The organism is Caballeronia glebae (assembly GCF_001545035.1).
Classification (GTDB): domain Bacteria; phylum Pseudomonadota; class Gammaproteobacteria; order Burkholderiales; family Burkholderiaceae; genus Caballeronia; species Caballeronia glebae.
The window spans coordinates 1-41557 of record NZ_FCOJ02000062.1 but is presented as its reverse complement, the minus strand read 5'-3'; the positions used below and the strand labels follow the sequence as shown (position 1 = coordinate 41557).

Genomic DNA, 41557 nt, shown 5'->3' with positions numbered 1-41557 from the left:
GCAACACTCGCTTCGGCAGCTCAACCTCATGGCTCTAAACATTAAAACCGCTGTTGCACTTCAACCTTGAAACCGCCCTGTTTAAAGGTCTTTATCGCTAGATCCTGTCCGCCTATCATCATCTCTATTTGGCAACAATCGCAGCCCGCTCAGGCGCCGCTGCCCCACATGGAGATAAGGATGGACTATAGATATTTGGGCCGCAGCGCCCTCAAAGTTTCGCCGCTGTGTCTGGGCGCGATGATGTTCGGCGGCGAAGCGGACGATACGACTTCGCGCCGGATCATCGACAAGGCTTTCGATCGGGGCGTGAATTTCATTGACACCGCCGACGTTTATCACGCGGGACGATCCGAAGAAACTGTCGGCCGCGCGATTGCCGCGCATCGCGATGACTGGGTCATTGCAACCAAGTTTGGCTATCCGGCGTCGGGCAGTGCGCGTCCCAACGAACAGGGCCAGTCGCGCAAATGGATCTACCAGACGGTCGATGCGAGCCTGAAGCGCCTAGGGACCGACTACATCGACGTTCTCTACTTCCATCGTTCGCTAAACGACGCGCCTCTGGAAGAAGGCGTGCGAGCCATCGGCGACCTCATTCGTCAGGGTAAGGTGCGCTATTTCGGTCTTTCCAACTTCCGCGCATGGCGCATTGCGGAAGTTGTGCGGCTGGCCGATCAACTCGGCATCGATCGCCCTGTTGCGATCGAGCCGGTCTACAACATGGTCGACCGCACGGCCGAGGTGGAGTTGATGCCCGCTGCCGGGCATTACGGGATTGGCGTCGTGCCCTACAGCCCGCTTGCTCGCGGTGTGCTGACCGGCAAATACGCACCCGACGAAGCACCGCCGGCCGACTCGCGTGCGGGACGCGGTGACAAGCGCATCCAGCAGACCGAGTGGCGACCGGAATCGCTCGCCATCGCGCAGAAAGTCGCGGCGCACGCAGCCGAACGCGGGACGACTTCGATCGCCTTTGCCATTGCCTGGGTATTGCAGAACAGGCTTGTGAGTTCTGCAATCGCCGGTCCGCGCACGGAAGCGCATTGGGACAGCTATATGGACGCATTATCCCTGCAGCTCGGCCCGGACGACGAGAAGTTTATCGACAGTCTGGTTCCTCCGGGTCACGCTTCGACGCCGGGTTACACAGATCCCAACTATCCGGTCGAAGGACGGCGGGTGACTTAGCCGTGCTGGCAGCACAGAACTGGAGCCGTGCCGCGACGACGTGAATCCTCAGGGAGATCTGAAACCTGAATGCGTAACCTTTAGAGGCCCGGCCTGCGGAGGAGCACGCCGACAGAGAATCCCTGTGTTTAGCCGGCCCCGATTGCGGCTTAAGCCGTGAGCCAAAGCGACATGTCGCGGTCTTGCACTCCCCTTACATCGGCGTGCGCAGAGCCGAACGTGTCCTAGCCAACATAAAGATCAGACAATAACAGCTAGGCTTCGCTCTTCACCGCAAGCTACGCTGCCCGCATGGACCACTATTTCACGACGCAGCAAGGCGCCATCCGACGACTCATGGGGCTCATGCGCGGCGCGACGGGCACATCCGGTCCGTCGATCGTCGTCGGCAAAAGAAAGGACGGCGCCGAAGTCAATGGCATCTCCGAAGTCTTGTCCGGCGTCCGCGCAGGCCGGATCGCAAGCTTCTTTCATTCGAGTCCGACGGACAGGCATGTCGTCTTCGTCACCTGAGCCGTCGAAGGCGTTAGCGAATAGCCAGCCACACAGACACATCGCTCATCCTCGCGCTGGTGCCAACATGGTTCCCCGACAGTGAAGCGAGCCGCAGCAACATCGGTACAGCTTCTTCAGCGACGGCGTCCGACGCCCCTCGACGAAAGCCGATAGTCAATGAACAATTCTTCGCCCGGCTCGATATCGCGCAGCGCGTGAAAGAACACTCGGCTGCCCTGCTGCTCGGATTCACAGTTCGGCTCGCAACTGTGGTTCACCCAACGGGCCGAATTGCCTCCTTGTGCGCCGTCGATCACCCGGCCGTCATCGAGATCGAAGAAAAACGTGTGCCCGTCCTCCGCCGCTGAGCGCTCATAGCGACGTTGCGCCTCCTTCCAGGCGACGAGTTCGCCTTTGTACTCAAGGATGGTTTCGCCGGCAGACATTTGAGTGACCGCGAAAACACCGCGCCCATGAACCGGCGAGGTGCGAACAGTAAAGCGACGCATTGACATCTTTCCAACGTTGCACTGAAGGGACGCATCGACGACAGAAGCCGGCACTTGGCATAATGGCACAACGCAGCCAACTTCTACGCTATGCCTTCATCGACCGGCCGCCGTCGTTCGAAGCGAAAACCGTCTCGCGGGACGCTCGCCCGCTATCGAGATCGAATCGTCGAGATCCTGGGCGATGCCCGCGGACAGCGCGTCATGATTCGGTCGATTCACCCCGATGGGCGCGAGCGCTTGACGGCCGTGAAGCTGGCTAATCTGCTACCGCTCGAAAGCCAATTGTTCTGAGCCGGCCGTTGCGCCTTCGCCTCAGGACGCGTTGACCGCGTCCTTGAATGCCTTACCGGCCGTGAATTTGACTGTCTTTGCGGCGGCGATGTCGACTGCTTCGCCGGTTTGCGGGTTGCGGCCCGTGCGCGCCGCACGCTCGCCGCGCCCGAAGGTGCCGAAGCCGATCAACTGCACGGCATGGCCCGCGGACACCTCCGTCAAGACCGTCGCCAACACGGCGTTGATCGACTCTTCGGCGGCGCTCTTGCTGGTTCCGGTCTGCGACGCGACCGCTTCGAGCAGTTCTTGCTTGTTCATCGAGATTTCCTCTTTCTGGACCGACCGCCATCTTACCGAACCACGCCGGTCGGGGTGCGGTACCTAAATCAAGCCTATATGCGAGTGCGAGGCTGCGCCACTTCGTTCAAGTGAAAAAAAAGCCACCAGCTGGCGGCTTTCCAAACTCGCAAACGACCACGCGCCCGGATCGTACAACGGACGGGGTGAACGCGATCTCAATCCCGCGTAGTAGGCGGTGAGTTCGGGACCTCGATCGACAATCGCCAGCGTGGCGACGCCGATATCCAGCACATACGCGGCGGCGGTCGCAAAGATCGTCACAGCCGCTCGGCCGCTGAACACGGGAGTTTCACGCCGTGACTCAGCGTAGGTCGAACACAAGCGTCCAACGGGTTAGAAGGCGGGCGCAGGTGCACCGCCAAACGGTTAAAGTCGGAGAGCGGCATTAATCCAGAACTCTGGACGATCCATGGCGCACCACATGCGTGGGCGGGCGGCTGCCCGCGGGGAAGTTGCACTGATCCCGCCGGACCCGACGCCAGCACCGAGATGGTGCGCTTCTTTCTTGAGCATCCGCGACGCCATTGAGGCGCCCGCTTTTGTCTGTGGCCTGCCAGCGGGTCGCTCGTCTCGTCGCCTGACGATATGAAGCGCGACTAAGCTTGGACCCACCGCACAGCACTGCCGCGACGTCCGCCATCGATCACACGTCCATCGTAACGATCGGAAAAAACGTGTGCCGATATTCGTCGTCGGAGCATTGGCCGGACCGGAGACCACGGACAGTAGCAGGTAGCATATGTAGTGCCGGTCGCGAACCCGCTGCACGAATGTTATAAAGTGAGCCACCAGACATACGCGATAACCATTTCCCGGGCCGCGGATTGCGCACGTCGATCACCGCACGGCGGATTGCCACAAAAGCGCGCATGTCCCGCCCGTATAGGTTTCGGCGAATCAAACCGCAACACTGCCTCGTCTATAATCGAAGGACTACTGTTTCAATTACCGGGGAGCCCTAGTTCATGAGTCAAGCGCACGGGCGGTACTCGGGATCTCGAGACAACGGCCAGCGTCAAGCGCGCCACGTTAAGAAAACGCCGCCCAACCGACAAGCCCAAGGATACGTGAAAGGACCTCCTGCTCGAGACCCCGTTCAGACTGCTTCCATTTTTAAGACGCGATCGTTTCAGTTACTGGTCGATGCGGTGGGTGCAGAGAATATTGCGTTGGGACTGGATTCGAACCTGACGCGAGTGGCGGAACTGATTAAGGGCGAGCGTTTCACGCCCGAGACAGCCTTTCACATGGAAACCACGCTTGGGTTGCCGCGCGGATTTTTTGATCAGCCCAATCCTGTGCTCGCACCCGAGACCATCGCTCGTTTGAAATCGCCATTGGACTTTGTTCAACCGGATGACGAACCAGAGGTAGTCTCCGAAACGTTCAGGCCGGCTTCCATCCCCGAGGTCAATCAACAGCCATTATTTGAAGATCGTTTGCCAGAGAAACCGGAAATGCCAAAGAAAGCAACTGACGGATCGCCAACGGTCGTCCAGAAGAGTAGAAATGCGGCTGTGCAGCCAGGCGCTCGCACCTCTCTAAAAGACGCGACTGCGAACGTCAAGACTTCTGCGAAGGCGAGCCCGCAGCAACCGCTGGCCTTAAATGACAGCGAAGCTGTTCGGAATATTCGGCGGGCCAACCTTCACGTTCTCACGACCCGCAAGGGATCCAAAGTGACCCTTGGCGTGGTCATGGGGCTTACGGGGTCCAATATGGCCCATCGGCTATACGGCAAGAAACGCATGGACGATGCGGAAGCGAATCGCTTCACGGAGCGCCTGGGTTTGCCAACCGGATGGCTGGACACTCAACGCTCGGAGGCAGAGATCCCAGAACCCGTGTCCCGTTTGCTTCTTCCTACTTCGCGCGGCAAGGCATCCGACGACGAACAACGACCGAGCACGCGTGCCGATGATAGCCCACCTGACTCAGGAGGTGTCTCGCACGAGGAAGAGGCGACTGTCGTTAGCCCCCAAGATCATGCAAGCGCCCCCATCGCTGAGCTTGCCAGTCCCTCAGTTCGAGAAAGCGACGTTTCGCTCCCGGCAACGCTCGAGCAGAATCCAGGCGCTGCAGCCCCGCAGCTTCACCCGATGCAGCGCCCCTTCACTTCCGTGACCAGCCTGGAAAATCTCGACGGTATCGAACCGATAGCGGAGGCACTGATCAAGACGCTGGCAGGCAAAGCACGTATTGGCCGGCTGGACGAGTTGAAAGCCTTGGAGCTGTTGCAGCAACCGGTGTCGCTTTGAGTCGGTGAGTCGATGTCGGGTGTGAAAGCACAATAGCCCGCTACCACCGCGCGAGGAGAGTCGCGCTTCGAAAAACCACCGTTACGCGCGCACGAGAAAGTCGTCCCGATTCTTGTCGACAATCCAATGCGGCGCCCGTCCTCGACCGCTCCACGTGGCGCCGCTTTGCAAATCGCGATACTTCGGCACAGCGGCCACCGTGACGTTCTGGCTTTCATGGTCCCGACCCATCAGATCCGCAAGGCTGATTTGATATTCGTGCATCTTGCGCACGATGTCGGCAAGGACCACATCCGCTTCACGCTGGCGCGCCGCCGCCACCTGCTGCTGAAGCGTTTGGCGCTGCGCGAGCAGTTCTTTAAGGCTGGGTTGCTTGATTTCCATTCAGGGCGATTTGCTCTTTGATGTCGATTCAGGATTCAGGATGCGGCGCACAGGGGCAGCAACCAATGAGAGGCGACGGGTAATCTGAACACGTCGTCGCGCCAACGCAGCTTGCCGGAACGCTTATTGGCAAACGGTGGCAACTTGGGTAGCGCTACAGAACCAATACAGACTCTATCTGGAGATGTGCAGGCGATATGATGTCACGCACTTTAGCGGCGAACCGTCGGCTCGACTCACCAGACCACATGCACGTGAAGGCGGTGAGTAATGCTCTTGAGGGGTGGCGAGACGAGCCGGTGCCACTCTACGTCGGATCCAGCAGCGAGCAGATCTGACGCTCGTGCGGGCTTAAAGCGGCTGGATGTTAGCCGCTTGCTTGCCTTTCGGGCCTTGTTTCACTTCGAAGCTGACCTTTTGGTTCTCCTGCAGCGACTTGAAGCCGTCCGCTTTTACTTCAGAAAAGTGCGCAAACAAATCCTCACCGCCGTCATCCGGTGTGATGAAGCCAAAGCCTTTTGCGTCGTTGAACCACTTTACGGTACCGGTTGCCATCTGCTGATTTTTCCTAGAGGTCATGCATTTTGAGTGATCACGCCGCGCATCGAATTCTATGCGCAGCATCAACTTTGTAGCACGCGAACGTCGCTCCGACTACCCGGATCTGCCCTGATGCTCACATCGCCCCCGCAAAAGCTCACCTTCGTAGTCCGACAGCGCCAAACAAGCTCTGCGAATGCACTCGGACACGACCTGTGCCGGCGCCTTGACCCTTCGCGAACCCTCGGGAAGAACGGCGAAGGGCAACACAAGCAGCCGATTTGAAGACGCTGAAAATTCAACGATGCGAAATGGGCGACGCGAGCGCACCGGTCTAACCGACCGCGGGCGCTCCTCGTCATCCGATAAATCTCGATCTGGCGATGTGCGCGATCGCGGATCATCAATGGTCGAGAAACTCTCTTAGCTTGTCGGCGCGGCTCGGGTGCATGAGTTTTCGCATTGCCTTGCTTTCGATCTGGCGGATTCGTTCGCGCGTGACGTCGAACTGTTTGCCCAGTTCCTCGAGCGTATAGTCCGACGCGGTATCGATCCCGAAGCGCATGCGCAGCACCTTCGCCTCACGCGGCGACAGCGCATTGAGCGCCTCGTCGATCGCGGCGCGCATGTTGGCATGCACGGCGGCGTCCGCGGGAGACGACGCGCTCGGATCTTCGATCATGTCGCCAAGCGTTGCATCGGCATCTTCGCCTACCGGCGTCTCGAGCGAAACCGGCTGCTTCGCGATCTTCAGGATGTCGCGGATTTTTTCCTCCGGCATCTCCATGCGCTCGGCCAGCACGGCAGGATGCGCTTCCTGCCCCGTCTGTTGCAGGATTTCACGCGAAATGCGGTTGAGCTTGTTGATCGTCTCGATCATGTGCACTGGCACGCGAATCGTGCGCGCCTGATCGGCTAGCGAGCGTGTCACGGCCTGGCGCACCCACCACGTCGCGTAGGTCGAAAACTTCCAGCCGCGCCGGTATTCAAACTTGTCGACCGCCTTCATCAAGCCGATATTGCCTTCCTGAATCAGATCTAGGAAGTGCATGCCGCGGTTCACGTACTTCTTTGCGATGGAGATCACAAGGCGCAGGTTGGCCTCGATCATCTCGCGCTTCGCCTGCCGCATCTTCGACTCGGCGGCCATCATCTGCCGGTTGATTTTCTTCAACTGCTGTAGCGGCAGTACCGCGTTCACTTCGATCTCGATCAGCTTTTGCTGCTCGGCCTGGATCGCCGGCAGGCTGCGTTCGAGTGCGGCGCCGTATTCGCGTGACGCCGCCGCCATGTTTGCGGTCCAATCAAGATCGGTCTCGTGACCCGGAAACGCCTTGATAAAATCGTCACGTGGCATCCCGCACCGGTCCACGGCGATCTGCAAAATGCGCCGCTCGACCGCGCGCACGTGTGCCACCTGCTGCTGCACATCGGCGCACAACCGGTCGATCGTTCGCGCCGTGAAACGGATGAGAGCGAGTTCGCGCTTAATCTCCCTACACAGGCGTGCAAAGGCGGCTATCTCCTTGGCTTCCGTGGCGCTGGTATGCGGCATTTGGTCGAACAACTCGCCCACTCGCGCAAAAATAGCGAGGCTGTCGCTCGTCAACTGTTTCAAGCGCGCTTCGTTCGCCTGGTTCGCATCTGCTGCTTCGAGATCGCTGTCGTCATCGGCGTCCACGTCGTCGCCGCCGGTGTCCGTGTCGACGTCTTGCGAAGTAGCCGAATCTGACGCCGACGAGTCGCTCTCTACGTTCCTTTCGTTGAGGCCGTCGACCAGTTCGTCGATGCGTAGTTCACCGGCCGCAACCTGCTCCGCACTTGCAAGGATCGTCGCGATTGTCGCCGGGCACGCCGCAATCGCCTGAATCATCTCGTGAAGCCCGTCTTCGATGCGTTTCGCAATCTCGACCTCGCCTGCGCGAGTCAGCAATTGCGTCGCACCCATTTCGCGCATGTACATGCGCACCGGATCGGTGGTGCGCCCAAATTCGGAGTCGACGGTCGAAAGCGCGACTTCCGCTTCCTCGTCGGCCTGGTCGTCCGATACGGCAGCGGGCGCCGAGTCGTTCAGGAGCAGCGCTTCCGCGTCGGGCGCCTGCTCGTACACCGCTACACCCATGTCATTGAACGTGCTGACAATAGTTTCGATCGCCGCAGTCTGGGCGAAGTTGTCGGGCAAGTGATCGTTGATTTCCGCGTGGGTCAGGTAGCCGCGTTCCTTGCCCAACTGGATGAGTGCGCGCATCTGAAGTTGGCGCTCTTCGTCCTGCAACGCCATGGACGCGGCGTCCATCGGCAGCAAGACCGCGACTGTCTTGCCCTTCGACGCGCGCCGACCCGAAGCTTTCCGCGCGGATGCGGCCGTGTCGGGTCCTGAATCTTCCTGATCAAACCTTGGCATTGACTCTCCTCGAGGTTTGCTCGGCGCTGGCGACAATGGCCATAGACGTCACGGCCTGCGCGACACGAACAGGGTCACAACGGTAGCCACGGTCGACATGCAAGGATCGGAACGAGCAAAGGACGCGGCCCTCTACGACGCTGGCCGGTTTGAATCGGTGCACAAAAGCGCACCGCAGCAACATAAATCGTTGCGTTGTACCAATCAGGCACTGGGGCGCATTTCGCTAGACAACATCCTCTTGTGGTGGGCCCTAAGCGATACGGCGCCTCGCAGCTTTTCTCGGCGCAAGTCTTGAAAATTCCCTCCTCGGCTTGCGTCTTCCAGGCAAATCGGCCGGCATGGTGCGTATCCAGTTCATCGTAAGCGCGAATTAACACGCACCACGGCGGACCACTGGATGATCTGTGCTCGATCAAGTTGACGCAAATGCGTCGTTCGACTTCACGAAGTTGAATGGGAGCAGGTCACGGATATCGTCATCCGCTGCGCGCTGCGGCAGCTCGGTCAGCACGCGCAGCAGATACACATACGGCTCGACTCCGCATGCACGGCAGGTCAGCATCAAGCTGTAAATGATCGCACTGGCCTTTGCACCAGCGACCGTGTCGCTGAACAGCCATGCCTTTCGTCCAGTCGTAAATGGGCGGACGTCGCGCTCGAGCAGATTATGCCGACTCCCGGACTATGCCGCCTGTGACGCCGGCAATCCATGCAATGCGGGTTCGCGTTGATGAGCGGCGCGGCATCATTTTCGGCGCGCCATCGAGCTCAAGGACTACGCCTTGGCGTATGCCGCTCCGTCTGGGCAAGGTTCCGGGTCGATTTCGACGACCGGACCAATTTCGGGCCTTCCTGAAAAGCTTTTGATTATGCCGCGCCGCAAGCTTCCGATAAGGCCGCCACCCGTTTTTGACCTTGCACATTGGAAGATGGGCGGCATAATCCGGGAGTCGGCATAATCCCTGCGAAAATTCCATTCGCCCGTTTGTCGTCGCACGCAAAAGCTTCCTGTTTGCCGATACAGTTGCTGGCGCACATGCGAGTGCGAATCTTTATTCGCTGGTCGAGTCAGCCAAAGCCAACGGCATCGATCCGTATCGCTACCTCACCTGGCTGTTCCAGCGGTTGCCTCTCGCAAAGACGGCCGACGACTACGACGCGCTGCTTCCCTGGAAGCTGCCGGCCAATCTCCGCTGATCCGCGTTCCTACCACACGTCACGCGCTCCGCCACCTGAATTGAGGGGCGTCGCTGATGGACCGCATACGGCCAATCTGCTTCCGCTTGAGAGCCAGTTTGTTCTGATCCGGCCGCGTGCATTCGTAGACCGCATTAAATTTGTCACCGTTGAGACAGTAATTCTGTCAACTCGCGACGACGCGGCGTTCCCGTAATGGTCCAGCCTTGCTGGACAAGCGTAATTAAATTTGTCACCGGCCTCATGAGACGGGCGGCCTTTCACGTGCGGATGGCCACGAGCCGTTCGCGCGGGCAGCGTGCATCGGCTGCTCGGCTGTGCGGCAGCAGCCGGCCGAGACCGTGTCAAACCGCATAGCCGTCGGGAATTTGACGACACGCTGTCTCGGCGGCAGATCGCGGCATTTTGATTAGGTGCGTCATGTTCATTGCGGAATAACGCGCTCAACCTTAAGCCGGTCAAACAACTCAAAGAAGGCGTCGGACGTGCTCTGATAGTCCAGGAATCCCGCCTTGCGGCTCTTCGTCATATCGGTGAGCACCTCCATCGGACGGCCAAGGTCGGCGTCCGTGTGCCACCATGACGCCAGCCTGCCGATATCCGTTTCGACCAGATCGAACCGTGCCGCGATCTTGGACCATTGCTCGCCCGTATCCTGCATCCGGTGTTCAAGCGGACGCATCTTGCCGTCGAATGGCGCAGCCTCGATGCCGAAGTATTCCGCGATTCGCGACCACATCCAGTTCCAGCGGAACGCGTCGCCGTTGACCACGTTGAAGTCCTCATTGCGCGCGTTTGGGGAGGTCGCGGCCCATTCGAGATGGCGCGCCAGAAGCCGGGCGTCGGTCATGTCGGTCAGACTGTTCCATTGCGTTGGAGAACCAGGAAACACGAAAGGTTCGCCAGCCTGTTTGCAAAGCGACGCGTAGACGGCTAGCGTCACTCCCATATTCATCGCGTTCCCGAGAGCGTATCCGATGATCGTATGCGGGCGATGCACGCTCCAGCTGAAGCCGTAACGCTGCGCGGCGCCGAAGAGCCGGTCTTCCTGTTCATAGTAAAAATTGTCGACCGGCTGGCGCCCTTGCTCTTCACGAAACGGCGTGACCGGCACAGCACCTGTTGCATACGCCTCGAATGGCCCGAGGTAATGCTTCAGGCCGGTGACGAGCGCCGCGTGTGACACGCCACCCGACGGCCCGAGCGCGTCTAGCAAATGAGCCACCATGGCGCCATTCACGCGAATATTTTCCTTCTCGGTCGCCTGGCGAGCCCATGCGGTAAAAAACACGTGGCTGAACGCTCGGCCGGCGAGCGCCTTGCTAACAGAGTCAGCCGAAGTCAGATCGGCTGTAATCGATTCTATGGCCGGCGAAACGGCCGTTCGGCCGCGCGAAAGTCCTGCAACCGTCCAGCCGGTCGAAAGCAACTGGTCGGCCAGACTGCTGCCGACGATGCCGCTTGCCCCAATGATGAGCGCGCGTTTTGCCATGAGAGAGTTGGTCAAGATGAAGAAGCCTGTTGACTCGGGCTGGTTTCCAACCGATCAATCGTTGCCCGAGGAGTGAATGCGTCTTAAACGAATCGCGTTAGATCCCGTCGAATCGAAAGGTGGCTCGGCGACACGCCGCGGAAAGCCGGGCCCAGGTTCGATATTGCACCGTACCACAGTGGCCCGCTGCAACAGACCTCGGTTCACGATGCGCCAAGATCTTCTAGCGGGTGCATGTCACCAGGCCATGGGGATGCCAGAAAGTGTTGGACCCGTTCGGCGTGCACTTCGGCAAGCGTCACTGGCTTCCAGCGAGGCCGTTGGTCCTTGTCGACGATCAGAGCACGCACGCCCTCAAGGAAATCGCCCTCGGAGATCGCTCGATACACGATTCCTAGTTCCATGCGAAAGCAGTCGGCGAGCGCCAACTGGCGGCCACGCAGCAGCGCGTGATAGGTCACCTCCAGCATGCATGGCGAGTTGCTCGTGAGTGCGGCGAGCGTTGCCGTGGACCAATCTGTGGGCGTATCCTGTTGCAGGCTCCGGACGATTGACTCAATGCCGTCCGCAGCGTTGAAATGTGCCCGGATCTGCTCGCGGTGCGCTTCGAGTTGGGCATACACCTCAGTGTTTGCCGGCGGCACGAACGCGCGCCGCAGCGAATCGATTGCCTCTTCACGGCCATCCCAGTGCAGCGTCTCAAGGCGCTGCACGAAGTCGCGGAGCCACAGCGATGGCACGCAAATATCCGCGAGACCGCATGCAACCGCGTCGGCACCGGAGAGCATTGCGCCGGTGAGACCAACGTACAGCTCCATGTCGAGCGACATCTTACCCATGAAATACGTCGCCCCGACATCAGGCAGCATGCCAATGCGCGTTTCGGGCATCGCCATGCGTGTGCGCTCGGTCACGATACGGAGTGCAGCGCCTTGCGCGAGCCCCATACCGCCCCCCATCGCGATGCCGTCCATGAGCGCCACTACTGGCTTCTCGAAGTTGTGGATCGCATAGTCGAGGCGGTATTCGTCAATGAAAAATTGGAGCCACGTCTTGTCACGCGTCGCGTCACTCCGCACGGACTCGTAGAGCGCGCGGATGTCACCACCAGCGCAGAAGGCTTTTTCGCCTGCGCCGCGTAGGACGACCGCGAGAATCGCATCTTCGGTGCGGCAGCGTTCGAACACCTGCGACAGCCGCCCAATCATTTCATGCGAGAGCGCGTTCAGAGCGCGCGGGCGGTTAAGGGTGATGATCGCCACTCGATTGACGACCTCGAAACCGACTTCCGGCTCATGCTCAATGACCATTTCTGTGCTCATGCGTTCTCCGTACATATTGGGCGTCTCAACGACGATTGCGACATGCTCGCGACGAGCGACCCCTTTGCGGAACGGCGAGGCGTTCGTTGCTACCGCCTCACCTTCCGCCGCAACCTAATTCGGCACTCGGCAATGGAGCCATTCGTCTGGGCCGCCTCAACTTGAGGGAGACCGTTGCTCCATCGAGCCTCGCTTCGACCATCGTCCGGCACCCAAATCCAGTCGGTGAGTCCTGAAGCAAATTGCGCAGTTTTAACTCCCCTCCATCTGCGCAAGTCGTCGTATCCGCGGCATGTCTATTCAACGGCTCAGGTTCGACCCGTGAATGTAGCTGTTCGTAGACCATTTTAGGAATTGACGCAGCGGTGTTTAAAGCGGCGTCCTCTGCTCGGCCACCGCCGGTGGGTACGATCCCACCGTAGGCACGCTCGAGAGGACGCCGTTAACCTACACAACATATGTCATGCTTTTACCGCCGCGTCATCCAACGTGTGCTTCTACCCCGCAAACCGAGGCTCTGGCAATCCTTTGACGCCAAGTCCGGTCACGGCAAACAGACCGCCCTTGTCGCGCTCCTTCTGCGGAATGCCCCACATCGGTCGACCCATCGTCGTGACATAGAGGGTGTCAAGATCTGGACCGCCGAACATCACGCTCGTTAAATTGCGTATTGGAAACGGCACGACCCGGTCGAGCGTTCCATCCGGTGCGTATCGCAGAATGCGCCCGCCGAATACGAGCGCGGACCAGATGAAGCCTTCAGCATCCACCGTTGCACCATCGAAGGTCCCGGCCATGTCGCGTGCGGAAGCAAAGACCCGCCGGTTGGACGCTGCACCCGTCTCAATGTCGTAGTCGTAAGCGTACATCTGCTTGTCGTACGTATCGGTGAAGTAGAGCGTGCGGTTGTCTGGGCTCCAGCACGGACCGTTTGAGCAACTAATGCCGCCATCGAGCCGCGTGACCTTGCCGTTTGTGTCGAGCCGGTAAAGAGCGCCGCTTCGCGTCGAACGCTGGCCGCGGTCTGCCTCATAGCGATCGAAGTCGTATGCCATGGTTCCCGCAATAAAGCGGCCCTTCCGGTCAACCTTGCCGTCGTTAAAGCGCGTCTCCGGATCATCGCTTTCCGGATCGGCGATGAGCTCCACCGTCTGCTTCTCAAAGTCGTAGAAGTTCAGGCCGTTCGCGAGCGCTACAACTGCACCACCCTGCTCGCGCAGCGCCATCGAGCCGATATGGTGCGGCACGAAGAAGCGCTCGACCGCGCTGCCGTCGGCTCGGCAGCGATAAATCTCCGCCGCCGTGCTATCAATCCAGTACAACCGCTCTTCCTTTACGTCCCAAAGAGGCCCTTCGCCAAGATGGTTATTGGCATCGACCAGTAAGCGCGTTTCAATCATCATTGTCTCCGTGTGTCGTGCATTAACGGTCCAACTTCCCCGCGGGTTACTTCGTCTAGGGCCAGCGGCGACGCGCAAAGCGAAAATCGAGCGCGTCCTCTGACCCCGCGAGCAAACTCGAGGCATTACGCTTGCGCGCGGGCCGCGGGGTCGCGGCCCGCCAAGCGTCGTAAGTCAACTGTCTCAATCATGCTTTCTTGTCGCGCAGTGTGATCACCGCGGCCAGTACGACGACGCCGTTAATGATGTCGCGCACAGCTGGCGGCACAGTTGTTCCCGCGAGCAGCGTGCCGAGCGCGGTGAGCAGCAGTGCTCCGCCGAACACGCCGAGGTAGTGCCCGCGCCCGCCCGTGATCAGCGCACCACCCACGACAACGGCTGCAATCGACGGCAGCAGGTAAGGATCTCCCATGCCGAGAAACGCCTGGCTGCTGAAACCGGCAAGCAATATCCCGACGATCGCGGAACACAGGCCCGAGAGGCAGTACACGGCGATCAGCGTCGCGCCAACCCGCACACCCGCCAGCTTTGCCGCGATCTGCGAATTGCCAACCGCATACACGCGCCGTCCGAACGGTGTGCGATGCAAGAGCAACAGCGCCACCGCAAGAAAGAGCGGCACGCTCCACGCGGCGTGCGACAGCGGACCGAAGTGGCCGTTTGTGAATTCGCTGATGACTGAGGGTGCCCATCCTTGTGGCGAACCGTTGCAGTAAATCAGCGTAAGTCCTTGCAACAAGCCGTTCGCCGCAAGCGTGACGACGATCGGCGGTAAGCCGAGCACGACAACGCCGAGGCCGTTGAACAGGCCAACCAACAGGCCAACGCCCAGCACCAGGGGCACCGCCCATGCGGCCGCGCCGTTCGCACCGAATGTGAGGCCAGTGAGCAGTACGCCCGACAGCGTGATCAACCATGGCATCGAGAGGTCAAGTCCACCCGTTAGTATCACTGCACCCTGACCAAGACCGAGGACTGCGAGAAAGAGCGTCAGGGTCAGTAGACTGCTATAGAAATTGGCGCTCGTCAGGACCGAGGGGCCGTAGACAAAACCGGTAATCGCAACGGCGACGATGAAGAGCGCATATGCGGGTACGACGTACTTGACCCATTCGCGATTGCGCTCGATCCAGTCGCTGATGAAGCGCCCCTTCAGTTCCTTGTTTTCGATCGGTTGGAAGTTCGCCACTTCGAAAATCACACGCCGCGCGTCACCGCCGTCCTATACGCGGGTGCCGGTTCGCACCGCTCTCATCCATTGCGACGCGTACCGTGCGCAATGATGTGCGGCGGAATCCTTTCCGATCGACGAGCCGAGCACAGCCAAGATGAGGATCGCCGCTTCAGCAATCGTCGTGTAGAACGCCCGACACGTTCAGAACCAGCAAGATGTTGACGGTGACCATCAGCGTCATCGCGGCGAACACCGTTCCGACGCACCCGCCTCGCCCGCCACCGAGCCACGTGCCGCCGAGTACGACGGCCGTGAACATCGACAGGAGCAGCGGCCGGCCGACGAGCGGATCCGCCGACCCCGTCTGTGCCGATACATAAAGGCCCGCCGCCGCGTAGAACATGCCTGCGAGCGCATACGTTGAAATCCGATATCGGTTGAGCGGCATGCCGTTCGCGTAAGCGCCGTCGGGATCACTGCCAAGCGCGTAGATGCCCACCCCGAAGCGCGTACGCTTCATGAACGACCAAATAAGGAGCGCCAACACGAGCACGACCGCCGACATCGGTACTTTGTCCGCGATTAGGTCCGAGGTGATGAAGCCTCCGAACTGCTCACCGATGCTACCGCCGGGCTTATTCTGGATGAGCAGCGTGAGCCCCTGCACCATGAACATCGTGGCAAGCGTAACCACGATCGATTGCAGTCGGAACCACGCGATCACTGCGCCGTTGACAAGGCCGATGCCGCCGCCAATCGCAATGATGAGTGCGACGCCTCCCCATTGCTCAATGGGCGTGCCCTGTACGAAGCGCACGGCGAGAACGTTGGAGAGCGACACAACCGCCGATGCGGACAGATCGAAGCCGCCGGAGAGCACCACGATTGTCTGTCCGATCGCGGCCAGCGCGAGCGTGGTACTGCTCGAAATGACCGACCCTATGTCGTAAAGACCGACGCGTGTCGCAGAAAGCGCGATCCACGCGATTAGCATTGCGAGTAGAGCGCCGACCGCGATAATCAATCCGCGATAGTGATCGACCCGCGCGCCAAACCCTACCCGCGCGCCCGGACGCACGATTTCGCTGTCGGGCGAAGCAATTGCGTTGTTCATGGGAACCTCTGATTGGTTGATGCGTATGATTCGGACTTCAGCTCGACAGCATCTTGCGCATGACCTCTTCTTCGGTCAGCGCGTCGCCTTCGAGTTCTGCGACATTGCGCCCTCGATACATCACTGAGACGCGGTCGCAGACGTTGAGTAGTTCCGGCACATCGGTGGAATAGAACAATACCGAGCCGCCCGCCGCTGCAAACGCGCGCATCAGCACGAAGATCTGGTGCTTGGTGCCGACGTCGATTCCGCGCGTCGGATCAAACATCAGCCATACGCGGCTTTTCGTGAGCAGCCACTTCGCCATCGCGATCTTTTGCTGGTTGCCGCCGGAGAAAGACAGACATGGCTTGTATATCGCCCTCGGATTCACCTCCATCTCAGCGAGCGAGCGTGCGATCGCGGCCTGCTCGCGCTTGCGGTCGATCAGCCCGAAACGTGAGAAGCGTTTGATGACAGGAAGCGACACGTTCTCGCCGCCCGGAAGGCGCAGAAAAAGCCCCTCCGTTTTGCGGTCTTCGGGGAGAAAGGCGGTGGCTACGCCAGCCTTGAGTGAGTCGGCGGTCGAGGTCAGCGTTACTGGCTTGCCATCGATCAGGATCTGCCCTTGGTCAATGAACTCGGCACCAAAGAGCGCCTCGAACAGCTCGCGTTGGCCCATTCCCTGCAACGCCGCGATACCACGAACCTCGCCTTGCTTTAACGTCAGGTTGAAGTCGGTCACGACACCGTCCACCTTGATGCCCCGCGCCTCCATCGCCGGCGTTTCGCTGCGCGCCGGCGCCGGCACCTTCGGCGGATACTTTGCCTCCAATGAACGACCGATCACAAGGCGGATCACGTCGTCATCGGAGATGTTGGCCGTCTCGAATGCACCGACGTCCTTGCCATTTCGATACACCGTGAGGCTGTCGCAGAACTCGCGCACTTCCTGCATCCGGTGCGAGATGAAGACGAAGGTCACGCCGCGCGCCTTCATCTCGTCGATACGCCTTGATAGCCACGCGACGTCGCGCCCCGAGAGCGCCGAGGTCGGTTCGTCGAGCAGCAGGACCTGCGGTCCGCGCACAATCGCCTTCGCGATCTCAATCTTCTGACGCACGGGTAATGCGAGGTCGCGGATATACGCGCCCGGGCGTACTTCATGGAGTTCCAACCGGTCGAGCCATTCGGCCGCCAGGCGTTGCGACTCGCGGCGCTTGATCCGCCCGAGCCAGCCGGTTGGTTCGTACGACATCAGCAGGTTCTGCGCGACCGTAAGGTCGCGCACGAGTGTCATCTCCTGGAACGCGGTTTGCACACCGGCACGATGCGCGTCCTTTGGACCGTGCATCGTCACCTCCTGGCCCATCACGGAGATGCTGCCCTCATCCGGCCGCATCAGTCCCGACAACAGCTTGACAGTTGTCGACTTCCCTGCACCGTTCTCGCCGAGAAGCGCGTGAACGGCTCCGCGCTTCACTCGGAACGACGCTTTGTCGAGCGCGACGGTCGCGCCGAAGCGCTTCGTGACATTCGACAGATCGATTGCCCATTCGCTCGTCATTGCATTTCTCCTTAAGCCGCGTTTTCAGTCGGGCTTTCCGCTGAGTGCTGCGTTAAAACCGACTTCGCTCGTTTCGGCCGAGAAGATGTCGGCGAACCAGCCCGGCGGCACCTTGTCCGACGTAAATGCCGTGCAGCCGGCCTTGAGTTCATCGATGGAACCGGTCTTACACAATTTCGATTCCGAGGTCAGAACAAGCGGCAACTTGAGCGTCACATGAGCGGGAAAGTCCTTGCCCTCGAGCTTGCCGACGGCCAACTTCAGCGCCAGCGCGCCCGAGTACGGCGGCGAGCCGTACGAGATCGAGCGATAGCCGATCGAGCGATACGCGCCCTCGCCCTTCACGGTGCCGGGCGGCAGCATCTGCACGCGATGCCCGTTCGACGATTCACCCGCGCACGGCTTGATCTTGTCGTCGGCGATGCCGGCTTCGAGCTGCATCGACGCCGCCGTGAAGCAACCAACTTGCATCCACAGCCCGTCGATCTTGTCCCAGCTGTTGGTCGCGAGGATCTTCGAGAGCTCGGTCTTCGCGGTCGCCTGACTCCACATGCCGGTGCCTTCGGCGACAACTTTGATGCCCGGATACTTCGCGAACACTTCCTTCGCGGCCTCAGTGCGTGCGCGGTCCACTGATGTGCCTGGCACACCGTTGATCATGACGATGTTGCCTTTGCCATTGATGGTCTTGGCCAGCCATTCCGCCGTCACGGTACCGGCCTGCTTCTGATCAATGGTTACGTTATGCGCGCACGGCTCGGTCACTTCCGCGTCGTAGGCAACTACCACGACGCCCTTCGAGCAAGCGTTCTTGATCGCTCGATTCAAGGCAGTTGGCGAGATCGGATAAACAACGATCGCTTTGGCCCCCGCTTGGACCATCGAGTTGATCTGCTGGATCTGCTTTTGTGCATCGGTGCCAGCGACCTGCACCTCGAGATCCACCTTGTCCTTGAGCGCGGGCGTCGCTGCCATCGCCTTAACCATGTTCGCGGCCTCGGTCTGCCAGTCGTTGCCGACATAGCTCATCGACAAGTAAACCTTGTACTTGTCGGCCGCCGATGCGTTGCTTGACAGGGTCAGCGCCGCAAGAAATGCGGTGCCAAGCACGAGCCGGCCCGCATTTTGAATCGTGTTCTGGAATGCTTTCATGTCTTCCTCCTATCCTGCATATGGTTAAGATCTAGCTTTCGATATGCTGCAGACGTGCACTTGCGGGTAATTCGATGCCCGAGGTCCCGGGCACAACGTTGGGGTCATGGCCCGGAATGACGAAGTCGGCGATTTGCCGGATGCGCTTGAGCGAGTGCAGTTCGGCGAACGTCTCGTGGACGATGCCCACCGGCACGAGATCGACGATGTTCTCCATGCAGTTAGCGCAGTCGCCAGCAATCATCACGACGCCATCTTCGGTATTGACCGCGACCGACTGATGACCGGGCGTATGGCCCGGTGTTGGGACGACACGGACCCCGGGCACGATGTCGGCGACGCCGTTCACGAAGTGCCAGCGAAAATACGCGAGTGGCTCGCGGCCAGAGAATTCCTGGTAGTACGTGGCCTGTGTCGGCAAAGGCCTGCCCGCGTACTCCCACTCGGTAGTCTGAATGACGAAGCGCGCATTTCGAAAGAGCGTATTGCCACCGGAGTGGTCGTAGTGCAGATGCGTGTTGATGACGATATCGACATCGTCCGCGCTCCAGCCTACGTATTCTTTCAACGCTCGTTCGAGCCGCTGTTCGGGCGCCTGCTCGCATGGACAGACGAAGTTGGACACCCAGGCCGGGTCATGAATACCCGTATCAACGACGATCTTCTTCGCAGCACCCACAATTGCCGTCGACCACACGGGGACCTTTATCTGTTGGCCGAAGTGGCGGCCGTAGACCTGCGAGGAGCGATCGACGGTGAGCCAGCCCGTCAACATCGCGACAACCTTCAGGGTGTTCAAGGCCGTCTCCGTTGTTAAAAGTTGGTATCGCTCGCGCCCTTGAGGCCGAGCATCTGGCGTGCTTCATCCGGCGTTGCGATGTCGAGCGACAGTCCCTCGACGATCTGGCGGATCTTCACGACCTGCGCCGCGCTCGATTCGGCTAACTTGCCCGGCTCGATCCACAGCGAGTCCTCCAGTCCGACCCGCACGTTCGAGCCTTGCGCGAGGCCCAGCGTGCCCATCGGGAACTGGTTACGTCCGGCACCCAGAATCGACCACACGAAGTCTTTGCCGAACAGACGGTCCGCGGTGCGCTTCATGTGTGCGAGGTCTTCGGGGTGTGCCCCGATGCCGCCGAGCAAGCCGAACACGCTCTGCACGAAGAACGGTCCCTTGACGAGGCCCCGATCGACGAAGTGCGCGAGGTTGTAAAGGTGCGAGATGTCGTAGCACTCGAATTCGAAGCGTGTGCCGTTCGCCGCGCACGATGTCAGGATGTACTCGATGTCGGAGAAGGTGTTCTTGAACACCAGGTCGCGACTGTTCTCAAGGTGCTTGCGCTCCCAGTCGTGCTTGAATTCCTTGAAGCGTCCGAGCATCGGATACAGGCCGAAGTTCATCGAACCCATGTTCAAGGACGCGAGTTCAGGCTTAAAGTGGTGCGCAGGCTTCAGACGCTCCTCGACGGTCATATGGGGACTTCCGCCGCTTGTGATGTTGATCACGGCATTGGTTTGCGCCTTGATGCGCGGCAGGAATTCCTGAAACAGCGCAGGGTCCTGCGACGGCCGGCCGTCGCTCGGGTCGCGTGCGTGCAGGTGCAGGATTGCCGCGCCCGCTTGTGCTGCAGCGAGTGCCGCGTCGCCGATCTCTTGGGCCGTCACCGGCAGGTACGGCGACATCGACGGTGTATGAATCGCGCCAATGGGTGCACAGGTGATGATGACTTTGCGTTTCGTTGCCATATAAACCTCGTGATCAATGCATTCAAATGCGTTCAAAGCACTTCGACGTTGCCGCAGACCGAGATCGCCTGCCCTGAGATGCCGCTGCCGCCCGGCGAACACAGAAAGAGTGCGGTGGCCGCGACTTCCTCGGGGGTTGTCATCCGGCGCAGTGAAATCTTCTCGAGATACTGTTTCTCCATCTCGTCATAGGAGATGCCGAATTGGCGCGCGCGCGCCTCGATCACACGCTCGATCCGAGGGCCTTTAACGATGCCAGGCTGGATGGCGTTCACACGGATGCCGACAGGTCCGAGTTCGATAGCAAGACTTTTAGTCAGCCCGACGACCGCCCACTTCGTCGCGGAGTACGGTGTTCGATAGGCGTAGCCCAGACGCCCGGCAACTGAGGACAGGCCGATGATTGCGCCGCCGTTGGGCGCACTGCGCAGGAGCGGCACCGCGCGGCGGGCGAAATAGAATTGCGCGTTCAAGTTCACGTCAATGGTTTGCTTCCACTCGCTCATATCGAGCTCGTCGATGCCGCCCGTGGGACCCGCGATACCTGCGTTGTTGATCAGCACATCGAGGCCGCCAAGTCGATTCTGTACATCGGCGAAGACGCGTACGACCGCGGCCGCGTCCGATACGTCAGCGAGCGTCGTGGTGATAGCGTTTGATTCCACGCGGCCCTCGGCTTCGAGCAGCGCGTCTGTGCTCGATACCAATGCGCATTTCGTCGGGCGCGTTGATCAGCATGCTGTGCACGATCGGGGCGGCGCAGAAGTGCGTCACCTTGTGCGTCCTGATTGCGTCGAAAATTGACTTGGGCTCGACGCGCCGCAAACACACGTTAATGCCGGCGTTGGCTGCCATGGTCCACGGAAAGCACCAGCCATTGCAGTGAAACATGGGCAGCGTCCACAGATACACTGCGTGGTGCGGCATGCCCAATGAAAGGATGTTCGACACTGCGTTGAGGTAAGCCCCCCGGTGGTGGTAGACCACCCCCTTCGGATTACCGGTCGTGCCGGACGTGTAGTTGAGCGCGATTGCATCCCATTCGTCCACAGGCAGCGACCACGCGAAGTCCGCGTCCCCTTCAATCAGGAACGCCTCGTAGTCCATTTCTCCGAGCAGCTTTCCACCTTGAAATCCAGGGTCATCGATGTCGATGACGAGCGGCCGCTCTTCGAGCATCGGCAGAGCATGCTCCATGACTGACGAATACTCTCGGTCGGTAATGACGGCCTTGGCTTTCGCCATGCTGGAGCATGAAACCGATCGCTTCCGCATCGAGCCTCAGATTCAGTGTATTCAACACCGCGCCAATCATCGGCACCGCGAAGTGCGCCTCGTACATGGCCGGGACGTTCGGTGTCATCAGCGCCACCGTATCGCCTTTCCCGATACCGCGTTTTCTCAGCGCCGAAGCAAGCCGCCGGCAACGGTCATAGCATTGCTTCCAAGTTATTTTCCAATCGCCATGGATCGTTGCAACGTGATCCGGGTAGACGGACGCGGCGCGCTCGAGAAAGCTAAGGGGGGACAGCGGAACATAGTTCGCGCCGTTCTTATCGAGTCCGAAGTCATACGGGTCAATGCGGGTCACGGCTATCTTCATTTGGACGCGGTTGTGCCATTGGGATGTATCTCGGTCAAAAGACCCGAAATGATCAACCTTCGTCTTCCGCAACACTGGTTCCCCTAGCTTGCCGCCAAGCGGAAGTACGACCGCGGTACTCCGCTTTTTCATCATGCGTGACTGGCCAGATACCTCGTAACATGGGATCGCGGGACACCCACACAGACTGTGCGCCGAACTGGATCGGAAGTCGGTACGGTGCCGTACCGGCATCGGCGCAGGAATTCCTCACGTCATGAACTGCTTCATCGTGAGGTCGAACGTAGACTGGAATTAAACGTGAAAGCCGAACGCACAGCGACGCAGTTGAGATACACGGGCAGTTGTATGGAGGATCCACACCCCGTCGACTATGCGCCGGATGTCGACGTTATGCACGATAAAAGTTCGGTCCAAAGCCAAACGATCAGCGGGACACTTAGGGTGTCACAGGTCGTGGTCGGGTTTGTTGTCGGGCTGGGGTATTCGAACCCGTATCTGTCGCCGTTCGAGGAATTTCAGCGCTACAAGACGCATCCGTCGATCCGCGCGTTTCTCGAAGGCGGCAAGCGTATTTCCTACGGCGCCCGCGCGATTACGGCGGGCGGCTTGATGTCGCTGCCAAAGCTCGTGTTCCCGGGCGGTGCATTGGTGGGCGACGATGCCGGGTTCCTGAACCCATCGCGGATCAAGGGTTCGCACGCGGCGATCAAGACCGGCAAGCTCGCCGCCAAAGCCGCATTCGATGCCGTTCAAGCCGGCCGTCAGAACGACGAACTCACCGCTTACCCCGCATCCTTCGATAGCTCGTGGCTCAAGACCGAGCTCTATCGCGCGCGCAGACCCGACCCAGAACATCGTCTGGGTGACGCCGGAAGGCGGCGGCGGGCCCAACTATCCGAACATGTGACAAAATAACCGGCAAGACGGTCCGTGATCAGGTAAACCGGCAAGGTCGCACTCTCAGACCCGGACCGATCCGCGTCAGTCCTCTAATCTACCTTTGGCCCGAGCAATGAAATACAAGGACTATTACGAGATCTTGGGACTGCAACGAACTGCCACGCAGGACGACGTGAAGCGCGCTTATCGCAAACTGGCACGGAAATACCACCCAGACCTTACCAAACAGTCCGACGGAGAGGAGCGCTTCAAGGAAGTCGGGGAAGCCTATCAGGTCCTAAAAGATACTGAGAAACGCGCTGCGTATGACAGAATGGGCGGCCAATGGCAGAACGGTCAGGATTTTCAGCCCCCGCCAAATTGGGACGAAGGATTCGAGTTCAGCGGTGCAAGCAGCGAGGAAAAGACGAACGCCGACTTCAGTGAATTCTTCGAAGCGATGTTCGGGGGCGCGCACGGCAGCATGCATTCCCAGCAACGACAAAGGCACGACGCCCGATCGGATCAATACGCCCACGCAGACGATGATCTGGAGGGGGCATACAGCGGCGCGACGTTCACCGCGCCTGGACAGGATCACCATGCTAAGGTGGTGATCGACCTCGTTGATGCCTATCGCGGCGCGCAGCGCACAATCTCGCTGCAGATGCCGGCCATCGATGCGCAAGGCCATGTCAAATTGCAGTCTCGTACGCTCAACGTCTCTATTCCGAAAGGCGTGCGGGCTGGACAGCACCTACGACTCGCCGGTCAGGGAGGGGCAGGGTTGGGAGGCGGTTCCGCGGGTGATCTGTACCTCGAGATCGCCTTTCGAGAACATTCACGTTTTCGCGTCGACGGCCGCGATGTTTCTCTCGACGTTCCGATCGCGCCCTGGGAGGCGGCACTCGGCGCAGCGGTCACCGTCCCGACGCCTGATGGCTCGGTCGAAATGACCGTGCCTCCGGGATCCTCCGGCGGCCGTCGGCTGCGCCTTAAAGGCCAAGGAATTCCGGCGAACCCGCCGGGCGACCTGTACGTGGTGCTGACTATTGTGCTGCCACCGGCTCACACCGACGATGCAAAGGCAGCATACGAAGCGATGCGTCAAGCGTTCAACTTCGACCCACGCACGAATTTTCACGGGTAACGAATTATGACCAGCTATTTGGAAGGCGAGATTGTCGAGGAACAGGTCGAGTTCACGCTCGTCGAACTGTGTCGAGTGAGCGGCGCATCCGAAGAAGAACTGACCATGTGGATCTCAGAAGGCGCGTTTGAGCCGAGAGGCGCCCGGCCCGAGGAATGGCGGTTCAGCGGCGCGGCGCTACGACGTGTGCGGACCGCCAACCGGCTAGCGCGTGATTTGGAAATCAATGCTGCTGGAATTGCACTCGCGTTGGATCTGCTCGACGAAATCGATGCATTGCGCGCGCAGTTGAAACCCTTGAACCTCTGACAACGGTAAGTCGACGACTGCCTGCATCTGTTCGAAGATCGCGACTTGCGACCGGACCAACTGAACTCATTCTTTCCGCATTTCTATGTGGAATAGAAACGGCAAGTTCAACGGCGCGGCGACCTCGCGATTCACTGAACTCGTCGCCGCCTCGCAGACTCGCTTTCTCCCGACGCGCCGGTATGTGAGGACAGTCCGAAGACGATGGTTGCTATTTACATAGGATGCGCATGCGGTCTACAACTCGATGTCCGGCGCCATGCTCGACGAATGCGATCAACATCTTAGCGAACGACAACGACCTGACCACGACCGCCACCCACGGCGATTTAATCGCAATAAAGCGTTCGAAGACCCTTAAGGTCTGGATGTAAATCGAGCTCGCCTGGCTCAGACCGACACCGGAGAAGCCACGTAGGACAACGAGCCTGCGAGCTTTCTCGAACTGGCCGTTGGTGTCGATCGGAATGGCTGAAGACCGACGAACATGATCCGTGCGCGAAGGGCGGGTGTCTGCGGCGGAGCTGACGTTCCAATGTCGTTCCGATAGCGCGGTCCAACGGCTGCTTGTGGCCGCTTGCTGTCTATCGCGACGGGCCAAAATGCTCGCAGCATCACTGCGTTTCGTCTGTCACGGCGCGGCCGCTCCCTTCCCCATCGAGCTGGGCTCAAACGGTCTCGTTAGAGTATTTTGGAAGGCGGAAACTTGCCAAACCCCGGACTCCTTCACGAATACTCGGAGGCTTAGCTCCCGATGCGCGGGCAGCGTCTGTCCCTCGAAATTTACGAGCCCCCTCAACTCGTTGTCAACGTGCACAAGAGCAACGTCTGGTCGAATAAACCGGATAGTTATGGCGCGAGTATCGAGTGATGCATTCCTTGCCCTTGTGCTCAGAATGGCCGCCAGCCCCTTTCGAATCTCTTCCCTTCCCTTTGCAACCTCGCCGCGGACACTGACGAAGTCGACATCGGTGGTGTACATCCGGGTGGCCGCCTCGGCATCATGACTGTTGAAGCCCTGAGTCATCTCGGAAACTACACGCTTTATCGCCGCTTCGTCCTGAAGGTTACCTGTGCTCGGCACGCCTGCATTCAGAGAGCAGCCGATACTGAAACTGATCGCCGCACCTGCTATCAGGGATGTTGACCATTTCTGTAGGCGTCTCACATTTTCCCCCTTAATTGAATCCCGGTGCGCCACCGAAGCGCACGTCAGCGGTCGAGGGGCATTGGTGACCACAACGACTGTGTTCAAGATTGTGCGCCAGCTATTCTTGCAGCGGTGACCACATGATGCATCGATGTCGAACCTTCTTTTTTTGGTGACGCAACGCGCGGCTAGTCACGGACCCTAAGGCGCGTCACGCCCCGCGAACCTAGGTGATCCCCACGCAAACGCGCTCGCTGATGCTGACGCCGGAGGGGCGGAATCTTCTGGAGCGCACGCAGCGGTTATTGCGCGAGGCGGAAGGTATCGAGCAAGGCGTCGCCGCCGCGCGCGCGGAGCCTGCCGGAACGCTCAAGGTGACCGCGCCGTTGCCCGTCGGCGTGAACATCCTCGCGCCCACATTGCCGGCGTTTTGCCGACAGCATCCGAAAGGGACGGTCGAGTTGCGCCTGAGCGAACGCTACGTCGACCTGATAGAGGAGGGCGTGGATGTCACCATTCGAGTCGGCGAACCCGGCGACACGCGGTTGACCGCGCGCCGTCTCGTTCCGCATCAAGTCCGGCTGAACAGCCTGAGTCCGAAGTGCTGCTCCAGCCGCTAGATGCTCTACTGCATGGAGCGCGCGGCGATTCCCTTCGCTTCGTTGCTGCTCGAATCGATCGACAGCGCAGTGTTGGCATTTTGCCAAGCACACATGGCACGCTCCTGCACGACGCAACTGCGTGCCGCCTGCAAGGCCGCATTGCGAGCCCTCTCCCGCGACAGCAAATCCTGCTTGAGCCGGAGGGCCTCGGGACTGTCCGGCTGCAACGAAAGCGCCCAAGAAATGCCGGACCGCGCCAGTTGCAGGTTGTTTTTTTGGAGACCGTCGTGCGCTCTCGCGAGGGCAAGCGGCATTAACTTCTGATTTTTGTCAGCGGATGCCTTGTCACTCGGCAGCGGCGCTTCCGAGCTTGGGGCAATCGTCGGAACCTGCCGCGTGGTCGGAGCCTGCGCGGGCTGATTCAAGTCGTTCGACGTCACCATTCCTCGCGCGCCGATCAATCTCGTCGGCTCTTCCTGCGTGTCATGATTCTGAATCCAGTACCAGAGCCCCGATCCGCCGATGAGCACGAAGGCCACCGCAAGCGTCAGCACTGCCCCCTTTTTCATGCCCCGATGACCGGTAACGCGGCGCGGTGACGGATGGATCTCGTCGTCGGGATAAACGGCGTCGTTCGATGCGAACGAGGATGCATTTTGCCGCAGCCACGGCGACGGGTTAGGCGGACGATCAACACGCCCGTTCGGTGCGCTGTGCGCTGCCGTTCCGGGCTTCCTCGCAGAGGGTGCACGATCGCCGAACACAAACCGCGCAGGCGCACCGCAATAAGGACAGGACGAAATCGGCCACGGCACCTTGCCTCCGCAGCGTGCGCATGTTCCCGTGACAATCGGGGCGCGAACGCCTTGTTCGTCCATCGAAACTCTCCTCCTTGTGAAGTGCGAACGAAACGTCAGCCCTGAGAAGTGCTTGATGTGACGGGCACGGGTGGCCGCTCGTTCGATATGGAAGGGCTCTCTTCCTCGCAGTGACGAGGCCAGACTAGGGCTGTTAGTCTAACATCTGGCCGCTTGGGCGCGGCGTCACGCCATCGACATGGAACGTTAGCGATAACGCGACTGCGCGCCTTAATGTCGGTATCCTATTATTTACCGAGGGGCCGAGGAAGGTCCTTGGTCGGCAAGCCAAACCGAGCGCATCGAAGTAGAGGTCGAATGAACGCAGGACCGATTCGGCGATCAGCCGAGCGATGCCCGCGTGGTTGTTGCTCACGCAAGCGTCGTCCAGCGAATCGCAATAGGCTGCGCGATCCCCATTGCGGATAACCAGCAGCATGCGGAAGTATCCGTCGATATCCGCATCGGACATCGCGTTCAGCGAGACTCGGTCAATTACCGCGTCCATCTCGTATAGGCCGAAGCAGTCGGGAGGAACGAGAGTGTCGTATACCTTGGCGATCAGCGCGACGTACTGCAGACGCAGTGCGGGCGCCATGCGTCCGAGTCCGTCGGCCAACGCCTCGTCGAGCGCGCCCGGATTCAGCATGAGATCACTCTTGCGCTGGCGTTACCGGCGACCGCCGGATCGCTGTTGATGTGCGCGATCCAAGCGAGAATCAGCTGCCCTCTTTCGGAAGCTGGATCGACGCCTTTCTCAACCAGCATTTGGTCATAGGCAGACGGCCTAGGATCTGAGGCGGATGCCCCGGACTGAGCCATCGACGGCGCGACATAGCCCCAGAGTCCGTCGTACCGGAATGCGGCATTCGCCGCCGTTGCGCTGGCCAATGCAATAAGGCAGGCGGCCAGACCTGCGACCTTCGCTTTCATGGTCCCCCCAGTCTCGTTAAACGCGTCTGCGCGCATGTCTTTATCAAGCTCTAACTATCACGATAGTTCAGCGCGCGCCATTGGCACAGCATTATCGAAGGCGGCGGGCTGGGAACAGTCCCTTCTAGTTTCCGCCCGCTCCTAAGGACGCTGCTCAACAGCGCCATATCGATGGCGTCGAGCGATCGTGCGTGAGCGACATGCCGCTAACCCTTCGCACTCTGCGCCACGTGCGCTATCCGGTCTCGCACGACCCCGATCGCCTGTTTCAGAGCATAGTCATCCTGAAAATATCGATAGGGAATTCGTATCCGGCTCACGTTCGCGTCGATGCTCTCGATTTCGTCGCTCCATTGCGCAATTTGCGAGCGGGTGGGCGCGGTGCTGTTCCACACTTCATCTTCTAGTGCTTTGATCTCGCGATACCAGACCACGAGCCGCTTTCTCATCCGAGTCTCGACCATGCGCGGCAATGCCTGAAGCAGACCGATGAGGAGCGCCGCGAACGGCACGAGGATCAACAGCCGTCGTTCGATCAGACTCGCGAGCCAGAACGGCAGATTGCGGTACAGGAACGGCTGGCCGGATTTGAAGTAGCGAACGCTATCATCGGAGATCGGGAATTCTTCGGTGTTCGTGTTCGGAAACGTGCCAAGCGGCGTGAAGTAATGTTCATGACCATGGACGATGCGCGCCGCGTCGAGCAGCATATAGATGAGCGCCGGATGCATTGTGTCTTTCGATACGAGCAGCGCTGTTGCCGCGAGCAGCGTGACGTCGGTGCGCGGTAGGTCTTCGGCGACACTCGTTGATGCGCGCGGTAAGACGATTTCTGCAAGCGACGGGATTTTCTGAACCAGCGCATCGGCCTGCGAGAAACTCATCAATTTGAGACTGCTGTTCAGCAGCGTCTTCTGCATCTCGGCGTCCGGCCGCCCAATGAAGAAAGCAGCGTCGATTTGCCCGGTTTCGAGCCGCTGATAAGCCGCGGGCGCATCCATTTGCAGTAGTGTGGAATTCTGGCTCGTGACGCCGCTATAGCCGAGCAGCAACTGCGCGACGTTGAGCAGGCCACTGCCGGGAACGCCCAAGGAAATTCGTTTGCCGCGCAATTGCGAGAGCTGATCGACTGAAGTCTCGCCACGATAGAACACCCAGATCGGTTCATACGACACAGCGGCAATCGTCTGCAGTTTGTCGGTCTCTTTCGGACTCACGGTGCCCGACTGGATGAACCCGACATCGTAGATGCTCTTCGGCTCTCCCAATCGCTCGTAATTCTCCACCGAGCCGGAAGAACCGCGTATATCCAGCTTGATGCCCGCACGCTTTAAGATGGGCGCGTAGCGATCCGCAAAGCCGCGATAAATGCCGTTGTCCGCGCCGCTGGTCATCACGATGGTGCGCTGGAAAGCGGGTTCGACCACGATCATCATCATCCAGCCGGAGGCTGCCGACAGAACGATCAGGCCGATGGTCAGCAGGCGCCGCCTCGCTGGTGTCATGGGGGTTTTCTGGCTGCGTTGCAGCGCTGGATTGTGCCTGGGCATCATTTGCCATCTTTTACGGTCATGTCTCACCGTGCGAGGCATGCATGAAAACCCGCGCCCGCTCAGCCTCCGCTATCACCCGCTTCTTGATTACGGACCGGCCAGTCGACGCATACCCCGAAGCGACATTCACCAACTTCCTGCGGATGTAACCGTTCCCAGAGTGCAGCTGTCGTTCATCTCGTCGAGTCCCGTTAAATGCGGCGCGATGAAATCGTCCGCTTGGGCCGGTCAGTTCCAAAAGGACCAAATGACGACGTGTTCAATCCATCCACGCCGCCCCCGGCAGGCGATGCTTTGATGCGTCGGTAGCCCGTCGGCAACAAGTTCATTTTGGCGTCGGCAGCAACATACAACGTTCATCGACGCGCACCGTCGCGTTGCTACCCGCCTCATCCAATTTAGGCTTGAGCCCCGCGTTGAAGGCGCCACGCTCCATTGTCGTTAAAGCGCATGCAATCTGCCGCCGTAGAAGTGCACCACGAGAAATACATGCCGAGGGAGGGTGCGGTATGGCGCTTTCCTGCGTTCACCCCATCGCACCCGATCCTCACCGTTGATTCGACGCACCGTATAGCCGTTCGGTTATCAGATATCGAGCTTGCTAACTTTTGTTCCTTCGAAGCTGAGATTGGCCATCAGGCCGGAGTTCGTCAGCACGAACCCAACAATCGGCGCATTCGTCGTTGCCGTGTCGAGCGCACCGTTCGCGCCGGTCTTGGCCACCGCTACCGAGCCATCCACGCCCGCTGTCCAACCCTTATCGCTCGTGCGGAATTTTTCGAGCGCGTCCTGGGTCATGAACATCATGATCACCGCCTTGGACTGGGCGCCAATCTGCAGGCCAAAGGAAGCGGTACTGGTCTTGTAGTAGCCGACGGACGTGCCTGCCTGACGGAGCGCGCCTTCGCCGTACTCGCCGCCGACCACCAGGCCTGCGGCAAGCACCGACGGAAAGACCAGGATACCCTTGGCCTTGGCGGCTTGCGCCTGCGCGCCCGGTGTCGAACTGTAGAGCTTGTTGAGGGCGCCATCGACGCCGGCATCGATTTCCTTGCGCTTGCTGGCTGCTTCGGTCGGCGTCGAGGTCGAGCCACAAGCGGCCAGCGAGCTGGCGAGGGCGATAGCAGTGAGCGAAAAGAAGGTGCGACGATTCATGAGACTCTCCTCGATCGAACTGTGCAAGATTGAGATTTGAAGCGTCTGGAGTTGCTGCTCATAGAGAAACGAAGACGCGTCGGCTGACGCACTGGCTAGAGGCAGCTGCCAACAGCGCCGCCGCTACCTCCGGCACCCGGGCGAAAGCCCACCCACGTTTTGCTGTTGCCTGTCCAGGACGGCCGCACGAGCGCGGCTGCGCCATCCGGCGGCCGCTGGCCCGGAACATAGACGTCCATCGCCTGATTGTTCGCCACGATCACTTGCGATATCACTTGTTGCTGTGACTGATTCGCCCATCTCTGAGCGATGCATTGCGAGACTGCCGCGACCGACTGTTGACTTTCCCCGACCGATTGCGCGCTCGGAGGCATGGGTTGAGTTGCACAGGCTGACACGGCAATGGTTACGACGAGAAGCGGTAGCAATTTCATTTTTATCACCCTCCTGTTGAATTTCCATTTCCATCGCCTTATCGTAGGCTCTGGTTGACATGCGCAAAAGTTCGGAACGACGGCTGTTCGCACGCTTCTGGACAATGTGTTCGCATGATCGGCTGATGCGCGTTCACTGCGTTTTCCAGGAATGCGATCGGCCGTGAAGAAGCCGCTACCTGCTCCGTGGACATAGTGCTTTCTCGTTATTGCGCAACGTTGCACTTGAATAGCGCTCCCCTTTCTCGGCTAAGGCGACAACAAATCCGCGCAGATGTACGCGCGTTGCCTCATGGTCGCCCATCAGCATAAACGGGGCGATTCGAATTGAAGAACCAGCAGCACATATGGCTTGCCAATGAAAGCCGGCCGCTGATTTCGCGTTCGTAGCGCTCGTTTCGTTGTGTTGCAGCAGCGACCGCAGAAAGCAATTCCGTTCGCCGCCAGCGTCCACACGACAAAGCTCATAATCGGAACACCTGGCCCGAGTTCTCGCTCTCTTCGTTTTAATCAAGCCGGCGCGGGCTTTGAGCGAAACCCGAAGAAGCCGGTCGCACTCGGGCGGAGCCGTCTGTTTTACCAATGCAGTAGACCGTCACGCGATATGTCGACCAACCGAAAGCGTGGCTGCCGTCATCAACGTCCTTGAACAATCTGACTGTTGTAATAGGTCAGACAGTCCCGCGGTGCACAGAGCTCGTGGCTTTTAGACGACTGCTGAATTCTTCCAGGTTGATGGTATGAAAACGGGGGCGGGCAGGCGCTCATCTTCTCATGCAATATAGGCGGTATGCGTTTGGTTTTCCACCAAAGGCGTGCGAATTGTGCCCTTGACAAGTCCACCGGAGGTCGGTGACTCGGTTCATACGAAGCGCTGCTCCTGGCGCTCGTTAATAAGTGACGCGCCCCGGCCCGGACACTATAATCCATACGCATCACGAAGAACCTTGGCAGCGCGAATATCAATTCACACTAGCCCGCTGAGAGCCCCCCGACTCGCGGAAAAGAGGTGACGCGATGAACCGCATCGTGAATCGACTGCTGAGTGCAGTTGTTATCGCCTTGTTCCTGTGCAGTTGCGCCACTACACCGCAGAACGACAGCGCTCCAAACTATAAGGGCCGTGCCACGAACCGCACGGAAGGCGGTCTCAGGGTTTACGCTTCGGTACTTTCGGCCGAAGACAGCGTGGCGGTCTATGGCGCGCCATTAGCGCAAAAAGGAATTCAGCCCGTTTGGATCGAGGTGCAGAACGACGATCCGGTCAGCTATTTCCTGATGTCGCCAGGCCTCGATCCAAACTTCTTCCCGGCCTCCGAAGCGGCCGAAGCGTTTGCTGACAGCAAGGCCCTCGTTACCAAGGACGAGCTCGACCAGCGCTTTCGCCGTCTCGCCTTTCACAACCCAGTCTTGCCTGGGCAAACCGTATCCGGATTCGTGCTCACGAACCTCCGTGAAGGTGCGAAGCTCGTTCAGCTCGATCTCGTTGCGAGCGGTGGCGCAAAGACATTCTCGATCCTGATGGTCGTGCCCGGCTTCCATGCCGATTATCATGTCAGCGCCGTGTTTCGCCGCGAGATCTATCCGCCTGAAAGAATCGTCGATTACACGGACGATGACGCCTTCCGCTCGGCGCTCGAAGTACTACCCTGTTGCGCGACCAACGAGGACGGTTCGAAAAATGGCGATCCGCTCAATCTCGTCATCGTGGGTGGCCTCGATGATGCGTTTCCCGCACTCGTGCGGCGTGGCTGGACTCCAACCGAAGAGAAATGGTCGGGCGCAATCACGAAGACAGTCACGTCCGCGCTGTCCGGCGAGCGTTACATCAATGCGCCGGTGAGCGATCTGTATCTCTTCGGCCGCGCGCAGGATCTTGCGCTGCAAAAAGCACGCGACACGATTCACCAGCGCAATCACTTGCGGCTCTGGCTAAGTCCAATGCGCTACCGGGGAAAGCCTGTGTGGGTCGGACAGATCAGCCGGGACATTGGCGTGCGGCTTACGTGGCACTCGCCGACATTCACGACGCACAAGATCGACCCGGATGTCGACGAGGCGCGCACAGCGCTCACCGAGGACATGGCCTATTCCCAGAACCTGCAGAAGATCGGATTCGTTCGGGGCGTCGGCGGCGCCCCGCAAGGCACGACGCGTCAGAATCTAACGACGGATCCGTATTACACCGACGGCTATCGAACGGTGCTCGTGTTCGACCGGCAGCCGACGTCGCTCTCTGAAATCGAATTCTTTCCGTGGGAGGCGGCCGCCCGACTCAACGCCCTGCCCTCGGGAGCAAAACGATGAGCGCATCGGCGTGGCTGCGACGGGCGTTCAAGCGTGCCGCCGGCTGCGTTGTCCTCGCACCGGTTTTCGCGGGCTGCGCGACGTGGACGGCGGCGACCAGCATTGACGACGCGCCGCTGCGCGAACGAGCGGTGAGCGCAACGAAGCAGGATGCGCATGTAAGCGTGGCCGTGCTGGGCGCCGACGACAGTAAGCGCATGTTCGGCGCCGATATCACCAAGGCCAATATCCAGCCGGTCTGGGTGGAAGTCGAGAACCGGACGTCGCAGAACTTGTGGTTGCTGCACTCCGGAACCGATCCGGATTACTTCTCGCCGCTCGAAGTAGCGTGGTCCATGCACACGCTGCTCGGAGGTGCGACGAACGAAAGTATTGACGATCACCTGGACAAACTGGGATTCAGAAATCCCATCCCCGCTGGCGAAACGCGTTCCGGATTACTGTTCACCAATCAGGACCAGCAGATCAAATTGGTCAATATCGATTTGTTCGGCAGCAAAACGCTGATCCCTTTCTCCCTGTTCGTGCCGGTACCGAACGACGCCGGAGACGCGCGTTTTGCGCTGATACCGTTCCGGTACTCGGAGTCTGAAATCATCGATTATCACGATCTTGCTTCATTACGCACGGCGCTCGAACGAATGCCGTGTTGCGCCACCGATGCAAAAGGCACGACCGAAGCGGACCCGCTGAACGTGATTATCATTGGTACGCTGGGCGATATAGGCACTGCAATGGTTCGGCGCGGCTATCGTCGCGAATTGCGTGACACGGACCTTGCCCAAGCGCTGTTTGGACGCAGACCCGACGTCGTCCTGCGCAAGGAAGCGCAAGGGGGCGCGCCTTCCACTACGTTGCGCGCATGGCTCGCGCCAATCCGGTACAACGGCAGCTGGGTGTATCTGGCGCAATGTGGACGACCCATCGGCGGCCGCTTCGCGCATCACGATGCGGCAAGCCCCGCGTTGCATGGCGACGTCGACGAGGCGCGCAACTTTCTGATCCAGGACATGATGTATTCGGGTGGTCTTGAGCAGCTCGGCTTCGTGTACGGCGTAGGCGCGGCGCCGCCCGCAAACCCGCGAACAACGTTGAACGGCGCCTCGTATTACACCAATGGGCTGCGCGCCGTCATGTTCTTCGCCACCCGCCCGCTCAACTTCACCAACGTGCAGATTCTAGACTGGGTGCCTTACCTTGAGCAGCGCGAAACCGGTGCACGCGAGGAGCAGGGCGATGCCGGCGAATAGCTCCGTCATCAGGCCACGCAGAGGCGTTGCCCGTCTTATGGCCGCTCTTGCCTGCCTTACGCTCGTGGCGTGCGCAACGAAGCCGCTCGTCCCCTACACGACGAATACGCCTCCGCTCGCGCTCGTTCCCGCATCTCAAGCGGGTGTGCTGGACAAGCGGTCACGCTTTCGCGAGACATTCTGCGCGGTGCTCGAAGCACACGGCAAGGCGCTTCCCGACTACCGTCCCTGTGAAGACGCACTGACACGCGTCGGTACCGAGCCCGCTGGCACTGGTGCGCCTGTGGATCTGGGTGAATCGAAGCGTCACCTCATCGCGGCAGTGGTTCCCGGCATCGGTTATGACTGTTTCAAGCCGTGGTTGAATTCGCAGAACGCCGTCGCGAAACATGTGCAGCAATTTGGATACGACGCCATCATGCTCAACGTTGATGGCCTGTCGAGTTCGGAGAACAACGCACGTCAGATCCGCGACGCCATTATGGCGATGCAACCGGCCACCGGGCCAGGGCAACTTGTGCTGGTCGGTTATTCAAAGGGCGCCGCCGACATCCTGGAGGCTGTTGTCGACTATCCGGAGATCCGAAGCCGAGTGGCGGCCGTCGTGAGTGCGGCGGGCGCGGTTGGCGGATCGGCGCTCGCCAACGATGCAGAGCAGTATCAGGCCGACATGCTGCGGTACTTTCCCGGCGCAACCTGTACGTCAGGCGACGGCGGCGCCGTACAAAGCCTGCGCCCGGCGACACGCCAGGCCTGGATTGCGCAGCACCTCCTTCCAAAGGAGCTACGCTATTTCTCGCTCGTCACGTTTCCTCAGCCCGAACGCATATCGTCGATACTCAAATCGAGCTACGACAAGCTCTCGCGAATCGACGCGCGCAACGACAGCCAAGTCATCTTCTACGATCAAATCGTACCGGGAAGCGCGCTGCTCGCCTTTGTGAATGCCGACCACTGGGCGCTGGCCGTGCCCATTGCCAGAACGCACAGCACAATCGGCGCACTGTTCGTCACGCAAAACGCCTATCCTCGTGAGGCGCTGACTGAAGCAATTCTGCGCTTCATCGAGGAAGATCTCGCGACCTCCGGAAAGTGAAGCTGCGCACCTACGCAAAGCCGGGTCTATACGGCGGACTCAAAGCATCATTCACACCCGTTCTACTTCATTGTGGCCGGTTCGACGGATACCGCCAATGCTTCGGTGTAGACAGCTTTGATCTGATCGCCCTTCTTTATGCGCTTGAGACGCTCGGGGTCTTCGACATGAAGATCGATCGTGTCGCCCTTGGGGCCCTTGAGCATCACCATCTGCGTCTTGGCATTCACCGCGACGACGTCCGCGATAACCGTCACTTCGCGCCCGACTGTTCCTCCCGGCTTGGCGCCCGGAACCGAGCGTTCCGCGGACTGGCTCTCAGTCCGCGATGCCTCGCTCTTCTTGTCGAGCAGGCTCAGGCTCAGCGATTCGTGATAGGCGACCTTCACGGTATCGCCCACAGCCAGTTGGTCGAAATTGCGTACCTCGTCCGTGACCTCCAGCTCGATCACCTTGCCGGAACGCGTCTTGAGCGTGACGGTGCGCGTGGCGGCGTCGATGCCGACGATGGTAGCGGTCACCTTCGAGGTGCCCTGCACGGATGCTCCATTCTCGCTCTTTGTCACGTTCACGTTGGTCTCAGGCTCGGCGGTCCATGCTGTTCCGGATAGCACTAGACACGCTGCGACAAAAAGGCTCATGCTCATGCGCTTCATTATTGTTGCTCCTGAGTTAATGAATGGGCAATTTCACTTGATCGTATAGCCACGGCCCTGCATGCAGGCCGCATAAGCGCGGTAGTAGGTGTCCATCGCGCCCTGTGATTGCGCTTGCGTATTCGCCTGCTGCGCGCGACGGTTCTGTCGTGCGCGTGAACCACCCACCATCGTGCCGGCTGTCGCGCCGACCGCCGCGCCCTTTCCCGCATCGCCCGCAATGGCCCCGACTACTGCGCCGCCCGCCGCGCCGCGCGCGGCTCCCTGGACACGTTCTCCGCCGCCCACCGCCGGACCGCTCTGTGGCGGGGGCGCCGCAGAAGCCGTCGCGGGGTCAATGCCCGTGTTGCTCTTCGCCCAGCTGTAGCACGCACCGTCGTCCTTCTGTTGTTGCTGAGCGCTTTGGCCTTTCGCCGGATACGGTATCGGCTTGCTTTGCGCAATGGCATCCAGCGCGAGCAGCATCATCAGCGCGACACACAGCTGGTGAGTTTTCTTCGCATTCATGCCGACTCCTTTGACTCGTTTTTGAGCGTTCGACATGCGACATGTAGGGTCCAATGGGCTCGTCCTCTCGGCCAGGCGGCGCATCGGGATCGCCGCGTTCCGTCGGTGCTCGGGATTTCCCGCTATCCTTCTGATAAACGCCGCTGTTGCTGCTCAGATGAACGTCGTCACTTCGCTCGTGCCGTATTACGCCGTGTAGGCGACCATCGCGAAGCCCGCGAGCAGCGACCGTTGATCACACAGCTGAAAGCACCGCCCGGTGCGTTCTTGCCTTGCAGCTTCGGATGCGAAAGTGTAGCCGTGGCATGCGTCGCGGGAAGTGCGATGCGTATCGAATGGGCGCTCGAGGCTATCGGCGCAGCGAGCGGGTATTGCGGCACGCCGTCGCCCATCCGTCGCCCGAAGTGTACTCACGTTTCGCATCGAAATAGGCGCTCAACACCTTGATCGCTTCGCGCTCCTTCGCGCCGACGCGGGGATCTAATACGTAAGACTCGACGTGCATCCGAATCTTCACGATCTCATCATTACTGCCACTGTGCGCCGCAGTGATCCGTTTGTTCATATCGCTCTGCGGCCGCGCCCATCGCGAATGAGATCACCGCAACTTCAATCGCTGGACCCACACGTTTCACGGCAGTCCCGGCATCTTGAGCTGACACGGACTTCCTCTTGTGCTTTTGTCTCGTCGGCAAAAATAAAAGTGTCGAGCATCACTCCCGTAATTTAAGAACATATCCCGAGCAATACAAGCGGTTTTTAGTGAACGGAACCAACACATTTTCGACGTGGCTCGCGATTCAACAATCAGCCCGCGTTCCAATATGGAGGTCGCCCGCGACCAGTTCTCCCAAGCCGCTTAAGAAATAATTCATTTAAACGTCACCTAATTCGCGCGGCGTCGCTGGTAAGGGAACATTTGTGACACACTTATCAATTGGACCATGAGGAGTCGCTGTGCCAGTCAATGTCGAGGACAATTCAGCGCATCAAACTAAAACGCAACCAGGTCATCGAATTCTTTACTAGGCGCGAGCCTTCGTAGTTTGTGGTAAAAGCGAACGGCAGCCGCACGCTTCAGGGCTGGACAACTGAAGAACCTCGACCACGACTGAGGCTCATTGCCCCCCGCTCGGTGCGCGCCTTCGTTTCGGGTGACAAGACTGACGCCGCCGCGCGGGCGATCTGGACAGCTGATCAGCAGCCCGATGCGCGGTTTGTTGCCGTTAAAACAGAAGCACAGTAGGCAATTCTCGCGCTACAGCGGGCAACTGATGAAGACCATCTGGCAAGGCGTGCAGCAAGTGATGGATTTCGTCGCCGGCCTCAAATAGGCCCGCGGACCGGGCGGCGGACTTATGTTTGATTAAAAAGCTTACCAGTCTCGCGATCGGCGACGGAATATAACGCACCGGCGAGAAACGCAGCCTATACTGAAAGTCGGCGCGAATTCAGAGCACTGAGGCGCGTCGACCGCTCACGGACGACTTTCGTCTTTGCAACCGTGACTCGCGGCTTTCCGGGCCCGCTTCCGCGGGCCTTTTTGTGCGGACTGACTTCACAGGAAGGTCCTCGGCGTCGTGCAGTTCCGATATTCAGACCGATTGTGTGAACGGGGACCAGCAGTTGAAAGCGCCGATTTGGGTGGGTGTAGGTCGGCAGTGCGCCAATGTGACCAATCCATGGAGAACACATCATGCTCAAACGTCTGATACTGACGCTCACAATCCTTTTGATGTTGCCTACTTCCGTTGCTCTTGCAGACGAATATACGGCCACCCTCAACCTGTTCAAAAATGCGGGAGAAAGCAGCAATCTTCTGCACAGTGCCTATGGCTACGCTGTGTTTCCGAAGATTGGCAAGGCCGGGGTCGGCATCGGCGGCGCCCACGGCAAGGGCCGCGTCTATGAGAAAGGGAAATATATCGGCGATACATCCATGACTCAGCTCACTGTCGGCTTGCAACTAGGCGGCCAAGTATACAGTGAACTCATCTTGTTCCAGGACGAACGATCCCTCAAAGAATTCATCAATGGCAACTTTGAATTCGGTGCAGATGTCAACGCGATCGCGATCACTGCCGCAGCTGGCGCACAGGCAGGCACGGCGGGCACGTCTGCTAATGTAAGCGGCGGTAAGAAAGATGCCAAAACTACGGGCGCCTATCGAAAAGGGATGGCGGTATTCACGGTGGCCAAGGGTGGGCTGATGTATGAGGCAAGCGTTGGCGGCCAGAAATTCTCCTACAAGCCTCGTTGATTTTCGCTTGATAAAAGGTATGCGCCGACAAGGCGCGAAATTATGTGAACGGCGCCGCCAGCCTGGAAGGTGCGCATGCGGTGGATCCTCACGTCAGAGTGCCGACATGGGAAGACCACGAGGTCTTCACTGGTAACCAGAGGATCCAAAGTGAACGATACGACAGTGGCCGTAATTATGGCCGGAACCGTGCACAGGTCGATTAAGCGGTCGGCGTGTCTCGAGCATTTGCGCACTGTGTCTCTAATCGGGATGGAAGCTTGCGGGAGCCCAGCGCCTGACCAGCGCGCTGTCCAAGATGGGGCACAGAGTCAAATTGATGCCCGCAAAGTTCATTAAGGCCTTCGACATCGGTAACAAGAACGATCCTGCAGATGCGCGGACGATCTGGATGGTGACAGATGCCGAGCAAGCCGTTACCGTCAAAACCGAGGGTTAGCGAGCGGTCCTTGCCATGCATCGTACGCGCCAACAGATCTGCATGCGGCTTGCCAAACCGCGAAGACTCTGGTCTCTGCTGCAAATGGATCGTAGGAGAGCAAACATGGGCTGGAATCGCTGGTACAGCTTAAAGAGCTACCTAAGATCCACGCTGTGGGCTGTGCCGCTCATGGCAGTCGCGATCTATGCCGTGGTCAAACCTCTGACCGAAATGCTAGGAAGATGGATGATCAGGCAAGCGATCCTCGATCCGAAAACCGGCTTTCTTGGGCTTTCTATGACTGGGGCGCGGTCGTTGCTCGGTGACATCGTTTCCGCAGACCTGGGGTTTCTGGTGTTCACGTTTGGTTCGTTGCTCGTCGCAATCCAGGTCGCTGGCGGGCAGTACACTCCCCGGATAATCGCGACCACACTGCTGCGCGATAACGTGATCCGTACCATCTCCGGACTGTTCGTTTTCACGATGCTGTTCGCCGATAGAACACTGGGCTGGATGGGTGAAAACGAGGTACACCAACTTCAAGTGTTCATTGCAGCGATATTCGGATTCGCTTCAGTCGTCGCGTTCCTCTTTCTGATTGACTACGCCGCGAAATCTCTGCGTCCTGTAAGCCTCGTAGCACGCGTTGGGAAGCACGGGATGGCGGTCATAGAAAGCGTTTATCCCGCTCCGACTAGCGGTGCAACTATCCCGCTGGAAAGTGATAAAGAGCGAGGCGTACCTAATCGCATTGTCCTTCACCGCGGCGAATCTGGCATCGTTCTGGCCGTGAACTTGGAAAGGCTGGTGGCCAAGGCGCGGCGCACTGACTCAGTTATCGAATTTGTACCGCAAGTCGGTGATTTCGTCGCTGTGGGCGAACCCATGTTTTATTTGTACGGGAATTCTGGCGCAATCGATGAGGAAAGGCTGCGCACACTGGTCGCTTTCGGGACGGAACGAACGATGGAGCAGGATCCTATGTTCGCGTTTCGCATCCTGGTCGATATTGCGCTCAAAGCGCTGTCGGCGGCGATCAACGATCCGACCACGGCCGTGCTTGCTATCGACCAGGTGCACCGACTATTGCGGGTGGTGGGCCAACGATCGCTGCACATCGAGGAGATTGTGGATAGGTCAGGGCAGGTTCGGGTTATCCTACGGACGCCCAATTGGGAAGACTTCGTACATCTTAGTTTCCGCGAAATAAGACAATACGGCGCGGGCAGCATTCAAATCGCGCGTCGTTTGCGTGCTGCGATTGAGAATCTCGTCCAGTGCCTACCGGAACATCGACATGATGCATTACGCGTCGAGTTGGCACTGCTCGATCGCACGATCGTCTCGATGTTCTCGTTTCCCGAGGATCTGGCGTTGGCCCGTATCCCTGACTCGCAGGGGCTGGGAGGCTCCGCCACGTCGACAACACATGACTAGCCCTTTCGGAGGAAAAACATGGACAAACTCATAATGGGCATCGTTGAATTCCGCGAGAAACTGCTGCCGCAATACGCGGAACAGTTTACCAAACTGGCGCTCGCGCAGACACCTGATGCCCTCTTCATCACGTGCTCGGACAGTCGGGTTGTCCCGGACCTGCTTGCCTCGACCCATCCGGGCGATCTGTTCACGATGCGCAACGTTGGCAACCTGATTCCGCCGGCGACTGCGGAAGGGGTCTCTACCGGCGACCTTTCCGAGGCGAGCGCGATTGAGTACGCAGTGCTGGTGTTGAAAGTCTCGAATATTGTTGTGTGCGGGCATTCCGAGTGCGGTGCGATGAAAGCCGTGTATACACGCAACGCCAAGCTGAAAGCGCCGAACTTAGATAAATGGCTGTATCACGCCAACAACGCAGCGTTTCGCCTC

Annotated in this window: 35 protein-coding genes and 9 pseudogenes; 16 read left to right on the top strand and 28 right to left on the bottom strand. The window is 59.4% G+C overall.

Going from position 1 to position 41557, the window contains the following annotated elements:
- The first annotated feature begins 180 nt into the window (after positions 1-180).
- On the top strand, positions 181-1191 hold the full coding sequence (locus tag AWB82_RS30175) for an aldo/keto reductase (RefSeq protein WP_086972974.1): 1011 nt from the start codon (positions 181-183) through the stop codon (positions 1189-1191).
- 291 nt (positions 1192-1482) lie between these two features.
- On the top strand, positions 1483-1704 hold the full coding sequence (locus AWB82_RS30170) for a hypothetical protein (protein WP_062639683.1): 222 nt from the start codon (positions 1483-1485) through the stop codon (positions 1702-1704).
- Positions 1705-1749: 45 nt separating this feature from the next.
- Here AWB82_RS30170 and AWB82_RS30165 read toward each other — a convergent pair.
- The 3 genes and pseudogenes from AWB82_RS30165 to AWB82_RS30150 form a co-directional block, all read right to left on the bottom strand.
- Positions 1750-2195, bottom strand: a pseudogene (locus AWB82_RS30165) (SET domain-containing protein).
- A gap of 315 nt (positions 2196-2510) precedes the next feature.
- A pseudogene (locus tag AWB82_RS30155) lies at positions 2511-2804 on the bottom strand (HU family DNA-binding protein); the annotation flags it as partial.
- A 48-nt stretch (positions 2805-2852) separates the two neighbouring features.
- Complete coding sequence (locus AWB82_RS30150; RefSeq protein ID WP_086972972.1) at positions 2853-3092, bottom strand: hypothetical protein; 240 nt, start codon at positions 3090-3092, stop codon at positions 2853-2855.
- 78 nt (positions 3093-3170) lie between these two features.
- Between AWB82_RS30150 and AWB82_RS38590 the strand changes: the two are divergent.
- Both AWB82_RS38590 and AWB82_RS30140 read left to right on the top strand, forming a co-directional pair.
- Positions 3171-3359: pseudogene (locus tag AWB82_RS38590) on the top strand (poly(3-hydroxyalkanoate) depolymerase); the annotation flags it as partial.
- Between the two features lie 437 nt (positions 3360-3796).
- Positions 3797-5089, top strand: a complete 1293-nt coding sequence (locus AWB82_RS30140) for a hypothetical protein (protein WP_086972971.1) — start codon at positions 3797-3799, stop codon at positions 5087-5089.
- 81 nt (positions 5090-5170) lie between these two features.
- On the opposite strand, the gene AWB82_RS30135 is transcribed toward AWB82_RS30140, so the two are convergent.
- From AWB82_RS30135 to AWB82_RS30120, 4 genes and pseudogenes are all read right to left on the bottom strand, one after another.
- Complete coding sequence (locus AWB82_RS30135; protein ID WP_086972970.1) at positions 5171-5473, bottom strand: H-NS histone family protein; 303 nt, start codon at positions 5471-5473, stop codon at positions 5171-5173.
- Between the two features lie 351 nt (positions 5474-5824).
- Positions 5825-6028, bottom strand: coding sequence for a cold-shock protein (locus AWB82_RS30130; RefSeq protein ID WP_062644147.1), 204 nt, complete (start codon positions 6026-6028; stop codon positions 5825-5827).
- 388 nt (positions 6029-6416) lie between these two features.
- Positions 6417-8417 carry an RNA polymerase sigma factor RpoD gene (gene rpoD / locus AWB82_RS30125; protein WP_062644145.1) on the bottom strand — a complete coding sequence of 667 codons (2001 nt, stop codon included), beginning with the start codon at positions 8415-8417 and terminating at the stop codon, positions 6417-6419.
- Positions 8418-8832: 415 nt separating this feature from the next.
- Positions 8833-9090, bottom strand: a pseudogene (locus tag AWB82_RS30120) (transposase domain-containing protein); the annotation flags it as partial.
- Between the two features lie 284 nt (positions 9091-9374).
- Between AWB82_RS30120 and AWB82_RS30115 the strand changes: the two are divergent.
- A pseudogene (locus AWB82_RS30115) lies at positions 9375-9617 on the top strand (transposase domain-containing protein); the annotation flags it as partial.
- 424 nt (positions 9618-10041) lie between these two features.
- Here AWB82_RS30115 and AWB82_RS30110 read toward each other — a convergent pair.
- The 11 genes and pseudogenes from AWB82_RS30110 to AWB82_RS30065 form a co-directional block, all read right to left on the bottom strand.
- Entirely contained in the window at positions 10042-11109 is a 1068-nt protein-coding gene (locus tag AWB82_RS30110; RefSeq protein ID WP_062643082.1) for an SDR family oxidoreductase, read from the bottom strand.
- Between the two features lie 203 nt (positions 11110-11312).
- A complete protein-coding gene (locus AWB82_RS30105) occupies positions 11313-12431 on the bottom strand; it encodes an enoyl-CoA hydratase/isomerase family protein (RefSeq protein WP_086972969.1) in 1119 nt (372 codons plus the stop codon).
- 497 nt (positions 12432-12928) lie between these two features.
- Positions 12929-13831, bottom strand: a complete 903-nt coding sequence (locus tag AWB82_RS30100) for an SMP-30/gluconolactonase/LRE family protein (protein WP_086972968.1) — start codon at positions 13829-13831, stop codon at positions 12929-12931.
- A 187-nt stretch (positions 13832-14018) separates the two neighbouring features.
- A complete protein-coding gene (locus tag AWB82_RS38585) occupies positions 14019-15032 on the bottom strand; it encodes an ABC transporter permease (RefSeq protein WP_235023497.1) in 1014 nt (337 codons plus the stop codon).
- A gap of 142 nt (positions 15033-15174) precedes the next feature.
- Entirely contained in the window at positions 15175-16119 is a 945-nt protein-coding gene (locus tag AWB82_RS38580) for an ABC transporter permease (protein WP_235023496.1), read from the bottom strand.
- Positions 16120-16156: 37 nt separating this feature from the next.
- Positions 16157-17665: a sugar ABC transporter ATP-binding protein gene (locus AWB82_RS30090; RefSeq protein WP_086972967.1), complete on the bottom strand. Its 1509-nt coding sequence runs from the start codon at positions 17663-17665 to the stop codon at positions 16157-16159.
- 24 nt (positions 17666-17689) lie between these two features.
- Positions 17690-18817 (bottom strand): sugar ABC transporter substrate-binding protein, encoded by a 1128-nt coding sequence (locus AWB82_RS30085; protein WP_062643071.1) that lies wholly within the window; start codon positions 18815-18817, stop codon positions 17690-17692.
- A 31-nt stretch (positions 18818-18848) separates the two neighbouring features.
- A complete protein-coding gene (locus AWB82_RS30080; RefSeq protein ID WP_456061744.1) occupies positions 18849-19592 on the bottom strand; it encodes an N-acyl homoserine lactonase family protein in 744 nt (247 codons plus the stop codon).
- Positions 19593-19630: 38 nt separating this feature from the next.
- Complete coding sequence (locus AWB82_RS30075; RefSeq protein ID WP_086972965.1) at positions 19631-20563, bottom strand: BKACE family enzyme; 933 nt, start codon at positions 20561-20563, stop codon at positions 19631-19633.
- Between the two features lie 32 nt (positions 20564-20595).
- Positions 20596-21216 (bottom strand): annotated as a pseudogene (locus tag AWB82_RS30070) (SDR family oxidoreductase); the annotation flags it as partial.
- A 46-nt stretch (positions 21217-21262) separates the two neighbouring features.
- A pseudogene (locus tag AWB82_RS30065) lies at positions 21263-22166 on the bottom strand (AMP-binding protein); the annotation flags it as partial.
- Positions 22167-22556: 390 nt separating this feature from the next.
- Between AWB82_RS30065 and AWB82_RS30060 the strand changes: the two are divergent.
- The 3 genes and pseudogenes from AWB82_RS30060 to AWB82_RS30045 all read left to right on the top strand — a co-directional run.
- Positions 22557-23006 (top strand): annotated as a pseudogene (locus AWB82_RS30060) (NAD(P)/FAD-dependent oxidoreductase); the annotation flags it as partial.
- 175 nt (positions 23007-23181) lie between these two features.
- Positions 23182-24198: a DnaJ C-terminal domain-containing protein gene (locus AWB82_RS30050; protein WP_086972963.1), complete on the top strand. Its 1017-nt coding sequence runs from the start codon at positions 23182-23184 to the stop codon at positions 24196-24198.
- 6 nt (positions 24199-24204) lie between these two features.
- Positions 24205-24507 carry a chaperone modulator CbpM gene (locus AWB82_RS30045; RefSeq protein WP_086972962.1) on the top strand — a complete coding sequence of 101 codons (303 nt, stop codon included), beginning with the start codon at positions 24205-24207 and terminating at the stop codon, positions 24505-24507.
- A gap of 631 nt (positions 24508-25138) precedes the next feature.
- Here AWB82_RS30045 and AWB82_RS37385 read toward each other — a convergent pair.
- Positions 25139-25762 (bottom strand): SgcJ/EcaC family oxidoreductase, encoded by a 624-nt coding sequence (locus AWB82_RS37385; RefSeq protein WP_143756922.1) that lies wholly within the window; start codon positions 25760-25762, stop codon positions 25139-25141.
- Between the two features lie 152 nt (positions 25763-25914).
- Between AWB82_RS37385 and AWB82_RS30030 the strand changes: the two genes are divergently transcribed.
- The gene (locus AWB82_RS30030) at positions 25915-26277 is read left to right on the top strand and encodes a LysR substrate-binding domain-containing protein (protein ID WP_086972975.1); all 363 of its coding nucleotides are present in this window, start codon (positions 25915-25917) and stop codon (positions 26275-26277) included.
- Between the two features lie 5 nt (positions 26278-26282).
- On the opposite strand, the gene AWB82_RS37380 is transcribed toward AWB82_RS30030, so the two are convergent.
- The 6 genes from AWB82_RS37380 to AWB82_RS38575 all read right to left on the bottom strand — a co-directional run bounded on the left by AWB82_RS37380 (position 26283) and on the right by AWB82_RS38575 (position 31191).
- Positions 26283-27137, bottom strand: coding sequence for a hypothetical protein (locus tag AWB82_RS37380; protein WP_143756921.1), 855 nt, complete (start codon positions 27135-27137; stop codon positions 26283-26285).
- Positions 27138-27270: 133 nt separating this feature from the next.
- Positions 27271-27765 carry a hypothetical protein gene (locus tag AWB82_RS38095; RefSeq protein ID WP_200818229.1) on the bottom strand — a complete coding sequence of 165 codons (495 nt, stop codon included), beginning with the start codon at positions 27763-27765 and terminating at the stop codon, positions 27271-27273.
- Positions 27759-28049 (bottom strand): hypothetical protein, encoded by a 291-nt coding sequence (locus tag AWB82_RS30015; RefSeq protein WP_143756920.1) that lies wholly within the window; start codon positions 28047-28049, stop codon positions 27759-27761. The genes AWB82_RS38095 and AWB82_RS30015 overlap by 7 nt, the downstream gene beginning before the upstream one ends.
- A 206-nt stretch (positions 28050-28255) precedes the next feature.
- The gene (locus AWB82_RS30010; protein ID WP_086972957.1) at positions 28256-29554 is read right to left on the bottom strand and encodes a TAXI family TRAP transporter solute-binding subunit; all 1299 of its coding nucleotides are present in this window, start codon (positions 29552-29554) and stop codon (positions 28256-28258) included.
- A gap of 633 nt (positions 29555-30187) precedes the next feature.
- Positions 30188-30757 carry a BPSL1445 family SYLF domain-containing lipoprotein gene (locus tag AWB82_RS30005; RefSeq protein WP_061168043.1) on the bottom strand — a complete coding sequence of 190 codons (570 nt, stop codon included), beginning with the start codon at positions 30755-30757 and terminating at the stop codon, positions 30188-30190.
- Between the two features lie 95 nt (positions 30758-30852).
- The gene (locus AWB82_RS38575; protein WP_086972956.1) at positions 30853-31191 is read right to left on the bottom strand and encodes a hypothetical protein; all 339 of its coding nucleotides are present in this window, start codon (positions 31189-31191) and stop codon (positions 30853-30855) included.
- A 1017-nt stretch (positions 31192-32208) separates the two neighbouring features.
- Here AWB82_RS38575 and AWB82_RS29995 point away from each other — a divergent pair.
- From AWB82_RS29995 to AWB82_RS29985, 3 genes are read left to right on the top strand one after another with little or no spacing between them, the layout of a single operon-like run.
- The gene (locus AWB82_RS29995) at positions 32209-33498 is read left to right on the top strand and encodes an LssY C-terminal domain-containing protein (protein WP_086972955.1); all 1290 of its coding nucleotides are present in this window, start codon (positions 32209-32211) and stop codon (positions 33496-33498) included.
- The gene (locus tag AWB82_RS29990) at positions 33495-34748 is read left to right on the top strand and encodes an LssY C-terminal domain-containing protein (protein WP_086972954.1); all 1254 of its coding nucleotides are present in this window, start codon (positions 33495-33497) and stop codon (positions 34746-34748) included. The genes AWB82_RS29995 and AWB82_RS29990 overlap by 4 nt, the downstream gene beginning before the upstream one ends.
- A gap of 37 nt (positions 34749-34785) precedes the next feature.
- Positions 34786-35844, top strand: coding sequence for a lipase family protein (locus AWB82_RS29985; protein ID WP_235023495.1), 1059 nt, complete (start codon positions 34786-34788; stop codon positions 35842-35844).
- A 62-nt stretch (positions 35845-35906) separates the two neighbouring features.
- Here the strand turns inward: AWB82_RS29985 and AWB82_RS29980 are convergent, their stop codons facing one another.
- The 3 genes from AWB82_RS29980 to AWB82_RS29970 form a co-directional block, all read right to left on the bottom strand.
- Complete coding sequence (locus AWB82_RS29980) at positions 35907-36500, bottom strand: hypothetical protein (RefSeq protein ID WP_086972952.1); 594 nt, start codon at positions 36498-36500, stop codon at positions 35907-35909.
- Between the two features lie 33 nt (positions 36501-36533).
- Positions 36534-37007, bottom strand: coding sequence for a glycine zipper family protein (locus AWB82_RS29975; protein WP_061167853.1), 474 nt, complete (start codon positions 37005-37007; stop codon positions 36534-36536).
- A 349-nt stretch (positions 37008-37356) separates the two neighbouring features.
- Positions 37357-37572 (bottom strand): DUF2950 family protein, encoded by a 216-nt coding sequence (locus AWB82_RS29970; RefSeq protein ID WP_086972951.1) that lies wholly within the window; start codon positions 37570-37572, stop codon positions 37357-37359.
- 561 nt (positions 37573-38133) lie between these two features.
- Between AWB82_RS29970 and AWB82_RS38570 the strand changes: the two are divergent.
- From AWB82_RS38570 to AWB82_RS29945, 4 genes and pseudogenes are all read left to right on the top strand, one after another.
- Positions 38134-38250: pseudogene (locus tag AWB82_RS38570) on the top strand (IS110 family transposase); the annotation flags it as partial.
- A gap of 453 nt (positions 38251-38703) precedes the next feature.
- A complete protein-coding gene (locus AWB82_RS29960; protein ID WP_061167855.1) occupies positions 38704-39267 on the top strand; it encodes a lipid-binding SYLF domain-containing protein in 564 nt (187 codons plus the stop codon).
- 544 nt (positions 39268-39811) lie between these two features.
- Positions 39812-41125 (top strand): DUF2254 domain-containing protein, encoded by a 1314-nt coding sequence (locus AWB82_RS29950; protein WP_086972950.1) that lies wholly within the window; start codon positions 39812-39814, stop codon positions 41123-41125.
- An 18-nt stretch (positions 41126-41143) separates the two neighbouring features.
- Positions 41144-41557, top strand: a 414-nt coding sequence (locus tag AWB82_RS29945; protein ID WP_327345742.1) for a carbonic anhydrase, incomplete at its 3' end; no start/stop codon positions are given.

Coding starts and splice junctions, on each gene's coding strand:
- AWB82_RS30175 (WP_086972974.1), top strand. CDS start 181: ATGGACTATAGATATTTGGGCCGCAGCGCCCTCAAAGTTTCGCCGCTG.
- AWB82_RS30170 (WP_062639683.1), top strand. CDS start 1,483: ATGGACCACTATTTCACGACGCAGCAAGGCGCCATCCGACGACTCATG.
- AWB82_RS30140 (WP_086972971.1), top strand. CDS start 3,797: ATGAGTCAAGCGCACGGGCGGTACTCGGGATCTCGAGACAACGGCCAG.
- AWB82_RS30135 (WP_086972970.1), bottom strand. CDS start 5,473: ATGGAAATCAAGCAACCCAGCCTTAAAGAACTGCTCGCGCAGCGCCAA.
- AWB82_RS30130 (WP_062644147.1), bottom strand. CDS start 6,028: ATGGCAACCGGTACCGTAAAGTGGTTCAACGACGCAAAAGGCTTTGGC.
- rpoD (WP_062644145.1), bottom strand. CDS start 8,417: ATGCCAAGGTTTGATCAGGAAGATTCAGGACCCGACACGGCCGCATCC.
- AWB82_RS30110 (WP_062643082.1), bottom strand. CDS start 11,109: ATGGCAAAACGCGCGCTCATCATTGGGGCAAGCGGCATCGTCGGCAGC.
- AWB82_RS30105 (WP_086972969.1), bottom strand. CDS start 12,431: ATGAGCACAGAAATGGTCATTGAGCATGAGCCGGAAGTCGGTTTCGAG.
- AWB82_RS30100 (WP_086972968.1), bottom strand. CDS start 13,831: ATGATTGAAACGCGCTTACTGGTCGATGCCAATAACCATCTTGGCGAA.
- AWB82_RS38580 (WP_235023496.1), bottom strand. CDS start 16,119: ATGAACAACGCAATTGCTTCGCCCGACAGCGAAATCGTGCGTCCGGGC.
- AWB82_RS30090 (WP_086972967.1), bottom strand. CDS start 17,665: ATGACGAGCGAATGGGCAATCGATCTGTCGAATGTCACGAAGCGCTTC.
- AWB82_RS30085 (WP_062643071.1), bottom strand. CDS start 18,817: ATGAAAGCATTCCAGAACACGATTCAAAATGCGGGCCGGCTCGTGCTT.
- AWB82_RS30080 (WP_456061744.1), bottom strand. CDS start 19,592: ATGTTGACGGGCTGGCTCACCGTCGATCGCTCCTCGCAGGTCTACGGC.
- AWB82_RS30075 (WP_086972965.1), bottom strand. CDS start 20,563: ATGGCAACGAAACGCAAAGTCATCATCACCTGTGCACCCATTGGCGCG.
- AWB82_RS30050 (WP_086972963.1), top strand. CDS start 23,182: ATGAAATACAAGGACTATTACGAGATCTTGGGACTGCAACGAACTGCC.
- AWB82_RS30045 (WP_086972962.1), top strand. CDS start 24,205: ATGACCAGCTATTTGGAAGGCGAGATTGTCGAGGAACAGGTCGAGTTC.
- AWB82_RS30030 (WP_086972975.1), top strand. CDS start 25,915: ATGCTGACGCCGGAGGGGCGGAATCTTCTGGAGCGCACGCAGCGGTTA.
- AWB82_RS37380 (WP_143756921.1), bottom strand. CDS start 27,137: ATGGACGAACAAGGCGTTCGCGCCCCGATTGTCACGGGAACATGCGCA.
- AWB82_RS38095 (WP_200818229.1), bottom strand. CDS start 27,765: ATGCTGAATCCGGGCGCGCTCGACGAGGCGTTGGCCGACGGACTCGGA.
- AWB82_RS30015 (WP_143756920.1), bottom strand. CDS start 28,049: ATGAAAGCGAAGGTCGCAGGTCTGGCCGCCTGCCTTATTGCATTGGCC.
- AWB82_RS30010 (WP_086972957.1), bottom strand. CDS start 29,554: ATGACACCAGCGAGGCGGCGCCTGCTGACCATCGGCCTGATCGTTCTG.
- AWB82_RS30005 (WP_061168043.1), bottom strand. CDS start 30,757: ATGAATCGTCGCACCTTCTTTTCGCTCACTGCTATCGCCCTCGCCAGC.
- AWB82_RS38575 (WP_086972956.1), bottom strand. CDS start 31,191: ATGAAATTGCTACCGCTTCTCGTCGTAACCATTGCCGTGTCAGCCTGT.
- AWB82_RS29995 (WP_086972955.1), top strand. CDS start 32,209: ATGAACCGCATCGTGAATCGACTGCTGAGTGCAGTTGTTATCGCCTTG.
- AWB82_RS29990 (WP_086972954.1), top strand. CDS start 33,495: ATGAGCGCATCGGCGTGGCTGCGACGGGCGTTCAAGCGTGCCGCCGGC.
- AWB82_RS29985 (WP_235023495.1), top strand. CDS start 34,786: ATGGCCGCTCTTGCCTGCCTTACGCTCGTGGCGTGCGCAACGAAGCCG.
- AWB82_RS29980 (WP_086972952.1), bottom strand. CDS start 36,500: ATGAAGCGCATGAGCATGAGCCTTTTTGTCGCAGCGTGTCTAGTGCTA.
- AWB82_RS29975 (WP_061167853.1), bottom strand. CDS start 37,007: ATGAATGCGAAGAAAACTCACCAGCTGTGTGTCGCGCTGATGATGCTG.
- AWB82_RS29970 (WP_086972951.1), bottom strand. CDS start 37,572: ATGAACAAACGGATCACTGCGGCGCACAGTGGCAGTAATGATGAGATC.
- AWB82_RS29960 (WP_061167855.1), top strand. CDS start 38,704: ATGCTCAAACGTCTGATACTGACGCTCACAATCCTTTTGATGTTGCCT.
- AWB82_RS29950 (WP_086972950.1), top strand. CDS start 39,812: ATGGGCTGGAATCGCTGGTACAGCTTAAAGAGCTACCTAAGATCCACG.